41 protein-coding genes, 1 pseudogene and 1 other annotated feature are annotated in these 52,656 nt (G+C 37.6%); of the genes and pseudogenes, 36 read left to right on the top strand and 6 right to left on the bottom strand.

What is annotated here, in order from left to right:
- Window positions 1-206 precede the first annotated feature (206 nt).
- The 6 genes and pseudogenes from DAHG_RS05670 (at window position 207) to DAHG_RS05645 (ending at window position 9,088) form a co-directional block, all read left to right on the top strand.
- The gene (locus DAHG_RS05670) at window positions 207-1,313 is read left to right on the top strand and encodes a tyrosine-type recombinase/integrase (RefSeq protein WP_022937370.1); all 1,107 of its coding nucleotides are present in this window, start codon (window positions 207-209) and stop codon (window positions 1,311-1,313) included.
- A 75-nt stretch (window positions 1,314-1,388) separates the two neighbouring features.
- Window positions 1,389-4,643, top strand: coding sequence for an SNF2-related protein (locus DAHG_RS05665; RefSeq protein ID WP_022937369.1), 3,255 nt, complete (start codon window positions 1,389-1,391; stop codon window positions 4,641-4,643).
- Window positions 4,644-4,745: 102 nt separating this feature from the next.
- Window positions 4,746-4,958 (top strand) — a binding site (T-box leader).
- Between the two features lie 132 nt (window positions 4,959-5,090).
- On the top strand, window positions 5,091-5,954 hold the full coding sequence (locus DAHG_RS05660) for a transporter substrate-binding domain-containing protein (RefSeq protein ID WP_022937368.1): 864 nt from the start codon (window positions 5,091-5,093) through the stop codon (window positions 5,952-5,954).
- An 18-nt stretch (window positions 5,955-5,972) separates the two neighbouring features.
- Entirely contained in the window at window positions 5,973-6,665 is a 693-nt protein-coding gene (locus DAHG_RS05655; protein ID WP_022937367.1) for an amino acid ABC transporter permease, read from the top strand.
- Window positions 6,658-7,396: pseudogene (locus tag DAHG_RS18905) on the top strand (amino acid ABC transporter ATP-binding protein). Before DAHG_RS05655 ends, DAHG_RS18905 begins: the two are co-directional and overlap by 8 nt.
- 9 nt (window positions 7,397-7,405) lie before the next feature.
- Window positions 7,406-9,088 (top strand): M14 family metallopeptidase, encoded by a 1,683-nt coding sequence (locus DAHG_RS05645; protein ID WP_022937364.1) that lies wholly within the window; start codon window positions 7,406-7,408, stop codon window positions 9,086-9,088.
- 57 nt (window positions 9,089-9,145) lie between these two features.
- On the opposite strand, the gene DAHG_RS05640 is transcribed toward DAHG_RS05645, so the two are convergent.
- Window positions 9,146-9,919 carry a YhfC family glutamic-type intramembrane protease gene (locus tag DAHG_RS05640; RefSeq protein WP_022937363.1) on the bottom strand — a complete coding sequence of 258 codons (774 nt, stop codon included), beginning with the start codon at window positions 9,917-9,919 and terminating at the stop codon, window positions 9,146-9,148.
- Between the two features lie 132 nt (window positions 9,920-10,051).
- Here DAHG_RS05640 and DAHG_RS05635 point away from each other — a divergent pair, with 132 nt between their 5' ends.
- From DAHG_RS05635 to DAHG_RS05615, 5 genes are all read left to right on the top strand, one after another.
- Window positions 10,052-10,432: a GntR family transcriptional regulator gene (locus DAHG_RS05635; protein ID WP_022937362.1), complete on the top strand. Its 381-nt coding sequence runs from the start codon at window positions 10,052-10,054 to the stop codon at window positions 10,430-10,432.
- Window positions 10,419-11,309: an ABC transporter ATP-binding protein gene (locus DAHG_RS05630; RefSeq protein WP_022937361.1), complete on the top strand. Its 891-nt coding sequence runs from the start codon at window positions 10,419-10,421 to the stop codon at window positions 11,307-11,309. The genes DAHG_RS05635 and DAHG_RS05630 overlap by 14 nt, the downstream gene beginning before the upstream one ends.
- A complete protein-coding gene (locus DAHG_RS05625; protein WP_022937360.1) occupies window positions 11,302-12,738 on the top strand; it encodes an ABC transporter permease in 1,437 nt (478 codons plus the stop codon). Before DAHG_RS05630 ends, DAHG_RS05625 begins: the two co-directional genes overlap by 8 nt.
- Window positions 12,710-13,168, top strand: coding sequence for a hypothetical protein (locus DAHG_RS18900; protein WP_022937359.1), 459 nt, complete (start codon window positions 12,710-12,712; stop codon window positions 13,166-13,168). Before DAHG_RS05625 ends, DAHG_RS18900 begins: the two co-directional genes overlap by 29 nt.
- A gap of 96 nt (window positions 13,169-13,264) precedes the next feature.
- Window positions 13,265-14,332, top strand: a complete 1,068-nt coding sequence (locus DAHG_RS05615) for an ATP-grasp domain-containing protein (protein WP_022937358.1) — start codon at window positions 13,265-13,267, stop codon at window positions 14,330-14,332.
- Here the strand turns inward: DAHG_RS05615 and DAHG_RS05610 are convergent.
- On the bottom strand, window positions 14,303-16,636 hold the full coding sequence (locus tag DAHG_RS05610; protein ID WP_022937357.1) for a hypothetical protein: 2,334 nt from the start codon (window positions 16,634-16,636) through the stop codon (window positions 14,303-14,305). The two genes, DAHG_RS05615 and DAHG_RS05610, sit on opposite strands and share 30 nt — an antisense overlap.
- A 171-nt stretch (window positions 16,637-16,807) precedes the next feature.
- Here DAHG_RS05610 and DAHG_RS05605 point away from each other — a divergent pair, with 171 nt between their 5' ends.
- Entirely contained in the window at window positions 16,808-17,737 is a 930-nt protein-coding gene (locus tag DAHG_RS05605) for a tyrosine-type recombinase/integrase (RefSeq protein WP_022937356.1), read from the top strand.
- Window positions 17,738-17,890: 153 nt separating this feature from the next.
- Here DAHG_RS05605 and DAHG_RS05600 read toward each other — a convergent pair whose 3' ends face one another.
- Window positions 17,891-20,518: a hybrid sensor histidine kinase/response regulator gene (locus tag DAHG_RS05600; RefSeq protein WP_022937355.1), complete on the bottom strand. Its 2,628-nt coding sequence runs from the start codon at window positions 20,516-20,518 to the stop codon at window positions 17,891-17,893.
- A 299-nt stretch (window positions 20,519-20,817) separates the two neighbouring features.
- Here DAHG_RS05600 and DAHG_RS05595 point away from each other — a divergent pair, with 299 nt between their 5' ends.
- Entirely contained in the window at window positions 20,818-21,576 is a 759-nt protein-coding gene (locus DAHG_RS05595) for an SWIM zinc finger family protein (RefSeq protein WP_022937354.1), read from the top strand.
- 139 nt (window positions 21,577-21,715) lie between these two features.
- Complete coding sequence (locus tag DAHG_RS05590; RefSeq protein ID WP_022937353.1) at window positions 21,716-23,626, top strand: BglG family transcription antiterminator; 1,911 nt, start codon at window positions 21,716-21,718, stop codon at window positions 23,624-23,626.
- A 58-nt stretch (window positions 23,627-23,684) separates the two neighbouring features.
- Here DAHG_RS05590 and DAHG_RS05585 read toward each other — a convergent pair whose 3' ends face one another.
- A complete protein-coding gene (locus DAHG_RS05585; RefSeq protein WP_022937352.1) occupies window positions 23,685-24,233 on the bottom strand; it encodes a hypothetical protein in 549 nt (182 codons plus the stop codon).
- A 237-nt stretch (window positions 24,234-24,470) separates the two neighbouring features.
- On the opposite strand from DAHG_RS05585, the gene DAHG_RS05580 reads away from it, so the two are divergent.
- The 8 genes from DAHG_RS05580 to ggt all read left to right on the top strand — a co-directional run bounded on the left by DAHG_RS05580 (window position 24,471) and on the right by ggt (window position 33,440).
- Window positions 24,471-24,806, top strand: a complete 336-nt coding sequence (locus DAHG_RS05580) for a PTS lactose/cellobiose transporter subunit IIA (protein WP_022937351.1) — start codon at window positions 24,471-24,473, stop codon at window positions 24,804-24,806.
- Window positions 24,803-25,108 carry a PTS sugar transporter subunit IIB gene (locus DAHG_RS05575; RefSeq protein ID WP_022937350.1) on the top strand — a complete coding sequence of 102 codons (306 nt, stop codon included), beginning with the start codon at window positions 24,803-24,805 and terminating at the stop codon, window positions 25,106-25,108. Before DAHG_RS05580 ends, DAHG_RS05575 begins: the two co-directional genes overlap by 4 nt.
- Window positions 25,108-26,400, top strand: a complete 1,293-nt coding sequence (locus tag DAHG_RS05570; RefSeq protein WP_022937349.1) for a PTS sugar transporter subunit IIC — start codon at window positions 25,108-25,110, stop codon at window positions 26,398-26,400. The genes DAHG_RS05575 and DAHG_RS05570 overlap by 1 nt, the downstream gene beginning before the upstream one ends.
- Window positions 26,401-26,444: 44 nt before the next feature.
- Window positions 26,445-27,920, top strand: coding sequence for a glycoside hydrolase family 1 protein (locus DAHG_RS05565; RefSeq protein ID WP_022937348.1), 1,476 nt, complete (start codon window positions 26,445-26,447; stop codon window positions 27,918-27,920).
- A gap of 2 nt (window positions 27,921-27,922) precedes the next feature.
- The gene (locus DAHG_RS05560; RefSeq protein ID WP_022937347.1) at window positions 27,923-29,398 is read left to right on the top strand and encodes a glycoside hydrolase family 1 protein; all 1,476 of its coding nucleotides are present in this window, start codon (window positions 27,923-27,925) and stop codon (window positions 29,396-29,398) included.
- Window positions 29,398-30,354 (top strand): 2-keto-3-deoxygluconate permease, encoded by a 957-nt coding sequence (locus tag DAHG_RS05555; protein ID WP_022937346.1) that lies wholly within the window; start codon window positions 29,398-29,400, stop codon window positions 30,352-30,354. The genes DAHG_RS05560 and DAHG_RS05555 overlap by 1 nt, the downstream gene beginning before the upstream one ends.
- Window positions 30,355-30,553: 199 nt before the next feature.
- A complete protein-coding gene (locus tag DAHG_RS05550) occupies window positions 30,554-31,807 on the top strand; it encodes a PTS sugar transporter subunit IIC (protein WP_022937345.1) in 1,254 nt (417 codons plus the stop codon).
- Window positions 31,808-31,826: 19 nt separating this feature from the next.
- Window positions 31,827-33,440 carry a gamma-glutamyltransferase gene (gene ggt / locus DAHG_RS05545; protein WP_022937344.1) on the top strand — a complete coding sequence of 538 codons (1,614 nt, stop codon included), beginning with the start codon at window positions 31,827-31,829 and terminating at the stop codon, window positions 33,438-33,440.
- Between the two features lie 38 nt (window positions 33,441-33,478).
- On the opposite strand, the gene DAHG_RS05540 is transcribed toward ggt, so the two are convergent.
- Window positions 33,479-34,249 carry a MurR/RpiR family transcriptional regulator gene (locus tag DAHG_RS05540; RefSeq protein ID WP_022937343.1) on the bottom strand — a complete coding sequence of 257 codons (771 nt, stop codon included), beginning with the start codon at window positions 34,247-34,249 and terminating at the stop codon, window positions 33,479-33,481.
- Between the two features lie 262 nt (window positions 34,250-34,511).
- Here DAHG_RS05540 and DAHG_RS05535 point away from each other — a divergent pair, with 262 nt between their 5' ends.
- The 4 genes from DAHG_RS05535 to DAHG_RS05520 all read left to right on the top strand — a co-directional run bounded on the left by DAHG_RS05535 (window position 34,512) and on the right by DAHG_RS05520 (window position 39,288).
- A complete protein-coding gene (locus DAHG_RS05535) occupies window positions 34,512-36,092 on the top strand; it encodes a PTS transporter subunit EIIC (RefSeq protein ID WP_022937342.1) in 1,581 nt (526 codons plus the stop codon).
- Complete coding sequence (locus DAHG_RS05530) at window positions 36,085-36,546, top strand: PTS sugar transporter subunit IIA (RefSeq protein ID WP_022937341.1); 462 nt, start codon at window positions 36,085-36,087, stop codon at window positions 36,544-36,546. The genes DAHG_RS05535 and DAHG_RS05530 overlap by 8 nt, the downstream gene beginning before the upstream one ends.
- A 75-nt stretch (window positions 36,547-36,621) precedes the next feature.
- Window positions 36,622-37,890 (top strand): M20 family metallo-hydrolase, encoded by a 1,269-nt coding sequence (locus tag DAHG_RS05525; RefSeq protein WP_235696028.1) that lies wholly within the window; start codon window positions 36,622-36,624, stop codon window positions 37,888-37,890.
- A 12-nt stretch (window positions 37,891-37,902) separates the two neighbouring features.
- Window positions 37,903-39,288 (top strand): M24 family metallopeptidase, encoded by a 1,386-nt coding sequence (locus DAHG_RS05520; RefSeq protein WP_022937339.1) that lies wholly within the window; start codon window positions 37,903-37,905, stop codon window positions 39,286-39,288.
- 36 nt (window positions 39,289-39,324) lie between these two features.
- Here DAHG_RS05520 and DAHG_RS05515 read toward each other — a convergent pair whose 3' ends face one another.
- Window positions 39,325-40,032 (bottom strand): GntR family transcriptional regulator, encoded by a 708-nt coding sequence (locus DAHG_RS05515; RefSeq protein ID WP_022937338.1) that lies wholly within the window; start codon window positions 40,030-40,032, stop codon window positions 39,325-39,327.
- Window positions 40,033-40,200: 168 nt separating this feature from the next.
- Here DAHG_RS05515 and DAHG_RS05510 point away from each other — a divergent pair, with 168 nt between their 5' ends.
- The 10 genes from DAHG_RS05510 to DAHG_RS05465 all read left to right on the top strand — a co-directional run bounded on the left by DAHG_RS05510 (window position 40,201) and on the right by DAHG_RS05465 (window position 52,527).
- Entirely contained in the window at window positions 40,201-40,503 is a 303-nt protein-coding gene (locus tag DAHG_RS05510) for a PTS sugar transporter subunit IIB (RefSeq protein WP_022937337.1), read from the top strand.
- Window position 40,504: 1 nt separating this feature from the next.
- Window positions 40,505-40,837, top strand: coding sequence for a PTS lactose/cellobiose transporter subunit IIA (locus DAHG_RS05505; RefSeq protein ID WP_022937336.1), 333 nt, complete (start codon window positions 40,505-40,507; stop codon window positions 40,835-40,837).
- Window positions 40,821-42,143 carry a 6-phospho-beta-glucosidase gene (locus DAHG_RS05500; protein ID WP_022937335.1) on the top strand — a complete coding sequence of 441 codons (1,323 nt, stop codon included), beginning with the start codon at window positions 40,821-40,823 and terminating at the stop codon, window positions 42,141-42,143. The genes DAHG_RS05505 and DAHG_RS05500 overlap by 17 nt, the downstream gene beginning before the upstream one ends.
- A 179-nt stretch (window positions 42,144-42,322) precedes the next feature.
- Complete coding sequence (locus tag DAHG_RS05495) at window positions 42,323-43,942, top strand: response regulator (RefSeq protein ID WP_022937334.1); 1,620 nt, start codon at window positions 42,323-42,325, stop codon at window positions 43,940-43,942.
- On the top strand, window positions 43,942-45,732 hold the full coding sequence (locus tag DAHG_RS05490; RefSeq protein WP_022937333.1) for a sensor histidine kinase: 1,791 nt from the start codon (window positions 43,942-43,944) through the stop codon (window positions 45,730-45,732). Before DAHG_RS05495 ends, DAHG_RS05490 begins: the two co-directional genes overlap by 1 nt.
- A complete protein-coding gene (locus DAHG_RS05485; RefSeq protein WP_022937332.1) occupies window positions 45,723-46,730 on the top strand; it encodes a sugar ABC transporter substrate-binding protein in 1,008 nt (335 codons plus the stop codon). Before DAHG_RS05490 ends, DAHG_RS05485 begins: the two co-directional genes overlap by 10 nt.
- Before the next feature lie 11 nt (window positions 46,731-46,741).
- On the top strand, window positions 46,742-47,773 hold the full coding sequence (locus DAHG_RS05480) for a galactose ABC transporter substrate-binding protein (RefSeq protein WP_022937331.1): 1,032 nt from the start codon (window positions 46,742-46,744) through the stop codon (window positions 47,771-47,773).
- A 199-nt stretch (window positions 47,774-47,972) separates the two neighbouring features.
- Entirely contained in the window at window positions 47,973-49,253 is a 1,281-nt protein-coding gene (locus DAHG_RS05475) for a substrate-binding domain-containing protein (RefSeq protein WP_022937330.1), read from the top strand.
- A 92-nt stretch (window positions 49,254-49,345) separates the two neighbouring features.
- The gene (locus DAHG_RS05470; RefSeq protein WP_022937329.1) at window positions 49,346-50,854 is read left to right on the top strand and encodes a sugar ABC transporter ATP-binding protein; all 1,509 of its coding nucleotides are present in this window, start codon (window positions 49,346-49,348) and stop codon (window positions 50,852-50,854) included.
- A 17-nt stretch (window positions 50,855-50,871) separates the two neighbouring features.
- Window positions 50,872-52,527, top strand: coding sequence for an ABC transporter permease subunit (locus DAHG_RS05465; protein ID WP_022937328.1), 1,656 nt, complete (start codon window positions 50,872-50,874; stop codon window positions 52,525-52,527).
- Window positions 52,528-52,656 lie beyond the last annotated feature (129 nt).

Raw genomic sequence — 52,656 nt, 5'->3', positions numbered from 1 at the left:
GACTGAAGAAGTAGAGATTTTTGTGTTTTCGAACATGAAAATTAATATTATAACTGCACCTAGTTACACAAAATGAAAAATCAAACTCATTGGCGGTTTTCACAAAATAAAAATCAATATAAATGAAATAAACATCATTTCTCCTTGTAAATCATCAACCCTATATGATAAATTAAACCCATAACCCCAGAGGAGGAATTAATAACATGTCTGTTTATCAAAGGGATAATAAATTTTACTACAAAGGGAAATACACACTACCCGACGGCAGAAGTGTATTCTACAATCGATTAGCCAAGGGATGCACCTGTCTGGAAGATGCACGCATCCTTGAAAAAAATTTCATAATGAAGAAAGAACTGGAACGCTACGAGGTAAGAACGGGCAGCACAGTAACATTCGGCAAGCTCTGCGAAATTTACTTTGAAGACCGCCGCAACGTGCGCAAAAGTACAACCATTCAAAATGATAAATTCGGATTAACAAAACTCGTTCGTCTCCGTCCAGTATGTTTGTGTGATATAAAACCTGCAACCATACAAGTCATCCTTGACGAAATGGAGAAAAACGGCGCCAGCACTTCATATGTAAATAAAATCAGAAGCCTTGCCCATAAAATACTTGCCTACGCTGTGCGAGAAGACCTGCTTGAAAGTAATCCGGTAGATAAGGTCGCCAAACTGGTAAGACCCGATGAGCTCGAGGAGGAAATCCATTTCTGGACCTACGACGAATTCTCGGCCTTCATAGAAAACGTAGATCAGAACAAACACAACCGCTACTATTGCTTCTATAATTTCCAATACTTCATGGGCTGCCGAAAAGGGGAAAGTCTTGCCTTGAACTGGAACGATATCAACTTTGATAATAATACCGTCAAAATCAATAAGACAATCGCCCAGCAATTAAAAGGCATTCCTTATAAACTTACACCCCCTAAAACCAAAAACAGCATCAGGACGATAAAAATGCCGGACATGCTGATTAAAATCATGCGAGACCGTTATGCCAGAGTTTCCCAAGAAGAAAATTTCTCCCGTACCAATTTTGTATTTGGTGATGAACAGCCGTTAGGAATTAAATATATCGGCGTGTTATTCAAACAATACGCTGAATTTGCTGGCGTCCCGGTAATCCGAATTCATGATCTGAGACATTCCCACGCCTCATTTCTGATTAATAAAGGTGCCAACATTAAAGCCATAGCCTCACGGTTAGGTGATAATGTAGAAACCGTTCTTGGTGTTTATACGCATCTCTTCTTTGAAACCGAAGATGAATTAGTAAAAATTATTAATGAAAACTGTTATTAATTCACGCTAATCTTACATCTGTGCATATACCATAAGATGTATTATAATGGATTCAAGCGGAGGGGATGAGTTAAAATGAAAAATATAAATATTGATGGTCTCCGTTATCGGGTATATCCAGATACTTTTCGTAAGGCAGAAAAGATTGTGAAAAGCAACGCCATTGATATCATCAGTGTTGAAGGACTCGATGATAATCTGATTATGATCTGTGCTGAAGTACAGGGCTCATATGACCAGCCATACGATACTAGAATTATCTATGATGGTGATACTGGCTATTTAGAAAGAAACGGCTGCAATTGTGAAGCCTTTCAGAAATACTATGGACCATGCAAACATTGCATCGCTTTAGCACTGCACATCCACCAAAAACAAATTGCTCATGAGCTGGATGTAAGCAATCTTAAATATAAAACAAACAGCCAGCTGATGCATTTAATGAAACAACAAACCCTAAAGAATGCTCAGACTTATTTTGAAGGTGGTGTCGACGGCATAATTGAACTTGAACCATTTTTTCATATTAGTGAACTAAAAGAATGGAGTGTCGAATTCAAGATAGGAACCAAAGATAAAAAATATGTTCTTAAGGATCTTGGCCTTTTAGATCGGCTTGTCAGTAATCTTGAACATTACAGTTACGGAAAGAAACTTGCCTTCATACACTCCAGGACAGCATTTACTAAGACTGGCTTGCTGCTATATGACTTTATTCATGCATATCTTTGTGAAAATGAAGGCTTCAATAGATTGTATAATAGCCGTTATTACAATGATTCACCTACCATCCGTAAAATACCCCTCAGTAGTAATTCATTGATACAATTGCTTGAAATTCTCAAAGATGAAAAGATTCATGTGAATGATGATTTGGCAGATATCACAGACGGCTTGCCTGTACTATACAGCAAGGTCGATAAAGCAGGACTGAATTGGATTTTAACCTTACCCAAATTGGTATGCATCCGTAATTATGATCGCGCCTATATATATCATAATAAAATATTCTATCGGCTTCCTGACGATTATCCGCGGGATGCTTTAGACCTCTTCGAGCTTACACATACAGGAAAATATGAATATACAATTAGTGAGGAAGATCTGCCTGCATTTTGCTCATCTTTTCTGTCTGCGTTAGAAGCAACAACAATCTGTGAGAAAGCAAGCTCATTAGATAGTTTTCGGCCAGTACCGTGTATTATTCAGTTCTATTTTGATCATGTGGCTGATGAAGCAATCGATATCATTTGCTGTGAACCGTATGCGGTTTATGGAGATTTAAAATGTAATCTTTTTAGTCTATTGGAGAATAAGGACATATTGAACCGCGATGTAATAAAAGAAGGCCAAGCGCTGCATACCTTGCATCAATATTTCCCAGAATGTGGGAATGATTTTGCCTTTATTGCATGGGAGGATGAGGAATCTATTTATAAATTGATTTCTACAGGGCTGGATCAGCTTCGCCAGCTTGGTGAGGTATATTTAAGCTCATCAATGAGAAGTCTTATCATCACTCGGCCGCCGAAAGTTAATGTTAATGTCAGCTTAAATGTTGGCTTACTGGACATGAAGCTTACTACAAACTTACCGCCGGATGAATTAGAGCAATTACTCAACAGCTATCATCAGCATAAAAAATATTATCGGCTTAAAAATGGTAATTTTATTCAATTAGAGGATTCATCACTTTCCGCATTAGCTGAACTAAGTGAGGGGCTTGAACTAGATACAAAACAGCTCGCAGACGGGCATCTGCAGCTTCCTAAATATCATTCTCTTTATATTAATCAAGTGTTAAAAGATAATGAAGCTGAGATTGAAACCGTTAGAAATTATGATTTTCGGCAGATTATTCGGAATATGCAGAATATCGAAAATAGTGATTATGAAAGCCCAAAGGATCTGAAAACAGAATTGCGCCCTTATCAGAAATTCGGCTATCAATGGCTCAGAACGCTGGCTGATTTAGGCTTTGGCGGTATTTTAGCTGATGATATGGGCTTAGGTAAAACGGTTCAAATTATAGCTTTTTTACTAGCTAAAGTATGTGAGGCAGAAGCTGAAAACAAAATCATTAAAGCTTTAATCCTATGCCCAGCTTCCTTAGTTTATAACTGGGAAAGTGAGATTCAGCGATTTGCGCCATTCTTGTCGGTATGTACAATCGTGGGCACTACAGAACAGCGTAAAGAATTGATCGGCAAACAGGGACAGTATGATATTACGCTGACATCTTACGATTTATTAAAACGTGATTTAGAATCCTATAAAAATTATCAGTACGATTACGAAATTATCGATGAAGCACAGAATATTAAAAACTATACCACGCAGGCAGCAAAGGCAGTGAAGAGTATTCAGGCTGATATTCGCTTTGCCTTGACTGGTACACCAATTGAAAATTCATTAAGTGAATTATGGAGCATTTTTGATTATCTGATGCCAGGCTTGCTGGGCAGCTATCAAAAATTCAGAAAGAAATTTGAAAATCCAATCATCGCCAATACGGATAATGAAATCAGTAAACGTCTTCAAAAAATGGTCAAACCCTTCATTCTGCGCCGTTTAAAGCGGGATGTTTTAAAAGAATTGCCGGATAAAATTGAGAAAGTTATTCTTTCAAAAATGGAAAATGAACAAGAACGTCTTTATAATGCCAATGCTCAAAAGGTGTTAGCATCACTGGCAGCCAAGAGTGATGATGAGTTTAAAACAAGCCGCATCCAAATCTTAGCCGAATTAACAAAACTCAGACAATTGTGCTGCGACCCATCGCTTATCTATGACGATTATCAAGGTGGTTCGGCAAAATTAGAGGCTTGCATGGAGCTGGTAAACAGTGCGATTGACGCTAATAATAAGATTCTGATTTTCTCACAATTTACTTCCATGCTCGATATTATTAAGGGCAGGCTTGATGAGTTGAAAATTGATGCCTATATGCTGACAGGTTCTACAACAAAGGAAAAGCGGCGTGAATTGGTAGATCGTTTTAATAAAGATCAGACACCGGTATTTTTAATTTCCTTAAAGGCCGGCGGTACTGGTTTAAATTTGACAGCAGCCAGCATCGTCATTCATTATGATCCTTGGTGGAACTTGGCAGCTCAAAATCAGGCCACAGATCGTACTCACCGCATCGGTCAGGAGCAGATAGTAACTGTATATAAGCTATTAGCAAAAGACACGATTGAAGAAAAGATCGAAAAACTGCAGGAGAAAAAGGCTCAGCTGTCTGATCAGATTATTTCTGAAGGCGGTATTACTCAGGAAATAATGAGTAAGAGCGATTTTATGGACTTCTTATCAGTGGTTGAAAAATAATGATGAAAGATAATGAAAATAAAAATATGAAAATTAAGAAAATAAAATAATTATTTTCAGAAAATGGTTGACATACGATTTTCAAGGGTGTAAACTAACACCATAAAGTTGATGACCAAGAGAGTAAATATTTAAGAATCGCCAGCGAGTCAGGACAGAGTGGAAGCCTGATCGAGGAAGAAATATTGAAGCGCACTTGCGAGATGTCTGTCTGAAATGAGTAGGATGGATCGCTTACCCGGCGTTACAGGAAGAGTGGTTCATGTGCGGAGCATGAATAACTGGAGTGGTACCGCGTTTAATAACGTCTCTGGATTTTATATTCAGAGACGTTTTCTTTTACCATAGGAGGCTAGAATGGAACAGAATAGTAAAAAGCGACGAAATTGTGCTTGATTATTACTATAAATTTATGAATTACAAAAACATCTAAGGGAGGATCAATTCATGAAGAAACTATTAACAATTGCTGCCGCGTGCTTATTAAGCTTTACAATGACGGCATGTTCATCCAATAACGAAGGCGGACAAAGTACAGCGCCGCAAAATAAATTAGAAGAAATTCAACAAAAAGGGAAATTAGTAATGGCTGTTTCGCCAGATTTTCCGCCATTTGAATTCATCGACAATACTAAATCGGGTATTGATCAGTATGTTGGAGCTGATATTGAACTAGGAAAATATATCGCGGAACAGCTTGGTGTTGATTTTGAAATAAAAGCAATGGACTTTACAGCCGTGTTAAGCTCTGTGGATCTTGGCAATGCCGATATCGCTATCAGTGGTTTTGGCTGGCGTGAAGATCGTGAAGAAAGCTTTGAACTTTCCCATGGCTTTAATAAAGATGGTGAAGCTTCTTGTCATGGTTTCTTGATTAAAAAAGCGGATGCTGCTAAATATACAACGCTTGCTGATTTAGCTAATGCGACTATTGCTGCACAGGTTTCTTCATTACAGGAAGGTTATACCAAGGAACAGCTGCCGGATGCTAAATTGCAGCAAGTAACATCATTAGATATTGGCGTTATGTCATTGGAAACCGGTAAGGTTGATGCACTTGCATGTACATGCGATCTTGCGAAAGGGTATGCTTCAGCCAACGAAGATTTAGTCAAAGCGGATGCTGAATTTGATATTACTTATGATTCAGAACATGATGGTAATGTCGCGGCTGTTCAGAAAGGGCAGACAGAGCTGTTAGCTAAAATTAATGAAATCATTGATGAGGTTAATGAAAAAGGTCTCTATGATGAATGGAATACGGCAGCGAAAGCCACCGCTAAAGAATTAGGTATTAAATTTGAAGATTGATGAAAGGATTGAAGTCCAATGCAAAATTTAACTTTATTTTCACTCATTACTGAAATATGGAGAGTGTTTTATGAGAATTATCCAATCTTTGTTGATGGTTTGCTGGGAACTTTGCAGCTTGCTGCTATTACTGTTTTATTCGGTACCGTTTTAGGGGCTGTCATCGCCTTAGCTAAAATGTCAAAGTGGAAGATTTTAAGCGGTATTGCTAATATTTATGTCGAGGTTATAAGAGGTACGCCAATTCTGGTTCAGCTTTATATTTTTGCCTTCTTTCTGCCGATTGCATTTCCAATTTTAGCGAATGTAAAGGAATACTACATGGTTGTCATTTCGTTGATTATTAACTCCAGTGCCTATGTTTCTGAAATTATTCGTTCCGGTATTCAGGCGGTTGATAAAGGGCAGACAGAAGCCGCGAAGAGTCTTGGCATGAGCAATCGCAATATGATGCTGAAAATCATTCTGCCGCAGGCAATTAAAAATATTCTGCCGGCATTAGGAAATGAATTTATTATGATGATTAAAGAAACATCATTGGCATCTGTCTTATTCATTAATGAGTTAATGTATACAAGAACATTGCTGATGTCGACTAAATTCCTTAGCTGGCAGCCGCTGTTCATTATTGCAATCATTTATTTTATCGTAACTTATTCATTATCAAAGGTTGTTGGTTATATGGAAAAGAGGTTGAGTGTCAGTGATTAATCAGGCGTTGATTCAGGTAAAAGACCTGTGTAAGAATTTCGGTGATTTACAAGTTTTAAAAGGCATTAATGAAGAAATTCATAAGGGTGAAGTTGTGTCAATCATTGGTCCATCCGGTTCGGGAAAAAGTACCTTTCTGCGCTGCTTGAACTTACTTGAGGAACCAACCAGCGGCCAAGTTATCTTTGAAGGTGTCGATATAGCAGCGAAAAATCTGAATATCGACAAGCATCGGCAAAAAATCGGCATGGTTTTCCAACATTTTAATGTATTTCCGCATCTTACTGTATTAGAGAATATTACCATAACGCCAACTCTTGAAAAAGGAGTGTCAAAAGCGGAAGCCACGGAAATGGGAATGCGTCTGCTTAAAAAAGTGGGGCTAGAAAGCAAGGCAGATGAATATCCAAGAAAATTATCAGGCGGACAGAAACAGCGTCTTGCCATTGTAAGAGCTATGGCTATGGAACCTGATGTAATGTTATTTGACGAACCAACCAGTGCCCTTGATCCGGAAATGGTTAAAGATGTCTTTGGAGGTAATCAAAGATCTGGCGGATAATGGGATGACTATCGTGATTGTTACTCATGAAATGGGCTTTGCCAGAGAAATCAGTGATCGTGTTTTATTCATGGATGACGGGATTATTGCCGAACAGGGGACACCAGAGGATATTTTCAAGAATGCAAAGAATCCAAGAACGATTGAGTTTTTGAGTAAAGTACTATAAGGAGGATTTATGCAGACAACATTTAATTATGATCATTATTATGATTGGCTGGAAATGAGTGAATGTTTAAAACACTTGTTAAAGCAGTATCCAAGCTTAATGCAGCTGGAAAGTATTTGTGTGAGTGAAGAAGGAAAGGATGTTTGGGCAGTTACCCTTACTGATTCAAGTGCTAAAGAAGCAGCTGCCAAACCAGCCTATTATATTGACGGCAATCATCATGCCGGTGAAGTAACCGGTTCAATGGCGGCGATGTATACAGTGGATCTCTTATGTACAAATTATAATAAGGATGAGAAAATTACCGATTTATTAAAAAATTATACTTTTTATATCATTCCAAAGATTTCACCCGATGGTTCAGATGTTTATCTGCACAGTGATCAGCGTCTGCGTTCAGTAAATCGGAATTATCCATTATCAGAATTGGCTGATGGTCTGCATCCTGGCGACATAGACGGTGACGGCGTAATTCGTATGATGCGTGTAAAAACACCTTACGGCGCATGGAAAGTGTCTGAAAAAGATTCGCAGGTAATGACAAAAAGAACACCTTTTGATGTTCAGGGTGATTTCTATAATATTTATCCAGAAGGTGAAATTATTAATTATGATGGCTTGCATATAGAATTAGCCAAAGAAAAATGGGGCTTGGATTTTAACCGCAATTATCCGTTTGGCTGGTTTAGTGAGGTGCGTCAGCCGGGAGCGGGTAAATATCCGTTGAGTAATCCGGAAAATAAAGCAGTAGCTGATTTTGTGTTAGCCCATCCTAATATTGGTTTTGTTTCTACTTTGCATACAACAGGCGGTGTACTTGTTTATCCTCCAGGAACATATCCAGAAGCTAAGGCATTAAAAAAGGATATGGATTTGTTTAAAAAAGTAGGGAAAATGGCCAAGCAGATCATGGGTTATGAGACTGTAAATATTTTTGATGGTTTTCTGACAGATATTGAAAATTATTCCTCTGGCGCGTTTGATGATTGGTGTTATGAAACACAGGGCATACCGGCTTATACAATCGAATTATGGAATTTATTTGAACGTGCAGGTGCGGATATGAGCTGGCCGCGTAAGGATAAGGATGATGATGTACAGGAAGCTGAATATGCAATGGTTTTAAAGTGGATCAAAGAGAATATTGGTGAAAGTGCTATTAAGCCTTGGACAGCGTTTGATCATCCACAGCTTGGTCCTGTGGAAATCGGCGGCTTCGATTATAAATTTATCCATCAAAATCCACCTTGTGATTATTTACTTCAGGAAGTTGAAAAAACTGCAAAGTTCATGCTTGCGAATGCTTATGCTCTGCCAAAACTTAAATTTGAATCAGTAAAAACTGAAAAAATCTGTGACGGCATTTATAAATTGGAGGCAGTGCTTGGCAATACTGGTTACATGCCGACTTACCTTACTGACAGTGCGAAACGGCAGAAAATTGATCAGCCAGTTCATATCGCTTTATCCGGCTGTGAGGTTATTGAGGGAGAAGCGGTACTGATGGTAAATGCGTTAGAGGGTGTATCAGGCGTTAATACTTATTATGGGTATGATGGGATAACAACTCAAAAGCATGCCCCGCAGCTTAAACGATTCACTTGGATTATAAGCGGTAAACAGAATGATTTAGTAACTTTAACCGCCACTAGTCAAAAGGCAGGAAAAGCTTCCATTCAATGTGTTTTATAAAAAAAAAGCATACACTAGAAAGCAAATCAGCTATAGCTTTCCAAGTGTATGTTTTATTTATGCATTCTTATATTTATTATAAGATTTAAACAAATACCCTATCGATAAGATGGCAAAGATGGCCGGCAGCAATTCAAGAATGAAGAGTGAAGCACCATTAATCTGAAGCAATGCAACACCGGCATCCAAAGCCATATGAATTAGAAAAGCAGCTAAGCAGCCAATCAGTGTTTTGCCATCCATGCTTTTTGTCATAATCAGTGTTGTCAACGCACAGTGCAGCAGCATTGCGAATACACGCTCCAATAAAGCGACAATGATTGCCCAAGCGGGGAATGAACTCAGCGTTGTGGTAATGGATGCCACTGAAGCCGGGTCAAGTCCCATTGTTGCTAATGTTCCCTGATTAATCAGAAAAGCATAATAAATATATGAAATATATGTTATCCCCAGCATAATGAAGGCTTCGCAGAAACCATGTCCCCAGCCGGCAACAGCCCCTTCCAGCCAGCCTTTCCGTTTTTTTAGACAGATATTAACAATAAATAATCGTCCTAGTGTTTCAAATAAGGCAGCACTGGCACCTAGGAAAAGCGCATACAGTGTCATATGCTGAGCAAAAAAAGTGACAACAGAAACATTGGACATTAATACACCCATCAATGGAATCCTCAGGATTATCTGTGAAAAGAAAAAGCCTAAGGCCCCTACCAAGCCAACCGAAATAATTCGATAGCCCTGTGATTTTAAATACAAAATAGGACCTAAACCTAATAAAAATAATATGATCACCGCAAATAGTAGCGCAAGTATTGTAGTAGTTGATACCATAACGACCTCCTGGTAATTACCCTATAATTGTATTACAAGAAAATTAATTTGCAAGTTTTTATTGACAAACTGTACTAACTGTATTAGTGTATTAATATAAATAGTACAGTTGGTACAGAAAGGAGCAGAAACATGTTCATGTTGAATCCGCAGGATAAAGCGCCGATCTTTGCTCAGTTAAAAAAACAAATCATTGAGTTTATTGGGCTTGGTATCCTGAATCCAAATGATCAGCTTCCGTCAGTACGTTCACTGGCTAATGAACTGGGCATCAATCCCAATACAGTTGCGAAAGCTTATCAGGAATTGGAACTGCAAGGCTATGTTTACACCGTTGCAGGAAAAGGATGTTTTGTCAGTCAAGTGAATATCGAAGCTGACATTCAGGGAAATAAAATTAAAGAATTTAAGCAAGTCGTTATGGATTGCCATAAATTCAATATTGAGAAAGAACTTTTAATATCAAGTATAGAATCAATCTATGAAGGGGGTATGAAGCATGCTGAAAATTGAAAATGTAACTAAAAAGCTCGGTACCCAGGTGGTTCTTGATAACTGCAGCTTGGAAATAAAAGATGGTTCAGTGTTTGGTTTGATCGGTCCCAATGGTGCTGGTAAATCAACGCTGCTGAGATGTATTGCGGATATTTATAAGTGTGACAGCGGTACAATCACTGTGGATGGTGAATCAATCGTTGAAAATGAATATCAAAAACAGAATCTATTGCTGATGTCGGATGATCCTTATTATCACTACAATGCGACACTGGCCCAGATGGTTGAGTTTTATAAAGTATTTTATCCTCAATTTGATGATGAAATTTATCGGAAATATCTTAATATATTCAAACTAAATGAAAATAAAGTCATGAATAACTTTTCAAAAGGAATGAAGCGTCAGGCATTTATATTAATCGCATTGGCAATCTCACCAAAGCTGCTGCTGTTAGATGAAAGCTTTGACGGTTTAGATCCGATGATGCGGCTGTTATTCAAAAGGGCAATCAGCGAATGCATCGAGAAAAAGAACATGACAATCATAATCTCTTCGCATAACCTTCGTGAGCTTGAAGATATCTGTGATTCATTTGGTATTCTTGATGATCATAAGATAACAACCTCAGGTATGTTGGACGAAACAAAAGAAAACATTCATAAGATTCAGCTTGCCTTCAGTATTGAAAAACAAAGATCAGATTTCAGTGATCTGGATATTCTTCATTATTCTCAGACATCAAGAGTTATTACTATGGTTGTTAAGGGAGATTTGAATAAAATTGAGGGAATTATCAACGCTCAGCAGCCGCTGATGATGGATGTATTGAATGTTAATCTTGAAGAAATCTTTATTTATGAAATGGAAAAGAAGGGGGTATTTGAAAATGTATAAAACAGTTACTAATTATTACCTTTCAATCCTAAAAAGACAGAAAAAATTATTATTCTTGTACACCGTAATCGGTTTTGTGGCATTTCCGATGGTTGCTTTAATCAGTACCAATTATGACGGCGGCCGAGGTATTTATGAGTATAGTATATTGATGTATGCAATCTTTATGGGTGCCTGTGCATTGATTATGCCAATTGTGATTAATAAATTCATGCTCAATAAACGAAGTGTGGATACTTATTTTTCACTGCCAATCAGCCGAAAGCATTTATTTGATGTCCATTTCTTTGCAGGCTTAACATGTATCTATGTGCCTTTGTTATTGAACTACCTAATTGGCATATTGCTTTTAACCTTTAGATATGGATTCTATTCATTTACTTTGCATAGCTTATTAGGTTTATTCGGGATTATCATTATTACCATGGCAATTTATTCAATCAATACATTGATTGTCACAAAGGCTAATAACATGATTGATTCAGCAATCTTGATTGCCGCTTATGTCGTTCTGCCTTTCATGCTGTATGTCTGCTCGATGTCCTTTGTAAATCAATTTACGGTAGGTTTTACAGACAGCATGTTTGATTTTGGCATCATGCTTAATTTCTTATCACCGTTTACGATTTTAAATGATTTTGTTTCTTCTTTTAATGATTTCATCCGCACATATACTACTGCCTTAGAATATAATTTGCTGTGGATCGCCTATGAAGCTTTAATTATTGTTGGTTTTTATTTCTGGGCGGTGAATGTATTTAAAAAACGCAAGGGTGAGGACAGTGAGCAGGTTTCTAATGATTTCTTCACATATCCATTGGTTGTTAACTTATCCAGCGTGCTGCTTCTGTCGATGTATATTATAGATATAACAGATATTATTCTTACGATTACGATTGTGGTGATTACCTTTATTCTTTATCTGATTATGCATTTTATATCAAGAAGATCAATGAAAGTCACGCCGCAATTAATTATTAAATATTTCGTGATTTTAGCGGCATTTAATGTTTTTGCTTTTGCAGCCAAGGAAACATATTTCTTCGGTATTAATCTTCAGACACCTAATGTTGATCAATTTACGAAGTTGGAAGTCAGTTATTACGATTATGATAATGATTGGAATGGCAAAGATAATGAATATGAAGCTGTCATATTGCTTAGTAATATGAATAAAGATGAAGAAAAGTTTGTAAATGATATTTTGGATCTGCAAAAAGTTGCTGCTGAGGAAAAAAAGAATCATATCGGTAATTCTTATTATTACGTAGAAGATTCAATTTATCTCAGAGTTGCATTCAAAGTGAATGATGATGATTATGATCATTATTATCGATTCAATCTGCCTAGAGAAGATTATGGCGATTTGCTGGAAAGTAAATGCTTCAAGGTGATGAATTATGGTTACGACACGGAAATTGTTGATTAAAGGATTAGCAGTTCTTTTATTAGTCAGCGGCTGCAGTAAGCATGATGAAATCTGGACAGTAAATGCGTCGCAGCTGTCACACGCTTTAAGTGAATTAAATCAAACTGAAGAGAATGTTGAAGAATTGATCCCTTTTGAATGGGATGAAGCATACAGTTTTACACCTTATCTTCAAAAGGAGTTCATCTATGATATTATTGGTTATAAATGGGATAATATCAAGGAATCTACTAGTGAGGATATGATACAGGTAGTGTTTATGTATCAGGGAAAGGTTGTTTGCCATATTTTTGGCAGAGTTGAAAAGTTAGGCTTTGTGATTGATTTTGGTGATTATAATGGCAATGATTATGTTAAAATTACCAAAGATGAGAGCGCTAGACTTCACTTTGAATGTGAAGGGGATAAAAAAATATTACGTTATAATTGATCATAGGGAAGAGTTATAAAAGATTCTGTCAGGTTTGGCAGAATCTTTTTTTGCCTCAATGAAGGATAATATATGATTATCCTGTGGGGAGGATTTATGATAACAAAGGAAAAAATATTAAAAATGTATACATATGCATTAACAAACTCACCAATCATAGATAAAAATATGTGTCTAGCATTTGTATATAATAACCCTGATTCAATACACGATACACTGCATATATCGGAATGCGTTATGCCTTCAGAAAGAGATATGATTATTAATTCATTTGAAAGCGTTTGTAAAGTCGTTAAACCATTCGCAAGTGAGTTAGAATTTATTAAAAACATACCTATGTTGAAGCATGATTTTAAGGAAGTATTTGTATACAGCATGGCTCAAGATGTAACCGGTGTTGGTAGAAGGTGTCTTATTCCATTACTATGTGATTATCTAGACTTTCGTAATATTAATGCTGACTTTCAATCCTGCTATCTAGGCGGTAATAAAAAAGCCATGTATGAAATACTCAGTCAAAATAAAAATTTGCATTTCCCTTTTACCATCTTTGTTTCTTCAATCGAAGAAATTACGATGACAGTTAATCATTTAAATGAAGGAAAATATCTTGTTAAACCTAATGATGAATCAGCAGGAATTGGTATCAAACTAATAAATATTTCTAGCGAAACTCGAAATAGCGTAATTAATTTGCTGCAAGACTACATAAAAAAATATACTATATTTTGCATACAGGAATTCCTGTGTGGTGATGAAGTTGAAGTTCCATTATTATATTTCAATCATGATTATTTTTGCCCAGGTTCTTGTTTGATATTAAAAGATCCTGATACATTATTTCTTGATTATAATACTGTAGCGCTTGAAAGATATCATTTTTCAAACTATAGTAGCCATTTGAACGATCAAATACAAGAACAAAGTATCGCTGTAGCAAATACTCTGAAATTTAAAGGGATTTCGCGAATAGATTTTATAATATCAAATAATAAACCATATATTATAGATATTGGACCTAATCCAACTATATCGACGCACAGTTCAACCAATTATCTTTTTAAAAATGCATTTTTTAATAATGAAGAATCTATATACATTCTGCTTTTGCTAAGCTTTCTATCACAGATAGATTCATTCAAACCATCGCTCAATGCAACCTAAAATAATAGGATGGCTATAGAATAACATAGATTTGTCAGGATAATTGGTAATGCTCCAATTATATAAAGAATTATCCAGTTCTGGATAAGTCATGTTTTTATCAAAATTAGTTGCTAAGAAATCATTTCTTTTATTTATGAAGCTTTTATAGCCAATAAGGAGTTTCGGTACAGTAATAGCATTTTTTATTTTTTCAAATCTAGCAAGATCATGCTGCAAGAATGCTTCTGTCAGTAAATTAATTTGATAAAAGAAGATATGATAATTATCAGCAGATTTTACAATACTCTGTTCTAGTTGACTATTCTTTTTCTTTTCTAAAACAATACATAGAGCTAAATAATTATTTTTAACAATAATAGCATCACTATTATCAACTTTTTTTATTATTTTTAGTAGACGTGTATAACCGGTTAAAGTCTTATATGCATCAAATTTACCATTAAAATATTGAGCCAATAAAAGGTTATTGTCTGCAGAAATTGTATTTATTACATCAGTGCGTAAATCATTATTTGAAAGAATTTCAACTGCCTCTCTATATCTAGCATTTAAACACAAAGAGACACCATAATTGATCCCTGATAGTGCTTGTTCTATTGGCTTTTGTTTTGAATTAAAAGCTTTCTGTGTCATCATAAGAGCTTGTTTAGGATCAGATGGATAAACCGCATTTCCCATTCTCATAAACTTCACATACTGCCCTGAAGTGACTTCTGCTGGCTCAATAGTGTTTAATAGTGTTACTAAGCGTTGAACAACTGTAGTTATAGTGCTATTGTTTTCTATTGCTGTTGTAAATGAAATATAATCAAGGACATATTTGTATATACGGGTATCCACAGAAGCGAAATCTACAATTTTATTTATATATTTTAGATAAGTTTCTTCAACAGCCTCAAGTTCAGCAAAGTCAGAATGTATTTCATATAATACTCTTGCTGGATAACTGATCGCCGCTGCTTTTGCGAAATTATTTAAACCACTTCCGTCAATATGGCTGAGCAATTTTAGACAATCTTCTCTATAATTCATAAGATTTTGCGGTTCTTCTGAATAAGCATCGTGTAGGCGTAGTATTATTTCAAAGTCATTGGATTTTTTTATATAACTTCTAATTGCATTAAGTTTATAACCTGGCATTGTCATATCTTCCTGATAAAATGCGATCAAATAATTAGATAATATCTCATTTTCGTCAGAAAGAAGCACGCCTGACAATAAAGCGATATCTGCATAATTCTTTGGGTAAGTTTTTTGTAAATAATTATAGATATTTGTATATAAATTTGCTTCAAAGATATACGAAGAGTCTTGAAAATACTGTCTGATTTTTTCCTCAAGAAACAAATATTTTTGAATATGCTTTTCTTTACAGATTATATTCGTTTTCATTGCATCATCCAGCCCACAATTCAGAGGATTTTTTTCTAAATTAACAGCTTCTGAAATATCATTAATTGTAAAAGATTCGAACAAGAAACTACAAAGTGTTATAAACCGTTTTAGATCGTCACTATTTTGAGGTTTTGAATTCTCTATCATTTCACGAATTATCTGTGTCATGACTGCTTCGTAAGAATCTTCTGTTTTTTCTCCGTTTAGAATTTGATTTACTTTGTCAATGTAATCAATGCCTATTGAATTCAAAACTACACGGGATACATGTGTTAAAGAATATATTTTCTTATCATGAAGAATCTGCGTATAATTATTTAAATCAAACTTATACACAATACCCTTATTTGCAATAGTTATATCTGTGACATTATCAATAGGTTCTATTATCAAAATGGCAGTTTGCGATAGGTATTTCTCTTCAATGAGGCGAATAACAAAACTTAAATACAATTTTTCCTCAAGGGAGAGCTGTTCAATATTGGGTATAAGGACTAAATTTCTTAATTTGTGATATTTTTTTGCGGGTTTTGGTAGAAAATTGAGAGTCTTTCGCAAATGCCGAAAATCACTTTGCGTAACTTGATATTGTGAGAAATCAGTTACCAAAGTTATTAAAGAAATATAAGTACCAATACTTGGTATCAGTCCAGCGAGATTAAAAATAAAATTGGTATAAAAGTATCGTTTACTTTGTATTGAATTAGTAGCATAGTCAATTCGTTTATTATATAAATCCGAGAATTTAATAACTTTATATTTATTGACTAGAAATCTAGTTTCAATGTCTAGGGGTTTTCTAAATGCATTTGAAAATTTTATTTTGAATATTCTTTGATCTTTATTATCTAAATCATTTAAAAGTTTTTTTATTTGCTGTATATAATCAGTTTCATCAAAATCCATATTCCCCCTCCTAAGTATTATGCCAGATAATCATATATTATCCTGTATATATACCCCATGTTTTTACTAATTATATCATTTTCTGTATTCATACGACATATTAATTGTTAATAATAAACCTTAATTTACAAGGTAATCACCATCGCTTAATATATTGCTTGGAGGTGCTATATGAAAATCACAATAACTCAGGCACATATTACAGCATATCTTAAAGAATGCAGAATAAAAAAGCATTTAAATGCTCACACCTTAAAAGCCTATTCGATAGATATGAAGCAGTTTTTAATATATTTAGAAACGATTAGCTATCAAATTGATAAATCCTCTTTAGAAAATTATATTGAAGGATTGCATGAGAAATATCCGAAACCAAAAACGGTGAAGCGTAAGATAGCAACATTGGTTGCTTTCTTTAATTATCTGGTTTTTAATGATATCATTGACAACAATCCGATGAATAAGATAAACACTAAATTCAAAGAACCAAAATTATTGCCAAGAATTGTCGATACCACTGATCTTAAACGTTTATTTAAACAGCTTTACATAGATTTAGAAGAAAGCAAAACAAATTATCAGCTGAAACAAGCAGCACGAAATACGGCACTTCTTGAATTATTATTTTCTACTGGCATTCGTGTTTCTGAATTATGCAATTTACGAATAAACAATGTCAATTTGAAAGAAGGATATGTTAGAATTTATGGAAAAGGAGCAAAAGAAAGAATTCTTCAAATTGGCAATCAGCAAGTTATGGATTCATTAAATTTATATCGTAAACTATTTGCTGAAGAATTAAATACTTCTCTATACTTCTTTATTAATAAACTCGGGAATAGATTATCTGAGCAATCCGTAAGATTGGTAATTAATCGTTATGAACATCAATTAAAAATTAATCAGCATTTAACACCCCACATGTTTAGACATACATTTGCCACCATGCTGTTAGAAGAAGATGTAGATATTCGTTATATTCAACAAATCCTGGGGCATAGTTCAATAACAACTACGCAAATTTACACTCATGTCAGCTCATGTAAACAGAAAGAAATTCTGATCAATAAAAATCCTCGTAATACGTTACAAGACGAATGATACTCTTACATGTAGATCTATTCGTTCATTAGATATTACATGGATAAGCTGTATTATAATAAAGATTGAATGATTAGAATTAATGAAAATTATTATTTAATTCAAAATACAAATTTAAAAAGCTCCGGTTGGAGCTTTTAGATCTTACTTTTATTATCGCTGTCTGCACAATCTGTTTAATACCTCGCATAGCTGCTTAATATCAATGGGTTTGCCGATATGGGCATTCATTCCGGCAGCCATAACGGTGGCGACATCTTCAGCAAAGGCATTAGCGGTAGTTGCTATGATAGGTATAAATTCAGCATCAGGGCGGCCGCATGCACGGATATGTTTTGTAGCCTCACATCCATTCATAATCGGCATTTGGACATCCATTAAAATCGCATCATAATAATAAGGCTCCATCTGCATAAATTTTTCGACAGCTTCCTTACCATTTGGCACCCCTTCAACATCGGCACCATTCATGCTCAGTAAGGTTGTGGCAATTTCCATATTCAATTCATTATCTTCAGCCAATAATAAACGCTTGCCTTTTAAAGAATTTTGTTCAGTATCTGCTTTGGCGGTACTTCTGCCAAATGCTCCATGTGTGACATTTACAAGAACATTATATATCGAAGACTGAAACATCGGCTTGGCTATAAATGCATTAACACCTATTGAGCGTGCTTCTTCTTCAATGTCTGACCAATCGTAGGCGGATATGATAATAATAGGTGTATCAGGACCAATTTTCTCGCGTATCTGCCGTACTGTTTCTAAACCATCCATCTCCGGCATTTTCCAGTCAATAAAACAGATGTCAAAGCTGTTTCCATTATTCTGTGCCAGTACCACGCTTTCGACAGCTTCTTTACCGCTGAGCACCCATTCAGCATTGATTTTCATTTTCTTAAGCAATAAAACAGTATGCTCGCAAATATCACGCTCATCATCAACTACCAGCACTTTCAGCGATTCTAAGACATATTCCTGTAATGGCTGTAAATCAACATTACTTTGTTCAAACGGTAATTCAACCGTGAAGGCAGTGCCTTCATTGGGTGTACTCTTAACCTTAATATGACCGCCCATCAAGGAGACTAAATTTTGCGTTATTGACATACCAAGCCCAGTACCGCCATATTTGCCTGCAATTGAAGCATTAGCCTGTTCAAAAGGGGTGTAAAGATTCTTTAAACCTTGTTCATCCATGCCGATCCCAGTATCTGATACAATAAAGCGCAGCCACACTTTTTTGCCGCGCAGTGGCAGCTGACTGACTTCTAAGCTGACTTTCCCGCCGCTTTGAGTGAATTTTATAGCATTAGAAGTTAAATTAAATAAAATCTGATTCAGCCGCATAGGGTCACCTAGGTAAGTTGTATGATCTGTAAAGCCCGACGTTTTTTCAGTGAATTCAAGCCCCTTATTGGCTGCCTGCGGATAAATGACAGAAACAAAGTTATTTAAAAATTGATAAAGTTCAAACGGTTCAGTATTAATTTTCATATGATTGCTTTCAATACGGGACATATCCAGAACATCATTAATCAGCATCAACAGATGTTTGGAAGCATAACTGATTTTTGCCAGGCAATCTTCAACGCGGCCGCGGTCTTCAATCGAAGCTGCAGCTATTGTTGTCATACCAATAATTGCATTCATAGGTGTACGAATTTCATGACTCATGCGTGAAAGGAAGTCTTTCTTTGCATTATTAGCCTTTTGCGCACTGATCAGCGCATCCATAAGCGCTTGGTTAGCACGTTTTTCCTCGGTATGATCAGTAAGTGTCATAATGTATTTTGCATTCTCATCTTCACCCACCTGATAACAACGAAGCTGCAGCCAGCGTGGTTCAATTTTTTGTGGATTATAAAACTCAATTGCACTGTCCCATGAACCGTCGTTCTTCATTGACATCGTATTTCTTAATTCTTCAGCCGTTTCTTTGCTCATGTAATTATATATCAATGAGCGGTCAGCCAGCAGCTGGTCAGCTTGAATGCCGATGACTTTCTCTGTATTGCTTGATACAAAATCACAATCCTCTCTTTCCTTAGAAAAGATTAGAAATGATTCATCGATTGTTTCAGCCAGTACTTCAAATTGATTGTTTTTCTGATAGAGGCGCTGACTCATTTTTCTGATCAATGACTGAAAGTAAAATAAACCAACTGCCGTAGCGGCAATTATAATACATGACCAGATTACTGTCATCTTATTGATTTGATTCGCGGAAGTGAAAATACTTTGCTGCGTACTGCGGACATAGGTTAATATTCGGGTCGCATCAGCTTCAAAGGTGTCATAGAGCGGATAAAGATAAGTTTTTTCATATTCAGCTATTTCATTTGTTGATGAACTGGTAAGCTTAGAGAATGCTAAAAATTGATGATGAGCATTTTTGAGCTCTTCATAAGTATCGCTTAAAGCCCGGATATCTTCATCCGGGCCTAAGTATAATTCAGCTATTTCATTAAGCAGCTTTTCCATATCGATATAAATATCTTCCAAGGCTTCGCTTACAAGAACGATATCATCAGGCTGATTATATGACTGCAGACGTTCGGTGCGAATCCGCATTAATGCGAGATCAGTTTTAACATCACTGATATCACCGTTTACGGTAAAAGGGTGCTCAGTCAGCAATGTTATTTGAGATGCCAAACTGTTTGTGCTGAAGAGTGTTACAACTAGAAATAATAGTAACAAAGCAAGTAAAGAGATTGTTCCTGCAAGAGTAACCTTATTAATCGTTGTATTATTCTGTTTTATTTCAACCTTTTTCATATTTCCTCCGGCCCTTAATAGAAAGGTCCAACCTTGGTCTTTTATTTATGAGAATATCATTTGTAAGCAGAAATAGGCGTTACGAGAATTAAATGATAAATATACGCATATCAACTATAGCAAAGTAATATGGAAAGAACAATATCCAAAGAGCTAAAACATATGTAATTTATATGAATTAATACAGAAAAAACTATTTTAGGAAATTATATTTGTTAATTTATTTAATTAGGTCATATCCTTACATAAATAGTGTGATATTTGGTACTATACTGTAAGCATAAAAAGGAGGATATTATATGGATTGGCAAAAATATTTTACATTAAAAACGTTAGACCGCGGCCTGGCATATTATGAGAATGGGAATGTCTTAGAACTCATGCAGACATCACATGGCTATGAAGCTGTTGTTCAAAGTGACAGCGGCAATGAGTATGAGGTTAATATTGAAATTGAGAATGATGAGCTTATCATGAATTGTGATTGTATTTATGGTCAGGAGATGGGTTATTGTAAGCACATGGCAGCGGTCTTATATGCTGTGGAAGAAGGTGCTGAAATAATCCAGCAGCATGATTTAAGTAAACTGATTAATCGTTTATCAACACAAAAGCTAAGAGAAATACTGCTTTCTGTTGCAGATCAGCGGGCTGTAAAATATAAGCTGCAGCTCTTGGCCGAAAATGATCCGCAAACTGTTTTAAAACAGCGGTTAAATCAAATCATCAGAAAGTATTCTGCAGCTATTGATGAATTGGAGAGCAGAGATTATTACAATTTCAGTGAGGAAGTCTTGGCTTTATTGGAACAAGATATATATGAAATTGATGACAGTCAGTGGGAATGCAAAGCTGAATGTGTGCGTTATGTATTAGATGCAATGCATCGATTGAATCTTGATGAAGAGCTGGATGATATGTGGATGATTTTTAATACATGCTATGAAATGCTGGGAGCAATTCTGATGAAGGATGAAAGCAGGCTTGGTTGGATGAAAAAGAAGCTGAATCCCACATACTATCATGAAATGCTGGAAACGATCGAATTGGGTGTATAAGTTTAGAAATATTATTTTGCTGAGGAAAAATGGTAATGTAAATTTAACGATAATAAAAGCTTCTGCTTCGTAAAGTATTTGAAAACGCTTTGATTACCTGTTATGATTAACTAAAGGTAACTGAAGGTGTGGTGGATATATGTTAACGAATAGACAGCGGCAGATTATGAAATATCTCAATGAAGAAGATTATACAACTGCTTCATATATTGCCGGCAGAATTAATGTGTCAGATAGGACAATCCGTTCAGAAATGAAAATTCTTGCGGAGGAGTTATATAAAGAGGGAATCGAATTAGTTTCGAAGCCTAAGTATGGTTATCAGCTTCATGTTTTGAATCGTGAACAATATAATGCGCTGGTGGCAGAAGATGATGCTGAAGAAGCTGTACAGCCGGTAACACCTCAGCAGCGTGTTCAATTCATCCTTGAATATTTGCTTGCGCATGATGATTATGTGAAAATTGAAGAGCTTTGTGATTTGCTTTATACGAGTCAAAGCACTATTTCTCAAGATTTGAAAACTGTTCGTGAGATATTGGAAAAGAATAATTTAAAATTGATTCAGCGTCCTTATTATGGAATGAAAATCGAGGGCAGTGAGTTTGACTTGCGGCTTTGTATCTCTAACTATCTATCCAATATATTTGAGAGTGAAGATGGCGAAGCCGTGCTTCAGCGCAGTCAGCTGCAAAAAATTTCTGAAATCCTTGAACTCTTGTTTGAGGAAGAGAATTATCATATGTCAGATTTTGCTTTTAATAATCTGGCGACGCATATTTACATCGCTGTACAGCGAATTAAAACAGGCAATTATGTGCCGATGGAAGTGGAACAGCTGGAAGAGATTGAGACGCATAAAACAATCTATGAATTGGCTTTACGCATTGTTAATGTTATTGAAAAAGAATTCTCAATTACAGTTCCTAAAAGTGAATGCGGTTATATTATGATTCATCTGTTAGGCAAGCGTATGATTAAATCTGCTGAGGAAGCTAACCTGGTTGTCGATGAAGAAATGTTTGAAACAGTAAATGAAATGCTTAAGGTAGCGGATGAAGAGATGAATTTAGAGCTAAGTCAGGATCTGAATTTAAGACTTGTCCTCGCTTTGCATTTGATTCCGTTAAAAAGCAGGCTGCAGTATGATCTAAATATGCGCAACCCGCTGCTGAAGGAGATTAAGACGCATTATATGCTGGCCTTCATGATTGCGACTACGGCCTGTGTGCCTTTAAAGGAATTGTATCACAAGGAAATCAGTGAAGATGAAATTGGCTATATCGCCCTGCATATCAATCTGGCATTAGAGCGTAAGCGTGAAACCATTGACCGCAAGAATATTGTAATGGTATGCAGTACAGGCCGGGGTACCGCTGAGCTATTGGAGTATCAATACCGAGATAAGTTTGGGAAATATATTAACAAGCTGATTACCTGTGATGTGATGAATATTGAAAAGATTGATTTTACTGATATCGATTTTGTGATTAGTACCGTACCAATTCAGGCAAAGCTGCCAGTACCGATTATCCGTGTTCAGTATTTCATGGAAACGCGGGATGAAAACAAGGTTAAGCGGCTATTGAGTATTTCATCAAAAAATTCAATTGAACGATTTTTTGATCCTAACCTCTTTTTTGTCAATGTCCCTGCGAAAAGTAAGGATGAAGTCATTGACTATATGACCATGCGGATTCGTAACTACCGTAAGGTTCCGCGCAATTTTAAAGAGTTAGTTTTGCTTCGTGAAAAGAAAGCAGTGACGGAATTCGGCAATCTGATTGCGATTCCTCATCCATACCGTGTTTGTACTGATGAAACCTTTGTTTGTGTAGCATTGCTGAAACGGCCGATTCTTTGGGATAAACAGAAAGTACAGTTGGTTTTCTTACTGTCTATTGAAAAAAATAAGAATCGCGATCTTCAAAAATTCTATACCTTAACAAGTAAAATGCTTACCAGTAAGGATTATGTTAAATTATTGCTGCATGAAAAGCGGTACTCAACAATGATGAGGATATTTAAAACAATTGAAGATGAATTATAATACATAATTGAAAAAGATATTTGTCTGAATTTACATGTTCAAGCAAATATCTTTTATTTTAGGCAAAATCAATTAACTCTTTTCGGCATTTTCTGATGTTGAAAAACAAATAAATATAATCGATCACATCGATAAAAAAGATTACTTGTAAAATCACATGCAGGATAGTCTTTTTAAGTGAGAAGATACCGTTTCGATAGTGAACATAGATGCAGGCAATTGAATAGCTTGAGGTAATGACTAACAAGAAGCACAGCAAAGTTGTCACTATGGCGTAAATTAAAGGCAGTAGGAATATCATGCCGGGGAAGATCATCATAATCGTGCCAGCACCGATACCAATCAGCGTGGTATAAGCATAGACAGGCAGTACAGCGATTTTCAGCAACAAGGCAAGATTATTTAATTCATCTTGCTGTTTAGGAGTCTGGAGTATCTCCTTGATGCTTTTAAATAATGCAATCATGCAGAGAATACCTAAAACTGCAGCAGCTATCAGGGTAATATTTAAAAGCGTACTAACTGAATCAGGTATATCAGAAATTAAAATTGGTACTAATATTGTCGTATAAATACAGATTAAAAATGCAATTACATATTTTTTCATATACGTTTCCCCATTTCATAGACATTGTTAGTTACATAATACCATAGATTACAAGCCGTAATTATTTTAAATATAGCATTTGAGGGCATTATTTCATCCTAATTCATAATTTCCGCATACAATAATTCATTTCCGCATTGGTTAACGGAAAAAACATCTATGGAATGAAACGGCACTCTCCTTTATTATGTAGTTGTAACAAATGACTGCAGACATTTGAAAGCAAGGAGGAATCGCATGGATACGTATGAAACAGCATTCACTTTGATTTTAAACGCTGGCAACTCAAAATCAAAATCATTGATGGCTATTGAGGAAGCTCGTGATTTCAATTTTGATGAAGCTGTTAGTTTGATCAAAGAAGCTAGAGAGGACTTAAAGTCAGCTCATCAGACACAGACGGAATTGATCCAGGGTGAAGCCAGAGGAGAAAAAAGTGAACTAAGTTTAATACTGGTTCATGCTCAGGATCATCTCACAACAGCCATGATTATGATTGATCAGGCAGAGGAATTTTTAAATATTTATCGTTTACTTTCAAAAGTAATTAAAAAGGAGGATTTAGAAGGATGAGAATTATGTTAGCCTGCTGTGCGGGAATGTCAACAAGTTTAGTAGTATCAAAAATGCAGGATGAAGCTGCAAAACAGGGTAAAGATTATAAGATTTGGGCTGTTGAACAGGGGCAGATCGAAGATGAATTAGGTAACTTTGATGTATTGTTATTAGGACCACAAGTACGTCATATTCAGCGTAAGGTATCTAAAATCGTAGGTGATGCTGCGCCAATCGCAGTAATTGATGCTGTTGCTTATGGCCGCTGCGACGGTGCTGCTGTACTGAAACAGGCAGAAGCGTTAGTGGAGGGGAAATAATGGCTAAATTTTCAGAAAAATTTGAAGATGGCTTGATGCTAGTTGCCGAAAAAGTTGATGATAATAAATATCTAGGTGCTATTAAAAATGCTTTCACAACATTCATGCCATTCATTATTGTCGGTTCATTCGCTACATTATTTAATACATTATTGTGTTCAACCACAACAGGCTTAGCAGCATTTATTCCATCACTGGCAAGTCTGAGTCCGGCTTTTACCGCCATTAACTTTGCAACCTTATCAATCATGGCATTGCCAATCGTATTCTTGATTGGTGTAGAAATGGCCAGAAAGAATAAAGTTCCTGAATATATCTGCGCGATTGCATGTTTAGCTGGTTACATTTGTGTTGTACCGCAGACAGTATCCGTTGTTGTTGAAGGTGCTACCGCAGCCGCTGCTGGTCTGCCTGGTGCCGCTATCGGTGCGCAGGGTTTATTCATCGGTATGATTGTCGCAATCTTGGTATCTGAGTTATTCAGCGCATTAATGAAAATAGAAAAAATTAAAATCAAAATGCCAGCTTCAGTACCTCATGCTATTGCACAGAGCTTCAATACTCTAGTACCAATTTTAATTACCTTAGTAGTTACATCAGTAATCGGTACTGTATTCCATCTTATGACTGGTTCATATTTGAATAACTGGATTTATGAAGTTGTTCAAGCACCGCTTGAAGCTGTATTCCAAAGTCCGGTAGGCGCGATTGCATTATTTACAATCGCTCAAGTATTCTGGTTCCTTGGTGTACATGGCAATATGATTATTACACCAATTCGTAATCCACTTATCGCTAGTGCTATTGCAGCTAATATTGCAGCTGCAAGTGCAGGGCAGATTCCAAATCAGCCAATCACTTATGGTTCTTTAGTTTCCTTTATCGTTGTCGGTGGTGCAGGATTAGTATTATCCTTAGTAATTTCACTGTTAATTTTCTCTAAGCGCGATGATGAACGTGCGGTTGCTAAATTAGGCTTTGTACCAGCTTTATTCGGTATTTCTGAGCCGGTAGTATTCGGTTTGCCATTAGTATTAAATGTTACGTATGCAATTCCATTCATTCTGAATGGCGGTATCGCAACCGGTTTACTTTTATTCTTCACAAATATTGGTTTCCTGCCATGTAATATTGTCGACGTGCCATTTGGTTTCCCAGTTATCGTCAGTGCATTTGTTGGTCATGGCTGGCAGGGAGTTGTCGTTCAGCTGATTATTATAGCTGTGGGTGCCCTTGTTTATACACCATTTGTTTTAATGTCTAACAAGCAGGCTAAAAAAGAACTTAATTAATAAGCAGGGGGCAGTTATCTGCCCCTTTAGTTAAAGGAGGATTTATGACTATACAATTTCCAAAAGGTTTTTTATGGGGCGGCGCAATAGCTGCTAATCAATGTGAAGGTGCTTGGAACCTGGATGGTAAGGGCATGAGTGTTGCTGATGTGGCGTCTTATAAACCTCATGTTGATGTTAAAGATTATAAGAGTCAATGGCATACAGGACCTGAAGATATTAAAATAGCGATGGAAACGCAGGATGACACATATTATCCTAAAAGACGAGGTATTGATTTTTATCATCATTATAAAGAAGATATTGCATTATTTGGCGAAATGGGTTTTAAAACACTGCGTGTATCGATTGCATGGACAAGAATTTTCCCAAATGGGGATGAAGCAGAACCTAATGAAGCTGGGTTAGCTTATTATGAAGATTTATTTAAAACATTGCGTGCTCACAATATTGAACCATTAGTTACCTTATCTCATTATGAAATGCCGCTTTATTTAGTTAATGAATTTGATGGCTGGGTTTCAAGAGAAGTTGTAGACATGTTTGTGAAATTCGCCAAAGTATGTTTTGATCGTTACAAAGATTTAGTAAAATACTGGCTGACATTCAATGAAATTGATTCAGTTTTCCGCCATCCTTTCACAACTGTCGGCGTTGTTGAGGAAAAATATGAAAATAAAGATAAAGCTGAAGAAGCAATTTATCAAGCGCTTCATCATCAGTTTGTTGCCAGTGCTTTAGCTGTGAAATATGGACATGAAATTATCCCTGGTTCGCAAATTGGCTGCATGGTAACAAAGACATTGACTTATCCTGAAACTTGTAATCCAGAAGATATCTATCTGGCTCAAAAGGATAATCGAATGAATTTCTTCTATACTGATGTTCAAGTATTAGGTGAATATCCTTTATTCATTAAACAATATTTCAAAAAACGTAATTTTGATATAAAAATGATTGAAGGCGATGCGGAAATCCTGAAACTGCATACAGTTGATTTTATTTCTTTCAGCTATTATATGAGCATGGTACAAAGCATTCATGCCGCACAGCGTGAGAAGGTCGGCGGTAATTTAGTAACAGGTGTAAAAAATCCTTATCTGCCTACATCAGAATGGGGATGGCAGGTAGATCCAGTTGGTTTAAGAATTTCACTCATCGACCTCTATGATCGTTACCATAAGCCATTATGGATTGTAGAAAATGGTATCGGAGCTTATGATAAAGTTGAAGAGGATGGCAGTATCCAAGATGATTACCGGATCGAATATTTCAGAAATCATTTTATCGAAATCGCGAAAGCAATCGATGAAGGTGTAGAGTGTATGGGATATACATCATGGGCATGTATTGATATTGTAAGTGCTTCAACTTCCCAGATGAGCAAACGCTATGGTTTTATCTATGTTGATGCTGATGATTTAGGCAACGGTACTTATGAGCGTAAGAAAAAGAAGAGTTTTGATTGGTATAAAAAAGTAATTGAGACAAATGGTGATTATTTAAACGAGGAGGCGTAAAAATGGCAAAAAGATTTCCAGAAAATTTCTTATGGGGCGGCGCAGTTGCTGCAAATCAGATTGAAGGTGCATATTTGGAAGACGGTAAAAAGCTAAATGTGACAGATGTATTAGTTGGCATTATGAATCAGCCGGATTTGAAATGGAATGGTTCTAAATGGGAACCAGCTTTAGTACCAAATAAAAAGTATTTGAGCCATGAAGCGATTGATTTTTATCACCGCTATCATGAGGATTTGGAATATATGCATCAAATGGGCTTTAAGGCTTTCCGTACAAGCATCTCTTGGGGACGTATTTTCCCTAATGGTGACGAAGCAGAACCAAATGAAGCTGGGTTGAAATTCTATGATGATTTATTTGATGAAATGATTCGTCTGGGGATGGAGCCGGTTATCACATTAAGCCATTATGAAATGCCGCTGCATTTATTAACTGAATACGGCGGCTGGCTAAATAAAAAAATGATCGATTTCTGGATGAACTATGTAACTGTTGTGTTCAATCGTTATAAGGGTAAAGTTAAATATTACATGACTTTCAATGAAGTGAATAATATTTTTAGAATGCCTTTCGCTGCCGGCGGTGTCTTAGATATCAACCCTAAAAATACAGAACGGGTGAATGCTGATCTGACAATGCAGCAGCTCTATCAAGCTACTCATTATCTGTTTGTAGCTCATGCGAAAACCGTGAAGCTGGGACATGAGATTGATCCAGAAATGAAGGTTGGCTGCATGCTTTCATTATCACATATTGCAACTTACCCATATACTTGTGATCCAGATGATATTTTAGGTGTAGTTGATCATAGACGGAAACACTATTTATTCCTTGACGTTATGTGTAAAGGTCAATATCCTGGTTATGTAAAACGTATTTGGCGAGAAAATGATGTACATGTAGAAATGAGTGAAGACGAATTAAATACGATTGCTAACTTTACTTCTGACTATATCGCATTCAGCTATTATCGTTCTACTGTATATCACAAGGATGCTGCGATTCGGGTAGATACTGGTGGTTCTGCTGGTTTAAATAATCCATATTTAAAAGAGACTTCACCTGAACCATGGTGCTGGCCGGTTGATCCTAAGGGACTTCGCTTTGTATGCAATGATTTGAATGACCGCTATGGATTGCCGCTGTTTATTGTGGAAAACGGTATCGGCTTAGATGAAGCAGTTGATGAAAATGGTAAAATTCAGGATGATTTCAGAAAACGTTATATTCATGATCACTTAGTACAGGTTCAGGAATCAATTGAAGATGGATGCGAAATCATGGGATATCTTTACTGGGGGCCTATCGATATTGTATCCGCAGGTACTGGTGAAATGAGAAAACGTTATGGCTTTGTTTATGTAGATCGTAATAATGACGGAGAAGGCAGTCTTGACCGTTATAAGAAAGATTCATTTGATTATTTCGCAAAAGTAATAGCCAGTAACGGTGAAGATCTGACTTATACTGAATAATGAAAGCTGCGGCTTTAATCAGACGGATTCCGGTAGGCATGATGCTGGTGCCGGTATTCCTTGGCGCGTTATGTAATACATTTTGTCCGGGTTTACTGGCAATTGGCGATCCCTTTACGGTAACCTTTACTAAAAGCGGTCTGATGACGATTATTGGTTTAATGTTGTTTTTTACGGGTACTCAGATGGATTTTATAACTATCCGAAAAGTTGCAAAACGCGGATTGCCGTTAGCTTTGTTTAAATTGCTTCTCTACTTTATATTCGGTACTTTTATGCTGCGTTATATGCCGGCAGAGGGCATTTTTCAAATCAGCTCTTTGGCTTGGATAACCGCATATATGAGCTGTAATTCGGCTCTTTATTTGAGTATTGTTAATGAATTAGGCGATTCTATTGATCAAGCGAATTTCGGTTTAATGACATTGATTGGCTTGCCCAATATTGCCTTGCTGCTATTTAGCTTTTCTAGCCAAGGGAATCTGATTAATAGTCTTCTGGCTATGCTGCTTCCCTTGCTGCTGGGGATAGGCTGCAATTTATTAGACAGTGAGTTTAAAGAAATGTTTAAAGATGGTACCCAATGTTTAATACCATTGGCAGGATTTGCGTTTGGAACCAATATCTCATTGATAACAATGTTTGAATGCGGCTTTCAAGGTTTGCTTTTATGCGGGTGTACATTACTTCTTTCACTGATTCCTGCTTTGCTTTTTGATTGCTTGATACTGAAACAGCCGGGGCATGCGGCAATTGCGTCATGTGGTTTATCAGGAGTCAGCTTGTCACTGCCTTATTTGGCTGCGCAAATAAATCCAGCATTTGAACCATATGTCGGTTCAGCAACGGCCCAATGTGCTTTAGCGCTGGTTATCACAACCTTTGCATTGCCATATTTAACGAGATTATGGGCGCATTATAGAGAAAAAGCTAAAGTTAAAGCGGTTATCCATTAGCTGCTCAGAAATCAATAAATAGGATTTTAGGTGACTTATTTTAATAGGTCATCTTTTTTTGTGTATAAAAATCACGGTCTAACATTATGTCCTATATTTTATAAATATATAACATTATAATCTTTACAAGTAAACATTATTATGTTAAGATGTCAGCAGATAAAGGAAAGTGAATGAAACTTTCAAAGGAGATGGAAAAATGAAAAAATTCATGGACTTTATGGAGATGAAAGTTGCGCCTATATTTGCTAAACTAGGGGCGAATCCTTACATTGTCGGTGTAAAAGACGGTATGGTTGCAACTGTTCCCTTCACAATTTTCGGAAGCCTGTTTATTATCATCCAGCAATTTCCAAATGATGCATGGCTGAAATTTATTGAACCTTATAAAGCGATGTTGGGTGTTCCTAACACAATGACAATGGGGATCATTGCTTTATATGTAGCTTTTTCAGTTGGTTATAATTTGGCGAAAGAATTTAAACAAGATCGATTGATGGGAGGTATTCTATCATTTATCGGTTTCATGATGCTTCAGATTGACAGTGAATTTGCAATGTCAACCACGTATTTTGGTTCAAAGGGTATTTTTACGGCCATCGTTGTTGCAATTTTCGCTGTTAAAATCTTAGAATTGTTTGTCCGCAAAAACTGGATCATACGCTTCCCTGAAGGTGTGCCGGAAGCTGTTTCTAAGTCTTTCTCTGCCTTGATTCCAGGTGCTGTCGCATTAACAATTCTTTGGACGCTGAGTTGTGTCTTTGGTTTAAATATTCCAGAGTTAGTTACGCAATTATTCTCACCGCTTGTATTCGCATTGAATACATTGCCTGGTATTTTAGTTTATATGGTTGTTTCACAGCTGCTGTGGTGCGTAGGTATCCATGGTCAGTCTATTCTCAACGCAGTGGGTGTGCCTATTTTTACCACTTTCATCACTGCTAACTCAGAAGCATATCTGGCTGGCAATCCAATCCCTTATATTACAGCTACGGGTTTCATTCCATGGTTTGTATCGCTGGGCGGTGCCGGAGCAACTTTAGGTCTTGTACTGCTGATGACACGTTCAAAAGAAAAATCTTTCAGCACACTTGGTAAATTGGCTTTGCCGGCAGGTATCTTTAATATTAATGAACCGGTAACATTTGGTTTCCCTATCGTTATGAACCCGGTTATGATGATACCATTTGTTTTAGTTGATGTAGTTTTAGTTATTGGTACTTACTTCTTAATGTTCTTTAATATTATCGGCCGTCCGGTAGCTCTTGTACCATGGATCATGCCGCCGGTAATTGGCGCATATCTCTCAACAGGCGGAAATATTCCAGCCGCTGTCTGGGCTTTCTGCGGTCTGCTGATATCCATTGCGATTTACTATCCGTTCTTTAAAATCGCAGAGAAAATGCGTATGAAAGAAGTTGAAGAAGCACAAAAAAATCTGAATCAGCAGTAGATGAAAAGAAGGTGATTTTATGAAACATCGAGGTATTGTGATGAGCAGAAAGGGCATGGTGGCCTCCGCTCATCCGTTGATATCCTCAACAGGAATCGATATATTAAAAAAAGGCGGCAACGCGATGGATGCGGCAGTTGCCATGGCTAATACAAGCGGTGTCGTACTCCCCGATATGTGTGGTCTTGGCGGCGATGTATTCTTACTGTATTATGATGCGGCCAGTAAAAAAATCAGTGCGCTTAACGGCTCTGGCGCGGCACCGGAACAGGCGACAATTGATTACTTCAAAAGACATGGCATGAACCATATACCTAATGACGGCATTTTATCGGCAGCTGTGCCAGGGGAAGTTGATGCCTGCCTGCTTGCTTTAGAAAAATTTGGTACGATGCGTTTTGCTGATCTATGTCAGGACGCTATTGATTTGGCTGAAAATGGCTGTCCGGTATCCGAAAAGGTGGCTCGCCATCTGCATACTGATTATGATAAAATCTTACGTTTCGAAGGTCTGCGGAAGCGTTTCTTAAAAAATGATAATGAACCGCTGGCGGCCGGAGAATTGTATTATAATCCTGAATATGCTCATTCATTGCGTATTATCGCAGAACAGGGACGCGCTGCTTTTTATGAAGGAGAGCTTGCGGAAAAATTAGTTAAACATTCTGAAAAACATGGCGGTTTATTTAAGCTGGAAGATCTAAAGGCAATGAAATCAGAAATTCTTGAACCAATTTCAGTCCCTTACCGCAATTATCGGGTTTTCCAAACACCGCCGGTATCACAAGGCATTATTCATCTTGAAGAAATGAATATCTTAAATCAATTTGATTTTTCAAAACTAGAGCCTGAATCAGCTGAAGCCATTCATTTGATGGTGGAAGCAAAAAAACTTGCCTTTAATGACCGGGTTCGTTATTTTGGTGATCCATCATTTGTGAATAATCCTATTGATATGATCTTATCTGAAGAATATGCGAAAAAGCAGGCTTCCGCGATTCGCATGGATCGTTCACTGCCAATTATTGATGAAATCCCATTTAACGAAAAGGGCCACACGACAAGCTTTGTGGTTGTTGACAGTCAAGGCAATGCAGTCTCCTTTATACACAGCATTTCGGCATCCTGGGGATCTGGTGAGGAAATTGAGGGCTGTGGCATCCTGCTGAATAACCGTTTAGGTTCAGGCTTCAATTTGACAGAAGGTCATCCTAATTGTCTGCATCCGCATAAAAAAACAATGCACACATTAGTTACTTATATGGTAACTGATAATCAGGGGAATCTGCGCTGGGTCGGCAATACACCGGGCGGCGACAATCAGCCGCAGTGGAACATGCAGACCTTATGCAATGTCATTGATTTTGGCATGGATGTGCAATCTGCATTAGAAACCGCTAAATGGGCAGATGCTCAGTCTAGCAATCCATGCGGCAGTATTACAAATGTATTAAAAATAGAAAAACAGATTGGTGAAGAGAAGCTGAAGCAATTACAAGCCATGGGACATGAGCTTAAAGTAATTGAGCCTTATGAGTGTTCGGGCGCTTCACAGTTAATTGAAATAAAGGAAAATGGTGTTTTATTTGGCGGCAGTGATCCACGGGCTGACGGCTGTGCCATGCCATTATAGATAAAATAAAAACTGCTTCGGCAGTTTTTTAATATAATTTAAACTTTTGCTTGGTGATTCAGATAATCAATATAGCCATCATACAGTAGATGCAAAACAAGATGCAGCGTTAAGTAAGAAGACCGATTAATATTCATATCTTCATCAATGGTAGTGCTTTGAAAATATAAATTATAATCAGATAAAGTAGATAACTCATTATTGTTTAAATTAGTGATTGAGATTAAAGGAACACCTAAAACATCAAGGTTAATCAAAGTTTCTTTATACTTTTCAATCTTTCCTGACCATGAAGCAATAAATAACAGATCATTTTTAGTGATAAACTTTTTAATAATCTTTAATTCAGTGGATGTGGGAATTAATATAATATTAATATTTACATTCAAAAAACAGCGGGCAAATTCCTGCAGCATTAACCTTTGTCCCTGCCCTGTACCATAAGCATAAATATGATCCGCATTTTCCATTGTTTGATAAATGCTTTTTAAGTTAGCGTTCTGTTGGAAGAATTTAATGGTTTGTACAATATCTGAATTTATTATTTCTACAACATCGATTGTCTCTTCTTCTTTCTTGGTCGTATCATTTTTCAAAAAATACTTTAACTCGCTATATCCGCTAAGATTTAATTTGCGGGCTGTACGCAAGATTGTAGCTGTTGAAACATTACAGCTTTTCGCTAATTCCGCTATACTGCTTTCTGAACATAATCCTTGATTATTCTTTATGAAATTCAGAATATGCAAGTCAATGTTATTTAATTTATGATAATTTTCATTAATTAATAAATCTAATTTTGAACCCATGTCTAACCCTTCTTCCGTAATATAATAATTATCGCTAATATAGTGGAATAATCAAGTATTAATTTAATTTCTCTGGCTGTGCCATAAAATACAACCTTAAAATAACCATGTAATAAATTACATAAAATGTTACAAATAACATAAAACAAACAATATCTCAAGAGCTTGTGTAAAGGTTTACATTTTATCCTGAATCATAGATAATTAGCCCATGAAAGGAATTGTAGAGTGCACATATGATTCTTGGCATAAGGAGGAAGAAATGAAAACATTTATTCAAAAGCTTGGTAAATCCTTAATGGGACCTTTATCAATCATCGTTGCAGCGGGATTGCTGCTGGGGTTAGCTTCAACATTACAAAATCCAATGATTTTCGGTAATTCTCTTGCGAATGTGGAAATTGTAAATACATTTATAAGTTTAGTTAATACGCTGTCTGGCGGTTTATTTGGTTTACTTCCAATATTATTCTGTATGTCAGTTGCGATGGGGATGTCCAAAGAAGATAAAGAAATAGCTACTTTCGCATCAATCATCGGCTTTGTATTATTTCATACAACAATTCGTTTCTTTTTAAATCTTAAAGGTATCAACGCAGATACAACAAGTATAGATTATCTTGTGAAAAGCGGCATGGATATTCTGCAAGCAACACAGCAAAGTGCTGTTTATGAAACTGTATTTGGTATCTTCACTTACCGTATGGGAATCTTTGGCGGTATCATTGTCGGTTTATGGAGTGCGATGATTCACAATAAATTCCATGAAACACAATTACCAACAGCATTTAGTTTCTTTAGCGGTAAACGCTTTGTTCCGATTATGATGGTAGTAACAATTCCATTATTAGCTGGCGGCATGTATTTTGTATGGCCATTATTTAATATGCTGATTGAAGCATTCGGCAATTTATTGGCAGTAGCTGGTGCATTTGGAACATTCATTTATGGTTTCTTAGAGCGTTTATTAATTCCAACAGGGTTACATCATATCTTGAATCAGTTAATTCGTTTTACACCGATTGGCGGCAGTGCCATGATTGACGGTGAACAAGTTTCAGGGGCTTTAAATATTTTTAATCAATTATTAATGTCTTCCAATCCAGATATGGATGTTATGCGTCAGGCAACACGCTTTTTAACACAAGGAACGCATCCGTTTATGGTCTTTGGCTTACCTGCTGCATGCTTTGCAATGTATCAGACAGCGCTGCCAAAAAATAAGCAGAAAGTTAAAGGTATGTTATTGGCAGCTGGTTTAACTAGTTTCTTTACCGGTATCACAGAACCGATCGAATTTGCATTCTTCTTTATTTCACCATTATTATGGTTATTCCACGCATTTATGGCGGGTCTTTCATTCTTATTGAATACTTTACTTGGCGTATGTATTGGTAATGCCGGCGGCGGTTTGGTAGATCTGATGCTGTTTGGCGTACTGCGCGGCCCAGAAACAAAATGGATTATCAACGTGGTAATTGGTATTGCTTATGCAGTTATATATTATCTTGTATTTAAATGGGCAATTGTTAAATTCAATATCAAAACACCAGGAAGAGAAGATGAGGAAGATGAAATCAACATGGTCGATGAAATTACTGAATTAGGATCAGCAATTATGGCTGCTTTAGGCGGAAAAGAGAATATTGTTGAAATTGATAACTGTATTTCACGTTTGCGTCTTATTTTAAAGGATACCTCAAAAGTTGATGAAGCTGCCTTGAAAGGTACCGGCTCTTTAGGGCTGATAAAAATCAATGAGGAAAATATTCAAGTTGTTTATGGCGCAAAAGTTGAAAAGGCTGCGGCAGAATTAAAACGCGCAGTAAAAGCAAATGTTTAATTTATTTAAGAAAAAGGAAGTATTCACAGCTCCTGTTGCTGGAACGATAATTCCTTTAGAAGAAGTAAAAGATCCAGTTTTTTCACAGAAAATGATGGGTGATGGCTTTGCTGTTGTCCCCTCTGGACAAACTGTTTATGCTCCTATGAGCGGGATCATATCAGTATGCTTTCCGACACATCACGCGATTGGCATGAAAATGGATAATGGTGCAGAGGTATTGATTCATATTGGTATCGATACGGTTAAATTAGGTGGGGAAGGTTTCAAAGCTTTAGTTGAACAAGGTCAAACGATAAAACAAGGCGATCCTTTAGTTCATGTAGATTTGAATCTATTAAAAACAAAAGGATATGATGCAACGGTTATGGTTGTTTTTCCCAATCAAGATATAAAGGTGGAAAAGATAACTCGAACGATAAAGGAAAATGAATCGGTTGGCATTAAGTTTTAAGAATTGAAGTTGTAAAAAGCCCAGCTTCCTTGGGCTTTTTATATTTAATATATTAAATCAGGCATATGGAGGAAAATGATGGAAACAAAAACAAACAGAATACAAAAAGATCTTGAGACACTGGCAGCATTTACTTCAACACCGGGGCAAGGTGTAACCAGGTCTTCATATAGTAAAGAAGATCAAATGGCTAAAGCATATTTAATTTCCGAAATGCAGAAGCTGAATTTAACGGTTTATGAAGATGGCTTCGGAACAGTATTTGGCAGAAAAGAGGGTACATTAAAAGATGCGCCTTCAGTAATGTTTGGTTCACATTACGACAGTGTTGTGAATGGCGGTGCCTTTGACGGTGCAGCAGGAACCGTTGCAGCAATTGAAGTTATGCGAGTATTGACGGAAAACAACTTCCGCAATGATTATCCATTAGAAATTATCGCTATGAACGCTGAAGAGGGGGCAACCTTTGGCCCTAGTACAGGTGTTTCAAATTCAAGAGCAATGATGGGAACAATGACTGAAGAAGAACTTAAAACCGTGAAAAATCGATTTGGTCAAACCAAATTGGAAGCAATGGCTGAATACGGCTTAGTACCTGATTTAGAAGCTGCCAAACGTGATCCAAAAACCATTAAAAATTTTATTGAGCTGCATGTTGAACAAGGACCAGTTTTAGACAGGGAAAATATTGAAGTGGGTTTAATAAAGTATTTAGCGGGGATTGGCCGTTATAAAATACGCTTTTATGGCGCGACTGCGGATTCAACTGCACCAATGACTAACCGTAAAGATGCCCTGGTCGGAGCTGCATATTTTATAAATGCGTTTGATGCGAAAATCAAAGCATTAGGATCGTCGGTAACTGGCTGTGTGGGAAGGCTGGATATTGTTCCAAACTCAAATCAGTTTGTTCCTGAATATGTAGAGGGTAAAATAGAAATAAGAACATTTACAAAAGAAATTGTGGAATCGGTAAATTTTAATGAACTGATTCTGTCTATACTGAATGAGGTGGAAGAAAACTATCAGCTTAAAACGGAATTAGAAGAAATTAAAAGAATTAACTATCCAAATCCTACCGGACCTAGTATTATGAATGCAGATAATGTTAAGAAAATGGAAGCAATATGTAATCAATTAGGTTATTCACATTCTATCATTAATAATGGAACCGGACATGATTCTATGATTATGACAGATTTTGTAGATACTAATATGATTTATGTACCAAGTAAAAACGGCGGCGTTTCTCATTGTCCGGAAGAATGGACAGATTATGAAGATATTAAAAAGGGCGCTGATGTGCTTCTGCATTTAGTTATGGAATTAAGTAAGCAAGAATAGGAGAAAATAAAAATGAAAGAAATTAATTATGGAAGAGTCCCTCAGCCCAAACCCGATTGTACTAATATCCCGATTATTTTGAGCGATGAAACAATGCAGTATAGATATCAAAAAGTGCTTAAAAGAATGCAAGAAGAAAACTTTGATACATTAGTTATCTATGCGGACTTAGAGCATGGCAGTAATTTTGAATATCTGTGCGGTTTCCTGCCAAGATTTGAAGAAGCACTTTTGGTTATGCATCAAGATGGCTGTAACTATATGTTGATGGGAAATGAGAATTTAAATAAAGTTGAGCATGCGCGTATTAATGCAGAAGCTATCCATGTTCCGCATTTCTCACTCCCTAATCAGCCGATGGATAACAAAGCGAGCTTTAGTGAACTTTTAAAAGCGGCTAAGATTGAAAGCGGAAAGAAAGTTGGCATTGTTGGCTGGAAGAATTTTACCAGCAAGTATGATGATAATCACAATCTGTTCGATGTACCTTATTATATAGTACAGGAAATCAAGGCTCTTGCCGGCGGATCAGAATATGTAACTAATGCTGCCTATCTATTTATTGGGGAAAAAGGGGTACGCTGTATTAACAATGTAAATGAGCTGGAACATTATGAATTTGGAGCTTCTTTAGCCTCTGATCGTATGCTGGAAGCAATGCAGCGATTAAATGAGGGCGTAAGCGAAATGTCGATAGGTGATGTGTTAAATGCTTATGGGCAAAGAAATAGCGTTGTCACCATTGCGGCTGCGGGAAAACGGTTTATAAAAGCAAACCTTTATCCTACACAGAATCAAGTGAAAATCGGCGATCCAATCAGTCTGACCGTAGGTTATAAAGGCGGTTTATCTTCCAGAGCAGGATATGCTGTCCATGATGCAGAGGAATTGCCAGCAGCCGCCCAGAACTATTTAGAGGCTGTTGTTAAACCTTATTATAGCGCGGTTGTTGCTTGGCTGGAGAACGTGCATTGCGGAAGCAGCGGTAATGATGTTTATCAATTGGTTGAAAATGTATTGCCTAAGGATCAATATCACTGGCATTTATGCCCAGGTCACCTTACAGCTGATGAAGAATGGCTAGCATCACCGATTTATGAAAACAGTCAGGAAGTTATCGAAAGCGGTATGCTGTTTCAAATTGATATAATTCCTTCAGTTGCCGGCTATGCCGGAACAAGCTGTGAATGTAGTGTTGCCTTGGCTGATGAACATTTGAGGGAAAATATTAAAAATACAGCACCGCAGTTTTGGCAGCGGATTCAAGCAAGAAGAAAATATATTATTGAGGAATTAAATATTTCACTGCATCCTGACATTTTACCTATGAGCTCAACGGTAGCCTATTTAAGACCCTATCTGTTAAACAAAGACAAAGCAATGCTTGTAAGCAGATAATACTCAAAAGCTGTTCTATTTAAGAACAGCTTTTTCTTATACATCAAAATTAATCACGTAATTATGCATCCGTGTATTGTACTGTGAGTATGATATTTCAAGCACTTCGCCATTAATGCCATAAGTCGTGCGCTTTCTGCCAAGCGTCGGACCTTCCTTAAGCTTCAGCTCTTCAAGAATCTGTGTAGAAGGATAGTCAATATAAAATTCATCTGTAAAGTGTGAAATCATGCGATGATTCTTATACATCTGCATATAAATGGAAAAACGCTCATCATCGGATACCTCATCCAGCTTCATTTCCCCTAACAGATAATGCGTGTAATAAATATAAGGAACACCATCCAAAAAGTATTTTCTGGTGATTTTGTAACATTCACTGCCGAAGTATTGATAAAGCTCATCCTGCGGTTCCAATGAAATCCGGGTTACCTTCGTATTCTCTCTTCTGAATACATAGCCTTCATCTGTCAATGTTTTTGAAAATGGCTGTGATCGAGTGAGGATATTATATAATCCATTGCTGATAACCTTAGTTCCAGAACCGCTTTTCTTACTCACAAAGCCTTCATTTTCAAGCATGCCGATTGCTTTTCTGATCGTAATCTTACTGACATCAAATTCTTTCTCTAATTCATTTTCAGTTGGCATAAAGGTATGCAGCCCATATTCACCGGTTATGATCCGCTCTTTCAATATTTCTAATACAGTCATATATAAAGGGATTTTTGATTTCTTGTCCATAAAGAATACTCCTTTTCATTTATTATATTATACTCTATTTTATTAAATTTGTCATAAATGTATGATTTATAATTTATAAAGAATATAATGATTGAAATAAAAGAATATAATGATATAATAATATCATAGAAACAGGAACTGTCCTGTGAAGCAAGAGGAGAGAAATTTATGAAAAATATTGTCTTATTATGTTCCGCTGGTATGAGCACAAGTATGCTGGTAACTAAAATGCGGGCAGCTGCTGAAGCTGAGGGGATTGCGTGTAATATCGACGCTTATGGACTTTCTGAAGCATCAGCCATGATTCCATCTGCCGCCTGTGTATTATTGGGTCCACAGGTACGTTTCCATCTTCAAAAGCTGCAGCAGCAATATCCGAGTGTACCGATGGCTTCAATCGATATGCGGATGTATGGATCAATGGATGGCAAGGGTGTCTTCCAACAGGCGCTGAAGCTGATTGGAGAGTAAGATGGAAGGTTTAGAATTAACTTGTTTCCAGATTATTTCAGCCGTTGGCAGTGCCCGATCTTTCTATATTGAGGCGATTCAGGAGGCAAAGGCAGGTCATTATGATTCAGCTAAAGACTTGATTCAGCAAGGACAGGCTATTTTCTTAGAAGGCCATCATGCTCATGCGGCATTGATTCAGCAGGAAGCATCTGGTGATCAGCTAGCCTTTCAGTTATTGCTGGTTCACGCCGAAGATCAATTAATGTCCGCTGAGTCATTCGGCATTCTGGCGGAAGAATTTATCAGTGTGTATGAAACCATAGAGAGGAGAAGTTATGAAAAAGGCAATTAAGGTAGTTACGATTGGCGGTGGCAGCAGTTATACACCAGAACTTGTGGAAGGCTTTATTAAGCGTTATGAACAATGTCCGATCCGTGAGCTTTGGCTTGTTGATATTGAAGCAGGCAGAGAAAAGCTGGAAATTGTCGGCGCATTAGCGAAACGCATGGTTGAAAAGGCAGGTCTGCCGATGAAGATCATGCTAACTCTGGACCGCCGTGAAGCATTAAAGGATGCTGATTATGTTACAACTCAAATGCGTATTGGTTTGCTGCCGGCACGCGTTAAGGATGAGCGGATTCCATTAAGCCATGGCATGATCGGCCAGGAAACCAACGGGGCGGGCGGCATGTTTAAAGCGCTTAGAACGATACCGGTCATCTTGGATATTGTTAAGGATATGCAAAAGCTGTGTCCGCAGGCTTGGCTGATTAATTTCACTAACCCGGCTGGGATGGTTACCGAAGCTGTACTGCGGTATACGAATTTTAAACGAGTTATCGGCTTATGCAATGTGCCGATTGGCATGGTAAACGGCATCGCTAAAATCATGAATGTCGAGCCAGAGCGGGTAAGAATGGAATTATCTGGTTTAAACCATCATGTTTTTGCTACAGATGTATTTATTGACGGCAAATCTGTACTCGATGAAGTCATTGAGAAATATGCGCATGTAGATCCATCAGATGCTCTGGCAATGAAAAACTTCAACGCCCTGCCGTTCTCACCAGCCTTCATCCGCGGTTTGCACTGCATACCATGCCCTTATCATAATTATTATTTCTTTACCAAGGAGCAGCTTGCGAAAGAGCTTGAAGAATACCAAGCCGGTCATGTGCGGGCTGAAGTTGTATCACAGGTGGAGAAGGAGCTGTTTGAATTATATAAAGATCCTGAGCTTGATGTAAAACCTAAACAGCTTGAACAGCGCGGCGGTGCTCATTACAGTGATGCTGCGTGTAACCTGATTGCATCTTTATACAGCAATTCAGGTGATATCCAATATGTAAATGTGCGCAACAATGGCGCAATCAGCAATCTGCCAGCTGACAGTGCTGTAGAAATCGCTTGCGTCATCACCGCTGATGGTCCTAAACCAATCGCTGTCGGCGAATTGAAGCCGCAGATCAACGGAACAATTCAAACAATTAAAACCTTCGAACGATTAGTCTGCGAAGCTGCTGTTACCGGCAATCGGGACATTGCGATTACTGCTCTGAATATGAATCCATTGATTCCTTCAGACGAGCTAGCGAATCTTGTCTTTGATGAATTGCTTGAAGCTCATAAAGAATATCTGCCGCAATTTACTAAATAAATATTAAAAAACTGATCTCATCCATCAGTTTTTTTTTCTGTTGATGCTGATCAATGAGTGCTGTATTTTGATATGTAAGCGGTTTTATGGTATATTTATTTTGAGTAAAAAGGGATGGAATGATTCAGGCAGAATTGCATGTCTGTTTTATAAATCAATGAGAAAAGAGGAATTGGATCATGAATTTGTACAGCATTATATTGGTAGACGATGAGGAAGAAGTACGTAAAAGCATCATCAAACAGATCGATTGGGAGTCGGCGGGCTTTAAAGTTGTGGGCGATGCAGAGAATGGTGAAGATGGACTTGAGAAAATCGAACTGTTAGAACCCAATGTAGTGCTTACGGATATCCGTATGCCATACATGGATGGACTGACACTGACTGAGAAGATCAGACAGCGGTATCCTTCCACAAAAGTGGTCATCTTTTCCGGTTATGATGATTTTGAATATGCTCAGCGGGCAATTAAACTGAATGTGACGGAATATATTTTAAAGCCGGTGAATGTGGAAGAACTGACTTCTATTTTAAAAAGAATTAAATCCGGTCTGGATGAAGAAATTGAAGAAAAACGTAATGTAAACAGTCTGCGGGAGAATTACCGCAAGAGCCTGCCAATTATCCGTGAACAATTCTTTAATGACATGGTTCACCGCCAGATGCCGGTCTCTTTTATTGAATCAAAGCTGGAAGAATATGATATTCCCATTGCCGGTGCTAAACGGTGGATCATTGGCGCAATTGATGTAGAAAAGGGTGATGACCGAAGTAAAAAAACATTATCCCTTCATCAAGAGGAAGAGCTGATACCAATTTCAGTAAAACAAATCGTCGCGGAAAAATTAAGCAGTTACTGCCGTTTTTCACTTTTTCAGTCAGTGGCGGAAGCTCAGATGGTAGCTATTGTAGCGCTTGATGACAATACAATTACCGGTCTGATCGATGTGTTTGGCGATATCTGCAAAGAGGTAAAGCGAATTTTAGAGGTGCCGGTAACAATTGGCATCGGACACAGCTGCAGCCATTTATCACAGATCATACGATCTTACCAGTCAGCAGTTGAAGCTCTGGGTTATAAAGCAGTTGTCGGCGGCGGCAGCACCATCTATATTAATGATATGGAACCAGTCGGCGGCGGTAAATTGAAATTTGACAACAATGACGAATCAGAATATATTGCAGCGGTTAAATTTGGCCCGGATGAGAAAATAAAAGCTGTCACTGCCAGAATCGCAGAAAAACTCGCATCCGCTAAGGTTCATTACCGTCAGAAACAGGTTTATGTATTTGGTGTTTTGAATACAATTATCCAAGTAATCCAACAATATGACATTAATCTTGAGGAAATCTTAGGCGGTGAATTGGAATATCTGAATGTCATCGATATGCTTCAAAAACGCGATGATTTTGGTGAATGGCTTTTTAATACAACCCTCACAATCAATCAGGCAATCAATAATGAACGTGATGTAACAACTCGGCACATTATTCAGGAAGCTAAACAGTATATCATGGATAATTATCAAAACCCTGATTTATCTGTTGAAATGATCTGCCGCCATCTGCATATGAGCCCGGCTTACTTTTCGACTATATTTAAGAAAGAAACCGGTCAGGCTTACATTGCCTATCTGACAGAAGTCAGATTAAATAAGGCTGTTGATCTATTAAATAAGACAGATGATAAAACTTATATCATTGCTTCTAAAGTAGGTTATCAGGAACAGAATTATTTCAGTTATGTATTTAAGAAAAAATATGGTGTATCACCTACTAAATTCCGCGGAGCCAGATAATGGAAAAAAAGAAAATATTTCATAACCAAAGCATCCGGCGTACAATTTTTATATATTTCACAATCACTGCTCTGGCTGCCAGCTTGCTGATTACTTTTTCAATCTATGGGCGGCTTTCAAGTCAAGTATCGCAGACAGTCATGGAGGAGAATCAAAGCTTAATCAGTCAGGTAGCCCGTTCGGTAGAGAGTTATCTGCGCACGGTGATGAAGCTGTCGGATTCACTTTATTATGGGGCAGTCAAGAATGCTGATTTGTCCTCAGAATCTATTAACAGTGAAATCACGCTGCTCTATGACAATAACCGTGATGATGTTGCCAATATTGCCTTGTTTTCCCAAGACGGTGCGTTGATTGAAGCGGTGCCGGCAGCTAGAATCAAGACCAACCTTGATGTTAAGAGTGACAGCTGGTTTACTAATGCTCTTGATAAAACGGAAAATCAGCATTTTTCTGATCCGCATGTGCAAACCATCTTTGATGGGAATGAGAGCCAGTATCAATGGGTTATATCGTTATCTAGAGCTGTGGAACTAACCGAAGGGACATCAACCGCGCAAGGTGTACTGCTTGTCGATTTGAGCTATTCAAGCTTGGCTCACCTTTTTAACGGTGTAACGACCGGCAGCGGCGGTTATGTCTATCTAATCAGCAGTGATGGTGAAATTCTCTATCACCCAAAGATGCAGCTGATTGATTCAGGCCGTTTCATGGAGAATAATTTAGCAGCTGCCGAATACAAGGACGGCAATCATCTGGAGGAATTTGAAGGCACTGAACGAATTGTCACCGTTAAATCAGTCGGTTATACCGGCTGGAAGGTGGTAGGCGTAACACCGAAGAATGTTGTCTCCTTAAATACGATTAAAACCAGATTATTTATTATCTTTATCATTACCCTGATTTTATTTATTTTAACCTTTATCAATTCATACATCTCTTCCAGAATAACCGATCCAATCAAGGAATTAGAAAAATCAGTAGGTATTCTTGAGGAAGGTAATTTACAGACACCGGTCTATATTGGCGGTTCTTATGAGATTCAGCATTTAGGAACTTCAATCAGCAACATGGCTAAACAGATCAGGGTACTCATGAATGATATCGTTACCGAGCATGAGGCAAAACGCAAACAGGAATTTGATACACTGCAATCGCAGATCAATCCGCATTTCCTCTATAATACATTAGATATTATTGTCTGGATGATTGAAAATGAGCAGAAAGCTGAAGCTGTGAAAGTTGTAACTGCTCTGGCACGTTTCTTCCGCATCAGCTTAAGTAAAGGAAAGAGTATTATTCAGGTTCGTGATGAGATTGAGCATGTACGCAGCTACTTGATGATTCAAAGAATGCGTTTCAAAAATAAATTTACTTATGATATTGAGGTCGGTGAGGGCTGCGAAGAACTTGCCAGCTTAAAGCTTATGCTTCAGCCATTAGTGGAAAACGCGATCTATCACGGTATGGAATTCATGGACGGTGATGGTGAGGTAATCATTAAGAGCTGGCGTGAAGCTGATGATTTATTCTTTTTGGTTTGTGACAATGGATTGGGTATGACTGAGGAACAGGTGGCAAGCTTATTCTCAGATTCAATTCACACAACCTCTAAAAAGGGTTCAGGCATTGGGGTAAAGAATGTGAATGAGCGAATTAAACTCTATTTTGGTGAGCAATATGGCTTAACTATTCATTCTGAACCGGATGTAGGAACAGAAATTATGATCCGGCTTCCGGCTATTCCTTACAGCCAGATAATCGCAAAGGGTGAACAACTATGGAAATGACAAGACAGGAAAAGCTGATATGGGGACTGATGGCCGGCATTTTAATTATTTTATTTCTGTTATCTTCAACTGATTTAATTATTAAGGAAAAGGAAACTACCATTTATTCTGTCTCCGTCATAATCAAAGATACCAATGACGATTATTATAAGAATTTCCGTAAGGGGATTGATAAGGCCGCTGATGAATACAATGTGGATGTTAATTTCATCACATTATATGAAAAAGGGGATGTCGAGGAACAGATGGAGCTTTTAAATCGTGAGATCAGTGATGGCTCGCAGGCAGTGGTATTTGTGCCGTTAAAGCAGGCAGAATGCCGTCGGATATTGGATGACATGGTTTTAACGAGTCCGCTGATTATCATGGGCAACAGCCTGCCGGGAGATTGGGCAATTACCGGTATCTCACAGGATTATTATGAAGCCGGCCGAATGCTGGGTGAAGCCATTGTTCGCGAAAATAATGCTGATAAGCCGGTATACATGTTTACTGAAGGTCTTGATTACGGTTATAACCAAGAAGTGTATAACGGTCTTTTAGCGGAGATTTCCCAGGCTGGCTTTCAGGCCCATCATTATGAAATGTCACCCGGCGGCTCACCTAATACACCTGTTATTGAGAATGAAGATTTCTTTTCTCAGGTAATGGCTGATGAAGTAGCGGCGTGTGATGACGGGGCAATCATCGTAGCTTTAGATGTAAAGAGTCTGGACTTGACCGCTGATATAATCGCGGATCATACGGCTTATGAAGACATTGCTGTTTTGTATGGCTTTGGCAGTACGACAAAGATTTTAAATCAAATGGATCGCGGCTTCATCAAAGGCTTGATAGCGACGAATCAATATGATGCTGGTTATTTAAGCATTGTGAAAGCAGTCGAGGCAATTGAAAAAAGCAGTGACCGGGAACAGATTGAACTGGCTTCATATTATCTTGAAAAAGATGATTTGAAGGAAAAGTATTTTGAAAAAATTCTTTATCCAATAGAATAAACGGAGGCATTATGAAAAAGAAAAATTCATTCATCGCAGCAGGGATTCTCATCTTTTGTCTGGTAATTGGCTGTATCGTTTTTCAAAGCCGCAGTAATATAGAAAAAGAAGAAAAAAAGACACTTCGCATCGGCGTTACTTTATATCGCGGGGATGATTCCTTTATTAACAATCTCTGCCGAAAGATGGAGGAACAGGTAAAAGCCTACGAAAAGGATACTGGCATCCGGATTGTTCTTGATATCGTGAACGGGAAAGGCAGTCAAAATACCCAAAACAGCCAGGTGGATCGTTTTGTATCATTAGGTGTTGATGTGATCTGTGTCAATATGGTTGACCGATCAGCCGCTTCTTATATTATTAATCGGGCAATGGAAGGCGATATACCTGTTGTATTCTTCAATCGAGAACCGGTGGAAGAGGACATGAACCGCTGGGAGAAGCTTTATTATGTCGGTGAGGACGCGAAGGAATCAGCTGTTTTGCAGGGAAATATTTTAGTAGATGCCTATAATGAAGATCCAAGCTCTCTCGATTTAAACAATGACGGCAAGGTCAGCTATGTACTTCTTGAAGGCGAGACGAATCATCAGGATTCTCTGATCAGAACTGAATGGTCTATTCAGACATTAAAAGACGGCGGTGTGCCGCTGGAGAAAATTACCGGCGGCATCGGAAATTGGGAAAAAAGTCAAGGCTCTGCATGGATGGAGAAATGGCTGGATGAATACCCCAACGAAATCGAGCTGGTTATCAGCAACAATGATGATATGGCACTGGGGGCAGCCGATGCATTGGAGCGTAAAAAAATTACCGCGCCGATTAAAATTGTGGGCATCGATGGTACCCCTCAAGGTATTGAGGGTTTGGAATCAGGCAAATTATTTGGAACAGTGCAATGTGACAGTGATGAGTATGCGAGTGTGATTTTTAAAATCGCATCAGCTGCCGGCTTGGGACATGATGTGCAGAAAGAAATTGAATTAAAGGACGGGAAGTATTATAACTGCTCCCAAATTGCCCTGACCACACAGATTAAATAAGTAACTAAAATTAATGATGAAAAATGAAGTTTTCCTGGGAAATAATCGGCATTTTTAAGCTGATTAGCTCCATTATTTATGGATAAAAGAATAAAAATGTATGCGCTATCAAAGAAATTTTATAGTGCAGTGAATAATATCGCATGGTAATCCTCCCTTGATAAAGCTATAATTTGGATAAATCAAGGGAGGATTTATTATGAAATTACTCAAAAAAGCATTAGCAGTAAGTATGGCTTCTGCAATGGTATTTGCTGTTGCAGGCTGCGGCAGCAACGACAAACCGACAGATAACCCGTCGGATCCTGGTACTGCGGAAGTTGCCAACAAGGATAAACCGTTAGTTTGGTTTAACCGTCAGCCATCAAGCAGCGCCACTGGCGAACTTGATATGAACGCGCTGAATTTCAACAAAGACACATATTATGTTGGTTTCGATGCGAACCAAGGTGCTGAACTTCAAGGTACGATGGTTATGGATTACATTGAAAAGAACATCAATACGATTGACCGCAATGGTGACGGTATCATCGGTTATGTTCTGGCTATCGGCGATATCGGACATAATGACTCAATCGCACGTACCAGAGGTGTTCGTAAAGCATTAGGTACAGCCGTAGATAAAGACGGTAATGTTAACAGTGATCCAATCGGTACAAATACTGAAGGAACAACAGCCATCGTTCAAGATGGAACACTTGAAATCAATGGCAAGACTTATATCGTTCGTGAACTTGCTTCACAGGAAATGAAGAACTCTGCAGGTGCAACATGGGATGCTGCAACAGCAGGTAACGCTATCGGTACTTGGGCTTCTTCATTTGGTGATCAAATTGATATCGTAGTTTCTAATAATGATGGTATGGGTATGTCAATGTTTAACGCATGGTCAAAAGATAATAAAGTAGCTACTTTTGGTTATGATGCTAATAGTGATGCTGTTGCGGCTATCGCTGAAGGTTATGGCGGAACAATCAGCCAGCATGCTGACGTACAGGCATATTTAACACTGCGTGTTCTTCGTAATGCACTTGATGGTGTAGACATCGATACAGGTATCGGTACTGCTGATGATGCAGGTAACGTACTGAGTGCTGATGTTTTCAAATACAATGCTGATGAACGTTCTTATTATGCATTAAATGTTGCTGTTACAGCAGACAACTATAAGGATTTCATGGATTCTACAATGGTTTACGCTCCAGTATCTAATCAGCTTGATGAAGCAGCTCATCCTACAAAGAATGTATGGCTGAACATCTATAACTCTGCAGATAATTTCTTAGGTTCTACTTATCAGCCATTATTACAAAAATATGACAAGCTTCTGAATCTAAAAGTTGAATATATCGGCGGCGATGGTCAGACAGAATCTAATATTACAAACCGTCTTGGTAACCCTAGCCAATTTGATGCCTTTGCTATTAACATGGTTAAGACCGATAATGCGGCTTCTTATACAAGTTTATTAAATCAATAATATTTATTAATTAAAGGCGATTAGGGAGAAGAAATTCTCCCTAAGAACCTATTTATGGCAATGCAGCATTTTTAAACAGAGGAGTAAGAACAATGACAGATAAGAAAGATGATATCGTCTTATCAATACGCGGTATGAGCAAGTCATTTGGCCGAAACAGAGTTCTGGATCATATCAATCTGGATGTGAAACGCGGAACCGTTATGGGACTTATGGGTGAGAATGGCGCCGGTAAGTCAACCATGATGAAGTGCCTGTTTGGTACCTATCAGAAAGATGAGGGCAATATCTATTTAAAGGGCAAGGAAGTAAGCTTTTCCGGTCCTAAGGATGCCCTTGAAAATGGTATCGCGATGGTGCATCAGGAACTGAATCAATGCCTGGAAAGAAATGTAATTGATAATCTTTTTCTGGGCCGTTATCCGGTCAATTCCTTGGGTGTGGTTGATGAAGGCAGAATGAAAAAAGAAGCTTCTGAGCTATTCAGAAAGCTGGGAATGACTGTAAATCTTACGCAGCCGATGCGGAATATGTCGGTTTCCCAGCGGCAGATGTGTGAAATCGCTAAGGCAATTTCCTATAATTCACAGGTAATTGTTCTGGATGAGCCTACATCGTCATTGACGGTGCAGGAGGTGAACAAGCTCTTCGAGATGATGAGAAAGCTAAAAGAACAGGGGATTGCCCTTATTTATATTTCTCATAAGATGGATGAGATTTTTGAGATATGTGATGAAATATCGGTACTTCGTGACGGTAAATTGGTTGCGACAAAGAGTACCAAGGATGCTAATATGAACGATTTAATATCCGCAATGGTTGGCCGTTCATTGGATAACCGTTTCCCGCCGGTAGACAATACGCCGGGTGAAAACATCTTATCCATTCAGCATCTGTCTACTAAATTTGAACCGCATTTACAAGATATATCCTTTGATGTGAAAGAAGGGGAAATCTTTGGTTTATATGGTCTGGTAGGCGCTGGCCGTACTGAGCTTTTAGAAACTATTTTTGGTGTTCGTACAAGAGCGGCAGGCCGTGTTTATTACAAGAATCAGCTGATGAATTTCAGCAGTGCAAAAGAGGCCATGGAGAATGGTTTCGCAATGATTACCGAAGAGCGAAAGGCGAATGGTATTTTCCTGAAGGGTGATTTGACTTTTAATACGACAATTGCCAATCTAAACCAGTATAAGTCAGGTGTAGCTCTTTCTGAATCTAAAATGATTAAAGCTACTTCTAATGAAATCAAGATTATGCATACCAAGTGCATGGGGCCTGACGATAAGATTTCCAGCCTATCCGGAGGAAATCAGCAAAAGGTTATATTTGGCAAATGGCTGGAACGCGCACCGAAGATTTTTATGATGGATGAACCTACACGCGGAATTGATGTTGGTGCGAAATATGAAATCTATGAATTAATTATCAATATGGCGAAACAGGGCAAGACAATTATCGTTGTTTCATCGGAAATGCCGGAGATTCTCGGTATAACAAACCGTATTGGTGTCATGTCGAATGGGCGGTTGTCTGGTATCGTGAATACTAAAGAGACAAACCAGGAAGAACTTTTAAGACTCAGTGCGAAATATCTATAACAGGGAGATGAATTAATATGGCGAAAGGAAACGATAAGATCCTAACGGCTGAACAGGAACAGCAACTGCGGCAGCCCATTGAGGATTATGTAGGCAAAATACAAGAAAAGATTGATGATCTCAGAGCCGACGGCACCAATCGTGTAGTTGCTCTTCAAAATAATATTGATACTTTAAAACGGGATCGCAGTATACAAAAGGAAGAGAAAGAAAATAGAATCAAGGAATATAATGAACAGCTGGCAAAAGCAAAAACCGTTGAAGCAAATAACAAGGATGAGATTTCAAAATTGATCAACGATGCGATTGCATATTTGAAAGCGCACTTTGATTCAGATTATTATCAGCTATTAAAAGAAAGCTGCGAACAGGAAAAAATACAGGCTAAGGAAGCATATAATAAGAAAATTGCGGAATTAGAAAAAGAACATAAAGATACTTTGGCAAAAATTTCTGATCATCAGGAAATCAAGGATGAAAAATATGTTCATAAGAACCGGATGTTTGATGCCAAAATGGAGTTAGATAAAGAGCTTCAGCAAATTAAAGACAGAAGGCATGCCGCCTTTGTATGGCAGTATCACCTGATTGACTTGCTGCGTTTATCTAAATTCACCTTTATGGAATCAAGAATGCAGAAATGGGAGAATTATAAATACTCATTTAATAAACGGACATTCTTGCTGAATAATGGCTTATATATTGCGATTATCTTAATTTTTATTGGTCTATGTATTGCTACCCCAATCATCAAGGGTGTGCCGCTGCTGACCTTTAACAATGTTTTAAATATTTTACAGCAGGCTTCACCGAGAATGTTCTTAGCGCTTGGTGTTGCGGGTTTAATCTTGCTGACCGGTACCGACCTTTCAATCGGACGTATGGTTGGTATGGGTATGACGACGGCAACCATTATCATGCATCAGGGAATCAATACCGGTGCGGTATTTGGTCATGTGTTTGATTTTACAGGTATGCCGATTGGTGTGCGAATGATTTTTGCACTGGTAATGTGTGTTCTGTTATGTACATTCTTTACTGCCATTGCAGGCTTCTTCACCGCAAGATTTAAGATGCATCCATTTATTTCTACAATGGCTAATATGCTGGTTATCTTTGGTTTGGTTACTTATGCGACAAAGGGTGTATCATTTGGTGCTATCGATCCATCAATTCCAAAGATGATCATTCCAAGAATCGGCGGCTTCCCAACGATTATTTTATGGGCAGTTGTAGCCATCGCAATTGTATGGTTTATTTGGAACAAGACAACTTTTGGTAAGAATTTATATGCAGTCGGCGGCAATCCGGAAGCAGCAGCAGTTTCTGGTATCTCAGTATTCTGGGTAACCATGGGTGCATTTATTCTGGCTGGTATTCTTTATGGCTTTGGTTCATGGCTTGAATGTGCAAGAATGATCGGTTCTGGTTCTGCGGCATATGGCCAAGGCTGGGAGATGGATGCAATTGCGGCCTGCGTAGTAGGCGGCGTATCCTTTACTGGCGGTATTGGTAAGATTTCAGGTGTAGTAGTCGGCGTACTTATTTTCACCGTATTAATCTACTCACTGACAATTCTTGGTATCGATACAAATCTTCAATTCGTATTTGAAGGTATTATCATTATCACAGCGGTAACTTTGGACTGTCTGAAATACGTTCAGAAGAAATAATAACTATAAGAAGGCAATGCTTAGTAATAGTTATAAAAAATCAAAGTTAAGGTTTAGATAACATGTGGTTCAGGGCATTTAAAAAGATGGTAAAAATATCTTTTAGAGGCCTTGAACCACTTTTTTTAT

The sequence above is a fragment of the Dielma fastidiosa genome, from assembly GCF_000313565.1.
GTDB classification, from domain to species: domain Bacteria; phylum Bacillota_I; class Bacilli_A; order Erysipelotrichales; family Erysipelotrichaceae; genus Dielma; species Dielma fastidiosa.
The sequence above is the reverse complement of the archived record's forward strand: the minus strand, read 5'-3'. Positions and strand labels throughout refer to the sequence as shown.

Coding starts and splice junctions, on each gene's coding strand:
- DAHG_RS05670 (WP_022937370.1), top strand. CDS start 207: ATGTCTGTTTATCAAAGGGATAATAAATTTTACTACAAAGGGAAATAC.
- DAHG_RS05665 (WP_022937369.1), top strand. CDS start 1,389: ATGAAAAATATAAATATTGATGGTCTCCGTTATCGGGTATATCCAGAT.
- DAHG_RS05660 (WP_022937368.1), top strand. CDS start 5,091: ATGAAGAAACTATTAACAATTGCTGCCGCGTGCTTATTAAGCTTTACA.
- DAHG_RS05655 (WP_022937367.1), top strand. CDS start 5,973: ATGCAAAATTTAACTTTATTTTCACTCATTACTGAAATATGGAGAGTG.
- DAHG_RS05645 (WP_022937364.1), top strand. CDS start 7,406: ATGCAGACAACATTTAATTATGATCATTATTATGATTGGCTGGAAATG.
- DAHG_RS05640 (WP_022937363.1), bottom strand. CDS start 9,919: ATGGTATCAACTACTACAATACTTGCGCTACTATTTGCGGTGATCATA.
- DAHG_RS05635 (WP_022937362.1), top strand. CDS start 10,052: ATGTTCATGTTGAATCCGCAGGATAAAGCGCCGATCTTTGCTCAGTTA.
- DAHG_RS05630 (WP_022937361.1), top strand. CDS start 10,419: ATGCTGAAAATTGAAAATGTAACTAAAAAGCTCGGTACCCAGGTGGTT.
- DAHG_RS05625 (WP_022937360.1), top strand. CDS start 11,302: ATGTATAAAACAGTTACTAATTATTACCTTTCAATCCTAAAAAGACAG.
- DAHG_RS18900 (WP_022937359.1), top strand. CDS start 12,710: ATGGTTACGACACGGAAATTGTTGATTAAAGGATTAGCAGTTCTTTTA.
- DAHG_RS05615 (WP_022937358.1), top strand. CDS start 13,265: ATGATAACAAAGGAAAAAATATTAAAAATGTATACATATGCATTAACA.
- DAHG_RS05610 (WP_022937357.1), bottom strand. CDS start 16,636: ATGGATTTTGATGAAACTGATTATATACAGCAAATAAAAAAACTTTTA.
- DAHG_RS05605 (WP_022937356.1), top strand. CDS start 16,808: ATGAAAATCACAATAACTCAGGCACATATTACAGCATATCTTAAAGAA.
- DAHG_RS05600 (WP_022937355.1), bottom strand. CDS start 20,518: ATGAAAAAGGTTGAAATAAAACAGAATAATACAACGATTAATAAGGTT.
- DAHG_RS05595 (WP_022937354.1), top strand. CDS start 20,818: ATGGATTGGCAAAAATATTTTACATTAAAAACGTTAGACCGCGGCCTG.
- DAHG_RS05590 (WP_022937353.1), top strand. CDS start 21,716: ATGTTAACGAATAGACAGCGGCAGATTATGAAATATCTCAATGAAGAA.
- DAHG_RS05585 (WP_022937352.1), bottom strand. CDS start 24,233: ATGAAAAAATATGTAATTGCATTTTTAATCTGTATTTATACGACAATA.
- DAHG_RS05580 (WP_022937351.1), top strand. CDS start 24,471: ATGGATACGTATGAAACAGCATTCACTTTGATTTTAAACGCTGGCAAC.
- DAHG_RS05575 (WP_022937350.1), top strand. CDS start 24,803: ATGAGAATTATGTTAGCCTGCTGTGCGGGAATGTCAACAAGTTTAGTA.
- DAHG_RS05570 (WP_022937349.1), top strand. CDS start 25,108: ATGGCTAAATTTTCAGAAAAATTTGAAGATGGCTTGATGCTAGTTGCC.
- DAHG_RS05565 (WP_022937348.1), top strand. CDS start 26,445: ATGACTATACAATTTCCAAAAGGTTTTTTATGGGGCGGCGCAATAGCT.
- DAHG_RS05560 (WP_022937347.1), top strand. CDS start 27,923: ATGGCAAAAAGATTTCCAGAAAATTTCTTATGGGGCGGCGCAGTTGCT.
- DAHG_RS05555 (WP_022937346.1), top strand. CDS start 29,398: ATGAAAGCTGCGGCTTTAATCAGACGGATTCCGGTAGGCATGATGCTG.
- DAHG_RS05550 (WP_022937345.1), top strand. CDS start 30,554: ATGAAAAAATTCATGGACTTTATGGAGATGAAAGTTGCGCCTATATTT.
- ggt (WP_022937344.1), top strand. CDS start 31,827: ATGAAACATCGAGGTATTGTGATGAGCAGAAAGGGCATGGTGGCCTCC.
- DAHG_RS05540 (WP_022937343.1), bottom strand. CDS start 34,249: ATGGGTTCAAAATTAGATTTATTAATTAATGAAAATTATCATAAATTA.
- DAHG_RS05535 (WP_022937342.1), top strand. CDS start 34,512: ATGAAAACATTTATTCAAAAGCTTGGTAAATCCTTAATGGGACCTTTA.
- DAHG_RS05530 (WP_022937341.1), top strand. CDS start 36,085: ATGTTTAATTTATTTAAGAAAAAGGAAGTATTCACAGCTCCTGTTGCT.
- DAHG_RS05525 (WP_235696028.1), top strand. CDS start 36,622: ATGATGGAAACAAAAACAAACAGAATACAAAAAGATCTTGAGACACTG.
- DAHG_RS05520 (WP_022937339.1), top strand. CDS start 37,903: ATGAAAGAAATTAATTATGGAAGAGTCCCTCAGCCCAAACCCGATTGT.
- DAHG_RS05515 (WP_022937338.1), bottom strand. CDS start 40,032: ATGGACAAGAAATCAAAAATCCCTTTATATATGACTGTATTAGAAATA.
- DAHG_RS05510 (WP_022937337.1), top strand. CDS start 40,201: ATGAAAAATATTGTCTTATTATGTTCCGCTGGTATGAGCACAAGTATG.
- DAHG_RS05505 (WP_022937336.1), top strand. CDS start 40,505: ATGGAAGGTTTAGAATTAACTTGTTTCCAGATTATTTCAGCCGTTGGC.
- DAHG_RS05500 (WP_022937335.1), top strand. CDS start 40,821: ATGAAAAAGGCAATTAAGGTAGTTACGATTGGCGGTGGCAGCAGTTAT.
- DAHG_RS05495 (WP_022937334.1), top strand. CDS start 42,323: ATGAATTTGTACAGCATTATATTGGTAGACGATGAGGAAGAAGTACGT.
- DAHG_RS05490 (WP_022937333.1), top strand. CDS start 43,942: ATGGAAAAAAAGAAAATATTTCATAACCAAAGCATCCGGCGTACAATT.
- DAHG_RS05485 (WP_022937332.1), top strand. CDS start 45,723: ATGGAAATGACAAGACAGGAAAAGCTGATATGGGGACTGATGGCCGGC.
- DAHG_RS05480 (WP_022937331.1), top strand. CDS start 46,742: ATGAAAAAGAAAAATTCATTCATCGCAGCAGGGATTCTCATCTTTTGT.
- DAHG_RS05475 (WP_022937330.1), top strand. CDS start 47,973: ATGAAATTACTCAAAAAAGCATTAGCAGTAAGTATGGCTTCTGCAATG.
- DAHG_RS05470 (WP_022937329.1), top strand. CDS start 49,346: ATGACAGATAAGAAAGATGATATCGTCTTATCAATACGCGGTATGAGC.
- DAHG_RS05465 (WP_022937328.1), top strand. CDS start 50,872: ATGGCGAAAGGAAACGATAAGATCCTAACGGCTGAACAGGAACAGCAA.